Genomic DNA, 57,671 nt, shown 5'->3' on the forward strand with positions numbered 1-57,671 from the left:
AAGAGCGAGCTGGCCAAGACTGCCGTGCAGATTACCTGCTACGACCGCGATGGTAAGGAGGTGAAGCGTGTGACCTCGACCGACGAGGGCAACATTGAGGACCCTGAGCAGGAGAACGGCGAGAACAGCGGTTCAGGTCAGAACGGTGGTAACACTGGCGGCGGCCAGGGTGGCAACACAGGCGGAAACGGCGGTGGCGGCGGTGAGCCTAACCCCGACGGAAGTACCGAAGATTAGCGCTTAGGGGCGAAAGCCCCAGCGCTTTAAAGAAAGTTCAAAGTTCAAAGTTCAAAGTTCAAAGTTTAAAGTTATGAGTAAGAAAGAAAGCATTAAGTTTATCGTGCAGCTGATAGCCTCGATCGCATCGGCTATCCTCACGGCGCTGGGAACGACCTCGTGTATGGGGTATTAGAAAAAAAGACCTGCATCCAGAAAAGGGTGCGGGTCTTTTTTTTATGCCATACAAACAAAGCATGCGCCCCATCATTGGAGCGCATGCTTCTTGTTTGCCAAGAAACGAAAACTTAGCAAGGACGTTTCTTGGGCAGGTGGAACACATCCTGCACTTCCTTCATCTGCGCGGCGGTCATGCCATCGGGCTCACTGCCCATGGCACGGGCACACATATAGATGTTGGCGGCCTTGCAGAGCACATCGGTCTGATCGAAGGCATCCATGATATCGGTACCTACAGCCACCGTGCCATGTTTCTCCCAGAGCACCACATCGTGGGTCTTGATCTGCTCGAGGGTGGCCTCGGCCAGCGCTACCGACGACGGCAGGGCGTAGGGCACAATGCCAATGCCCAGAGGAGCGAACGCCAGCGTCTCGGGGATCATGGACCACAGCACACGGGTCATCTCATCGCCCTTGAGGAAGCGCTGGATATGGCTCATGGCCACCAGCTCGATGGGATGGGTGTGAAGGGTGGCCTTATAGCTCGAACCGGTTTCCAACAGATAGTTCTGCAGCGCCAGGTGGGTGGGCAACTCGGAGGTGGGCACCACCGGCTCGTCGGCAATGACCTCGTAGCTGGCGCAGTCGTCGCAGATGCGGATGATACTGCCGTTCTGCATGGGTTCCTTAGCCAGATCGCGCATGCGCTTGCCGGTGCCCTTACAATAGAAATACTTGCCTTTGAGCTGAGGCAGCGTCATACCAATCTGCTTGACGGGGGCGATGGCAGGCAGCTGACGGCATGCCTCGTCCATATACTCGGTGACGTTAACGGTGATGTTGCCACCATTACGCTCAGCCCAACCTTTCTGCCACAGATAGCCAGTTACCTCGGCTATCTGATATACGACCGCTTTCAACTGCTCGCGGCCTTCCAAAATACTCTTTTCCATATTATATATTTTCTCCGTAACGTTCTTTTGTGATTTGTTCGAGCGACTTGCCGCGCGTGTCGGGCATGCCGATGAGACCCACCAGGAGCGATGCCAGCAGCAGCGCAATCATGCAGTAGGCCGCCAGGGTAAAGCCCTCGCCATTGTCGCCATAGATAAAGGTGAACACCAGTCCCCAAACGGCTGAGAGGCCGCGCACGATGAAGAACATGAGGCCCTGGGCACCGGCACGGAACTTGGCGGGGAACAGCTCGGAGCCCCACAAGGCGTAGAACACCTGGACGGAGCTGCCGTTGTTGACGCCCCACAGGATGGTGAACAGCCAGATGCCAGCGATGGAAGTGACGCCACCACCGATGATGAGGATCCACGCTGTGAGGGCTGCTGCCAAGCCGAAGACATAGAAGAAGCGATGCGCCACCTTATCGACATAGAAGGAGATGATAAAGGTGGTGACCACCACAAACACCCAACTGATGCAACTGAGCATGTTGGCCGTCTCGTTGGTGAGTCCGCCTGCCGTCTCGTAGATGTGGGGCATGAAGAAGCCCATGACACTCGCCACCAGGTTCCAGGTGAGGTAGATGGCTGCCAGGAAAGCCACCGTGCGCACAGCAATGCGATTGGTGAACAGCAGCTTGATGTTATCCACGATACCACTGTTGTGCTGGTCCTTCTGAGCCGTAAACGCCGCACTCTCCTCCAACTGACGCTGCAGGTTCCAGGCTATGAACGCCACGATGAAAAGGGTGGCGAACACCATGCGCGAGCTGAACACCTGGACAGCCGCCTGGGCGGCATCGGCGCCCAGCACCTGATGGGCAAAAGCCTCAACGGGGCCATAGAAGTAGCCCCCGGGCGCCAGCAGCATGCCAAAGAGCAGGATGCACATGGGACCAACGCCCCACGACATCTGCGAGATACAGATGTTGCGGCCGCGGTTGCTCACCTCGGAGCTCTCTGAGATATAGGTCCACGAGGCCGGCACACCGATGCCCACCGAGATGCCGGTGATAAGGAAGCCTGCCAGCAGCATGGGGAAATTGATGGAGAGCATGATGATGAGCACGCCCGTCATATACACCAACAGATTATAGGTAAAGATGAACTTACGACCGAACTTATCCGCCAGGAAGCCACCGATGATGGCACCGATGGCAGCGCCCAGCGCATTGGCGCTCAAGGCATTGAGCCAGCCCAGATGCATCTCACTCAGTCCTAAGTAGTTCTGCCACAGCGTGACACCACTGGCACCGGCCACGATGGCACCGGCATCCAGATAATTATTGAGCGACACCGCCAGGGTGCTCTTTAAACTTCCACTCTTTGCCATAGTCACTATCTGCAAACCACGTCACACTCGATATTCAGAATCTTGGCCACCTTCAGGATGGTGTCGATATGATGGCCCACAGCGGCTGCCATGTGGTGGGTAGGACCAGCCTCGCTCCACTTGTTGACAAACTCACGGCAGCTCAGAGAGAACCTGGTGCGCATGTTGGTATCGCCAAAGGTAAAGATGGGGCCCTCCTCGTTCACACCCTCGGCCACCACGAACTTGAACACGCCGTTCTTATCCTGCGTGATAGCCAGATAGGTGACAGGACCCGTGGGGGGATAGAACTGGGTGAGGTAGCCGCCACCGGCCTTGCCGTGAAACACGGGCACGATCTTCATGGTGGGCTTGCGGGCCTGCGAGATGTCAAAGTCGCCAGAACCGGAGTGGCCGATGATGCAGATATCCTTGGGGAAATCGATGGAATACATCTCGGCCAGCGTGCCGGTGCCACTGATGGTCTTCAGGATGCTCATGGCCATGGCCACCTTCATGTCGCCCTCGACGGCACAGGCGGTGTGCTGCTTGATGAGCATGGAGAAGGCGGGGATGAGCATGGAGTCGAGCTTGCCGGCGATGCCTTGTGCGAAGCCGTCGTAATGCGAGGCAATCATGCCCAGCTGCTCATCCTTGACCCACTGCTCGAAAGCCACCACATACCTGGCCATATCCCACACCTTCTCGATGGTGCCGCCACCCTCGATGTCGAAGGTGTCGAGGATATCCTGCGCCTTGGCACGGATAGCAGCCTCGTCGGTAATATTGTCGGCAATAGCCCACATCTTCTCCCAGTCGAACTGCTTGGTATACACAAACAGGCGGTGGTAGAGGTTGGTCTCATCGATATAGAGATCCATCATGCCCGGATAGGGACGACCAATCTGGGCGATGTTGGTATCGCGGAAACGGCGACGTACCTGGGCGGCACGGCACCAGTCCTCGATCTCGGCCTGTGCTGCCGGATCGCCGCCTTCGACCACACCCGTGATGACAGCCGAACGCTTGCCGGCACGGTTCAGGTCGGCCACCATCTCACCGATGGCGCCACAGGCATAGAGCTCGCCCAACCAAGTGGGGATATCGGTCTTGGCATAGTCGGGGGCCAGCTTCTTCTGGAGGTTCACAATGACCACCGGCACATCGAGGTCGCGCACAGCCGGCAACATATTATAAGAGGTGCAATAGGTGAGCATCTGCAGGATGACGAGATCCACATCGGCAGCGCGGAACTTATCGCCTGCCGCCATGGACTGCTCCTTGGTGGTGACCATACCACCATCGACCACCTCAATGCTATCGGGCAGTGTTTTCTTAAATGCTTCATACTGAGCCTCGAACTCGGGAACGAGCTGAGGGAACTGTGGCAGATAGGCCTGCAGGGCGATAGAGAACACGCCCACTCTTGCTTTCGTTTCTACTAAGGGTTTAGCCATAATTGTTTTGTTATTATTGATTTGTTACTTTCAGATATTTCTCGTAAGCGGCATCCCACAGGGCCTTGTCCTGGGGATGATAGGGCACCAGGTTGATGCTGTTGGCGATGATGCGGCGCATCTGCCAGATGTCGTCGACCAGTCCGGCAGCCTTGGCCTGCACCATAATGTTGCCGATGGCCGTGCCCTCCTGTGGACCTGCCAGTACCTCCACGCCCAGCGAATTGGCTGTGAACTGGTTGAGATACTGGTTGAGCGAGCCGCCACCGATAATGTGGAGCACCTTGAGGTCGAAGGCGGCAAACTGCTGCAGCCACTGGAACACCTGACGATAGCGCAACGCCAGCGAATCGAAGATGCAGCGACAGATGGCCCCAGGCGTCTCGGGCACGGGCTGGCGGGTGTTGCGACAGTACTGCTGGATGGCACCAATCATGGAGGCTGGCGCAGCAAACAGGGCATCGTCGGGGTTGATGAGTGAGCGGAAGGCCTCTACCTGCATGGCCTGGCCCTGCAGCTCGGGATGCGACAGCTGGCGCACCGACTCGGGCCACTCCAGACGGCAGCGCTCATAGAGCCACATGCCACAGATATTCTTCAGGAAGCGGGTGGTGCCTTCGATACCGCCCTCGTTGGTGAAGTTACGGTCGTAGGACAGCTGACTGATGACGGGCTCCCGGGTTTCGATGCCCATCAGACTCCAGGTGCCACTGGAGAGATAGGCAAACTGCTCATTCTGTGCAGGCACGGCGGCCACAGCCGAACCGGTGTCGTGACCAGCCACAGCCACCACGGGCACAGGACCCAGGCCGGTGAGCTGCTGCACCTCATCGGTGAGCACACCAATCTGTGTGCCAGGCATCACCATCCGTCCGAACTTGGAACGGTCGAGTCCCACCGATGCCAACAGGCGCTCGTCGAGCTCCTTGGTGCGCGGGTCGAGCAGTTGGGCGGTCGAGGCAATGGTATATTCGCATACCGCCTGCCCAGTGAGCATCCAACTCAGCGCATCGGGTACAAAGAGTATCTTTTCAGCATGACGGAGGGCGCTGTTGCCCTCCTGCTGCATGGCATGGAGCTGGAACAGCGAGTTGAAATGCAGGAACTGGATGCCTGTTATGCCGTACACCTCCTGACGGGGCATCACATGCGCCAGATAATCATCCATGGCCTGAAAGGTGATGGGGTCGCGATAGGCCCTGGGATTGCGCAGGATGGCATTGTCGGCGCCTATCATCACAAAGTCGACACCCCAGGTGTCGATACCGATGCTGGTGATTGGCAGATCACGGCGTGCCGCCTCTTTCAGACCTTTGATGATCTCGAAATAGAGGGCGTAGATATCCCAGTAATAATGCCCACCCTGAATGATGAGGTTATTGGGAAAACGGGTGAGCTCTTCGAGTTCGAACCGCCCGTTGCTGATATGTCCGATGATGGTTCGTCCACTTGTAGCGCCTAAGTCTACAGAGAAGAAATAGGATGGCTTACTCATATACTATATTTTTCTGATTCGTGTTTGTGACCGGATTCGAGGCGAACACCAGCGGCTGACCGTCGATGGTGAAATCCACAAGTTCATACTTGTCAGATGTCTTCACGTCGTAGGGCGTAGCAGCCTCGACCTGTATGTTGCGTAGGGTGATATTGTTGCAACGGCTCAACGGCATGTCGTCGCGCTTCTCGGGTTTGAAGAACTGCGACCAGGGATGGATGAAGAGGAACCGTTTGCAATGGCCTGTAATGTTCTCCACCGTCACATACTCATAGTGCTGAGGGGTGTCGGGGCGCATCTTGAGCCACAGCACACGATCGGCACGCTCGGTATAGCAGTTACGCAGAATCACATTGCGATCGTGGAGCGACTCGGAGCCCAAGGTGAGGCAGCCGTGCACCTTGCCGTAGTGACAATGCTGGATCAGGATGCGCTCGCAGTTGCCGTTGGTCTCGTCCTTGTCGGCCCAGGTGCCCTTGCCGCCTTTCAGCACCACGGCATCATCGTTCACATGCATATAGCAGCCGTTGATGAGCACATCGGTACAGGCATCGATGTCGATGGCATCGCTCGAGGGCGCACCACGTGTGGGATCGGGGGCCCAGATGTTCTCCGTGGGGGCAAAGATATAGCAGTTGAGATAGCGCACGTGATGGCTCTTATAGACATGATTGGTCCAGAAGGGCGAGTTGACCAGGTGCACATCCTGGATGGTTACATTCCTGGCGTTAGAGATATAGGTGAGGCGTGGGCGCTGGGCGTCCTTGTTGGTGCACTGGGGGTTCCACTTGCGACGGATCCAGAACTCCTGCCAGTAGCTGAGTCCGTTGCCGTCGATGGTACCGCTGCCGCTGATGGTGAATCCATCCACGCCATCGGCATTGACCAGCGCACAGAAATAGGTACAGGTCTCGCCCTCGATACGGGTGGTCATATAAGGAAAGTCGATGATACGGTCGGAGCCTTTCAGACGACCTTTCACATGCAGGTGGGTGCCCTGTTTGAAGAACAGGGCGCCAGTGAGGAAGGTGCCCTGGGGGATGACCACCACGCCCCCACCCGCCTGTGCGGCGCGGTCGATGACGGCCTGGATGGCCTTGGTTTGCACCAGGGTGGAGTCACACTTCACCCCATAGTCGGTAATCACATACTGCGGACCCAGCTTGGCGACATCCACCTTGGTGGTGTCCTTGAACCAGGCGTCCATCTGGGTACCATCGGGCCACCGCTCTACGATGGTTTTCTTCTTGGTCTTGGCGCCTGCCGTGAGCACCAGCACCGAGAGCAACACGATTAAAAGTTTGTTCATAGGGGCATTCAGTCTAGATGAAACACTTCCTGTAAAGGCTTGGTTACCGGCGAGTTGTCGGGGTTCACCTCCATGATGTCGGCCATCATGTCCCACCATTTCTGGGTGATGGGGTCCACGTTAGTGGTGTCCTGCGAGTTACCCTCGCCCTCACACTCCTGGTAACCGAAGAGGATGTTGGTCTCTTTGTCCCAGTAGATGCTGTAGTTGCTCACGCCGCCATCCTTGATCATCTGCACCAGCTCGGGCCAGATGGCAGCATGCCGGCGCTCGTATTCCTTTTCGCAGCCTGGTTTCAGCTGCATCTTAAAAGCAAATCGTTTCATTTGGTTTTATTTCTTTTTCAAATAGTTTGCTAATACACTGTGGTTATCCCTGAGACCCTTGGCCACGCACTGGGCATTGGTCTTAGCACCCAGAAGCGAGGTGTGGGTATGGTCGCGCTTATAGTATTTCTGGGCGCGGGCCTTACTGCCGCATTTCTTGTCGAGCAGGTCGGCAGCGATATTATGCAGGTCGACCAGTTCTACGCCTGTCTCCTCTGCCACCTGGCGATACCACTTACCATAACTATCGTTACGGCGCTCGATCTTGCCGTCGGTCCACTCGTTGCGCGGGGTGAGCGACACCAGGATGGGGGTGGCACCCTTCTCGCGCACATCCTGGATAAACTTCTTGAGATACCAGCCAAACGAGTAAACCACCTCGTAATGTCCAGTATCCAATTTGTACACATGACAGGTGTCGCTGGCTGTGGCGATGGCACCCCGATACTTAGGCTTATCGATGACGCTGATATCGTTATGGCCGAACTGGATGAGCACGAAGTCGCCTGGCTGCAGGCTGTTATACACCTTGTCCCAGCGGCCCTCGTTCAGATAGGAGCGGCAGCTGCGTCCGGCCATAGCGGCATTGACGATGCTGATACGTCGCTCATCAAACACCGTGCCCGCCTGTGAGCCCCAGCCCCACATGCCATCGGTTTCCTTATCCTCATTCTTCACCGTACTGTCGCCGGTGATAAACACCACGGGCTTGCCACCTGTGCGGTCCACCTCATAGCTGGCGGGCACCACACCACGCATCATGGCCTGCAGCGGACGGAGGGCGGGGTTGTGACTGGCCATCAGACCCTCGGCAGCGCTCTGAGCGTTCATCATGGCACCAAAACGGCTGGTATGAATCTTGTCGAGAAAGAAATGGTAGCTGGTTTTCCAGGCACCATAACGGTCGAGTTTCCGCCCAGAGAGCTCGTTCAGATCGACAAAGGGCACACCTTCCTCAGCGGCTACCTGCATGAGCCACTGGGTGTGGGGTTTACGCACGATGCGTCCCTGCTCGTCGTAGGCGTTGCGTGGGGTGAGCGACATCAGGATGGGGTTGCCGCCCTGCTGGCGCACATCGCGGATATAGCGGCGCATGTAGCCGCCATAGGTATAGACCGTTTCATGCACACCGGTCTCCTTGATCACCACCTGGAGCGAGTCGTCGCCCACTCCGGGGATAGAGGCACGGGCACGACCTTCATCATAGGGACCGTTGTCATTATGTCCGATAGAAATAATCACCCAGTCGCCCGGACGGATGGCCTGTTTGATAGGCCGCCACAGCTGGTTATAAAAGGTTCGGCTGCTCATGCCGCCCAAGGCCTGGTTCTCGACTGTTATCTTGGTGGGGTCGAAATAATTATGGGCATAGTAGCCCCAGCCCCACTGACCATTGTTGCCGTTGCCCAGTGTACCCGTTCGCATGGTAGAGTTGCCTATCAGGAACAATACCGGGTTGGTGCCCACACGACTCGAGCCTGGCATAGGGCGCGCCGTCATGGCCTGGGCTATACTGTCGGGGGTGTTATCCACCACACCGTTCACATCTTTCGGGGCTTCGGGCACTTGCGCCGCAGCCACCATCGACATACCCATGAAAAGGAGTGATATACCGCTTTCTTTGATCATCATTTTTTGTTTTAGTAATTTTGCTGCAAAGATAGCATGTTTTGCCGAATTTCAATATAAAATCCGTTCGTTTTCCTATACTATCGTACGATTTTGACAGGATTATAACCTCAGTCCGACAGAGGTATTTATAAACCAGTCGTTGAGATGACCGCTGGTGTGCTGGTGGCTGTAGCGGAAGTTATTGAACTGGCCATAGGCGTTGATAAACCAACGGTCGAAGTTATAGGTCACAGACAGACGGGCATCAAAGTTCACCGTCATACCGCTATTAAATGTCTTGCTGCCCATGGGTGTCACTCTCAGATGGCCGTAGAACCACTCGTCCCATTCCTCGTCAGAGATATCGGCATCGAACATCGGATCCTGGGCGAGCTGCTCCACATTGGTAGCAAAACCATAGGCCCTGATTTTATTGACAACAGTGAGCATAGGCATGGCCATGGCGCTCACCAGCAGCCCGCGCGCCGGCACCCAGTTGTAGGCATAACCGATGCCCACACTGCCCTGCCACAGCTTGACCTTGCCCAGTCCGTGCATCAGATAGACAAGATCGCCGTTCAGGTCGTTGGAATAGTCGACATGTCCGTAATAGTACATCGCGCCAGCCATCAGCGAGCCTGCTGAGCGTTTCTGTATCACACTCTGGTCATAGGCGGCCGCATACGAGAAGCGCTTACCGTTGAAAAGGTAGTAGCCATCAGCAATGACGGTACGCACCTTGATGGGATTCATCAGCTGCACCTCCTGCCAGTCTTCCTCGTGACCCTCAGCGATGATCGAGCTCTCCAGATTGAAATCGGGGTGATCGTTCTCAAAGTTGTGTATGCGCACGTTCAACCCATAGGCACCACCTGTGGCACCAAAGGTGAGATAGCTACCCTTGTCGCCACCCACGTTCACGGTATAGCCGAAGCCATAGCCGCGATAGCCGGCCCATAGTCCCACATACTGCGAAGGCTCGGTCTTCAGATAGGGTTGTGCCGTATAGGGGATGCCCTCCAGTTCGCCTGCCGCTTTCATACTCAGGATACTCTGGTTCACATTGCCACGCACAATGAGCTGCCAGGGATGCTGAGGGGCATCGATATAGCGGCGGTCGAGCCCCTTCACCGACATGGAGTCGATGAAGGAGCCCAACTTATGCAGATAGTCCTTCACTATCTGAGCCTGCCCGGGAAGAACGCCACCAAGGGCAACGATAACAACCAGGACCCACTGTTTCATTACACCTCCGCATCAAAAGGCGCTGCACTCACACAGCGCAGGTTCTTTTCCAGCTGAGCCGTAGAGCTGGCACCCACCAGCACTGAGGTGACACCACGCTGATGCAGAATCCAAGCCAGTGCCATCTCTGCAAGGGTCTCACCACGGCGCTCTGCCACCTGGTTATAGGCACGCAGCTTGTCCAACAGCTCGGGCGTGAGCATCTCCTCGCGCAGGAACTTGCCCTTCGACATACGACTATCAGCAGGTATGCCGTTCAGATAGCGGTCGGTGAGCAGACCCTGTGCCAGTGGCGAGAAGGCGATAAAGCCCACACCCTTCTCGGCACAGAAATCCAGGATACCCGTTTCCTGAGGTTTACGGTCCAGCATGTTCAGGCGTCCCTGATAGATGAGCAGAGGCACGTCGTGGGCCTTGAGATACTCATAGCCAAACTTCAGCAGCTCAAGGGGCCAGTTTGAGATGCCCACGTAGAGCGCCTTGCCCTGGCGCACAATATCGACGAGCGCCTGAAGCGTCTCCTCGAGCGGGGTCTCAGGGTCGTAGCGGTGACTGTAGAACAGGTCTACATAATCTATCTTCATGCGTTTCAGACTCTGGTCGAGACTGGCCATCAGGTATTTTCTCGAGCCCCAGTTGCCATAAGGTCCAGGCCACATGTCGTAGCCAGCCTTGCTCGAGATGAAGAGCTCGTCGCGATAAGGACGGAAATCCTCGTCCATGAGGCGTCCCATGGTCTCCTCGGCTGAGCCATATACAGGGCCGTAGTTGTTGGCCAGATCAAAATGCGTGATGCCATGATCAAAGGCATAGTGCGTAATCTCACGGCTGCGCTCATAAGGATCGACGCTACCGAAGTTATGCCAGAATCCCAGGCTCACCTTTGGCAGCAACACACCCGAGCGCCCACAGCGCTCAAACTCCATTCCATTGTCGTAGCGGTTCTTATCCGCAAAGTAATTTTCCCTCATAACATATTTCAGTTTTAGCTTTTTCTGCTGCAAAGATAGCGATTTATTGCGAAACATAATCAGTAATTCCGTCCATTTTTGTACAAAATTGTATCTTTTCGAATATTTTTCGAACTATATTATGGTACTTATTCCTAAATTTGCACCAAGAATTCAACTAAAACGTTATGAATATAAAAAGAGTACTTGCTATCGCAGTTTTCCAACTTACATTTTTAGTCTCACAGGCTGAGGTGGTATGGTTTGACGGACTGCATCCGATAACCTATCAGATACCGAAGAAGGTAGAACCCGTTGTAAAGACGGCCCTTGACATGTGGATGGGCGACATGCAACAGGTAACGGGAATGCGCCCTATGGCCTCAGCAAACGGCATCATTAAGGTAACCCCTAACCCGTCATTACCTCATGACGGATTCAGGATTCAAGTAAACAGAGGAAGAATCCTGATCGAAGGGGGTAATGGTCGCGGCATGGCCTATGGGCTGCTGGAGCTGTCACGCCTGGCAGGCGTATCGCCCTGGATATGGTGGGGCGACGTGGTGCCAGAAAAGCGGAGCCGACTGGTGCTAAATGATGACTTCAGGACGGAGCAACAGCCCAGCGTGGCCTATCGTGGCATTTTCCTGAACGACGAGGACTGGAGTCTGCGCCCGTGGAGTCACAAGACCTATGAGCCATCAGGAAAAAGCCAGATTGGACCGAGAACCTATCGTAGGATCTTCGAGTTGATGCTCCGTTTACGCGCCAACACCATCTGGCCCGGCATGCATCCCGGCACAACGGCCTTCTTCAAGATTCCCGGCGCAAAGGCGATGGCCGACTCGTGTGGCATCGTGATTGGCACATCGCATTGCGAGCCGCTGCTTCGCAACAATGTTGACGAGTGGCAGGTGGCGGAACGGGGTGCCTTTAACTATCGCACCAATCGCCAACAAGTGCACCAATACTGGATAGAACGCCTGCAAGAGGTCAGGAAGTCGAAAGATAACATGTTCACCATCGGCATGCGCGGCATACACGACAGCTCGATGGAAGGCTACCAAACCGAACAGGAAAAATTCGATGCCCTCCAACAGGTCATCGACAACCAGCAGGCACTCCTGCGCCAACACGTAGGAGATCCTGCCAAGCTGATGCAGGTGTTCGTGCCCTACAAGGAGGTACTACAGCTATATGAAAAAGGATTGCGCGTGCCCGACTATGTCACCTTGATGTGGTGCGACGACAACTATGGTTACATGACACGTCTGTCGAATGCCAGGGAGCAGCAGCGCCCAGGCGGTGCAGGCGTGTATTACCACCTGAGCTATTGGGGGCGGCCACACGACTACCTCTGGTTAACCACCACCCAGCCGGGCCTTATCTATAACGAGATGCGTGAGGCCTACCAACACAACGTACGCAAGCTCTGGATAGCCAACGTTCACGATCCGAAGGTGGCTGCCTATGACCTGGAGTTGTTTCTCGATCTGGCCTGGAACATCAACTGTGTAGAAGGTCATACACTCACAAACCATCTGGCAGCCTGGCTATGCCGGCAGTTTGGTCAGGAAGCCGGCAAGCGGCTCCTACCCGTGATGCAGGCGTTCTACCGTCTGTGCGGGGAGCGCCGCCCCGAGTTTATGGGCTACATACAGGTAGAACTCGACAAGCAGAAATACCCTCGCGGACTCTCACCTGTTGGCGCTGCGCCCCTCTCACCTATCGAGGCAGCCCAGCGCCTGTCAGCCTTCCTGCACCTCAAGGCCGAGATCACGGCCATCCGTCCGCTTGTTCGCTGCGAACTGGGCGATGCCTTCTTTGCGGCTATCGAATATCCTGTCTTTGCAGCCGCAGCCATGAACACCAAGATACTGAGTGATTCCATAGAGAGCCATCGCGCCTACGAAGAGATACAAGCACTGACCAGGCATTACAACGAGATGAATGGTGGCAAATGGCGCTATCTGATGGATGCCGCCCCACGGAGGCTCCCAGTGTTCGAAAATGTGCATGCCCAGCTAACAGGTACCGACCAGCCTTGCATCATGAAGCGCGATGCCGCTGATTACCAGTCGGCCACCGATGGGGTACGCATCATCCAGATGTTAGGGCATAGCATGCATGCCGTAGCCATGCCTAAGGACGGGCAGCTTACTTACGAGATAGAGATTGCTGCTGAGGACGATTACACCCTGCAGACCGCCCTCATCCCTACCCAGCCAAACGACAATGGCGACTTGCGATTCAGCGTGACCATCGATAATGAACAGCCTGTGGTTTATTCACTCAAAGAGCCATTCCGTTCCGAACGCTGGAAGCAGAATGTATTGAGCGGACAAGCTGTTCGCGATACCAAGGTACACCTGCACCAAGGGCACCACACCATGACACTGCGTGCCCTCGATGCCCATATCGTATTCGACCAACTACGTATTTTTTAATCATTCTGTTCGGTACGTCACCCTAGTTTGACGCCATACTTGGCGATGCGGTCCTCCATCATGCCAGCAGGCATGAATCGAAGGAGTGTTTTGGTGATGGTATTCAGCATGGCCTGGCGGATGTAATCCTCGCGGATGTAGAGCGACACACGGCGCTGCGACAGGTAATCGCCCTCGATACGGCGCACATTCTCACGCTGTTCATCACTAAGGAACGGCAGGTGCATCTCGGGGATAATGGTAAAACCGCCGTTCTCATCTACGATACGGATAAGGGTGTCGATACTGCCAGCCTCGTACACCCTGCGCCCCTTGGTGCGCGCCTTGCAGAAGCTGAATGCGCTTTCGCGCAGGCACTGGGCATCGCGCATAATCCACATCTTTTCGTGTTCCAGATTCTCGGGATGGAACACGGGTAACTTGCGCCAGCAGTCAGCCGCAAGATACACCATAAACTTCTCGGTATAAAGCGGTATCTCGAGTATGCCTTGACGTGCCTGTCCGCTGATGGCGATGGCGGCATCGATATGCCCTAACTGCAGTTCGGCCAGCATGGCATCGCCCTTCAGCTCGTTAATGGTCAGCCGCACCTGCGGATAATCCTCGGTGTAATAACGGATAAACTTGGGCAGGATATAGGGCGAGATGGTGGGACCCACGCTCAGTCGAAGCTCGCCAGTCACATCGCTCCTGTCTTCGCTCACCAACTCATTGATACGCTCAGCCTCAGCGATGGCACGCTCTGCCTGACGGATAATTTTTCCGCCAGCAATCGTGGGTGTTACACTTTTGTTGCTACGCTCAAAAATGCGCACGTCGAGCTCATCTTCCAACTTAACCAACATGGCACTCAAGGTGGGTTGCGAGATGCCTAAGGCATCGGCAGCCTTGGCAAAACTACGATAGCGATCGATAGCTACAATGTACTTTAGTTGCTGTAGGGTCATACGTTCCAGATCATTATAATAGATTACATCGATGCAAAGATAGATAAAATAATTCGTATGTCTATCAAAATATGCGTAATTTTGCACCGTGAAAACAAAAAAGGTAAAAATGATGACTCAAGAAGAAACAAAAAAGAAAACAACAAAGAAGCAATTCCATCGCCACTTTGAAACACCAGGGCGACCACTATATTGGATTATCATCGCCTATATCATCCTTGGCTGGCTCTTCCCAGTAATTGGTTTAGCGGCCATCATCTGTATGGTTGGCCCCGTGCTGTTCAGCATCTGGCGAGGCCGCTGGTGGTGCGGCAACGTTTGTCCGCGTGGCAATCTGTTCAGCCAACTGCTGTCGAAATACTCGCCCCACCGCGAGATACCTAAGTTTGTGCGCTCCTTCGGGTTCCGCTTGTTTATGGTGTTTTTTATCTTCACCATGTTTGGCATACAGCTGAGCTTTGTGCCCTGGAGCGAAGGCGGACTGGCCATGTGGGCTGGCATCGGCATGGTGTTCTGGAAAATTATTGTGGCTACCACTATCGTTGGTGTGGTATTGGCATTCATCTATGCCCCACGCACTTGGTGCACATTCTGCCCCATGGGAACCATCTCAAACTGGGTGTCGCCCAAAAAGGCCCCACTGCCCAAGGCATATACCAACGTACACGTATCGAGCGCCTGTCAGATGAAGTGCAAGAGCTGTGCCCGCGTATGCCCCATGCAGCTCACGCCCTACGACTCGCGCGGCCAGGAATCGGGCTACCTGCACCCCGACTGCATCAAGTGCGGCAAGTGTACTCTGGCCTGCCCCACGAAGATTATGACCATTGAACATTGAATTCAAACACAAAATCACAATAAAGCATAAAAGATGCGAATGAAAGTCTCAGGCATAGCGATATGTCTGGGATTTTTTGTACTTTAGCGGCCTGATACAAAGATTAAAGGAAAAATGAGAAAAGTAAGCAGAGAGATGGATGCCGCCTTTGCACTGGAGGTGCTGGACAAGGCTCCATACGTGACAGTAAGCATGACGCGCCCCGACGGCACTCCTTACGGATTGCCCCTGTCGCTGGCGCGTACCGATGAGAAAACATTTTATTTCCACTGTGCCTTGGAGGGCGACAAGTTGGACTGCATAACCCATCAGCCGACGGTATTCCTGTCGGCTGTCACTAAATGTGCGCCTACGGTTGGCCCTAAGGACGGCAGTTTTACCCTGCAATTCAAATCGGCCACAGCCGTAGGTAAGGCAGAGCTGGTGAACGATCGCGAAGAGAAGATAGCAGCACTGCGAGCCATCTGTGAGCGATTCCTACCACACCACATGGCGGCATTCGACGATGCCATCGCCCGCAGTCTGGACCATACAGCCGTAGTGCGCATCACCCTGACAGAGCCTCCTGTTGGCAAGCGCAAACAGTACGACAAACAGGGCGAAGAGATGACCGGACAGAGCAGCGAGAGCCATCATGCTTGCATGAATGACCGAGTCGCGAAGGACGGAGACGCAGTCAAATACGGCCGTATGGAGTAAACCCACTAAAACCTGATATCGAATTTATATTCGGGGATGACTTCTACCTGCTGGATATCTACTACAGGGCCGTGTTCGAAATCGGGCACGGCTTTTTGGGGCAGATCGCCTAAGAAGGGGGCGTTCTTGCGCAGCGGACGGAAATAGAACGTCAGCGGGTCGGTCTTCAGATCGTCGGCATAGCGCTTCAAGCCAATCGTCCAAGGCTCGCCATGGTAGAACTCGTCCTGCATCAGCTGACCCTTCATAAACGCCATAGCCACATCGCCCACGTAATTGATGCGCAGGAAATACTCCTGTACCTGGGATGATTGACCATTATCCAACACCTTAACCGACATGCGGCGAGGACCAGCCTGCTTGACCTCGAACTGGGGCTCGACGGGGGCTACGCTGGCTGTCTGAGCCTTAAAGCCCTGCTTGCTGGGATACACCACATAGCTGACCTGATGGTTGCCCAGACTGAGCAGCGTGGCACCATCGGCTGTAGGCAGCACGGTGGCATCAGTTATCAGCAGTTTGCCGTTAACCTTCAACGCATTCAGCGCCTGCTGGCGGGTGAGCGTGGTAACCTTAATGCCCTTATAAGTAAAGGTGCTCTTAAAGCCAGGTACCGGGCGGAACACCTTGCCACCAGCAAACACAAACTCAGGCTTAACACCTTCGGGGGCAAAGAAGATATAGTGAGGTGTGCCCTTGTCCTGAAGCTTCATGAGTAGCTGGGCTGTGGCATACTTGAGCTGCGCACCGTCCATATCGAGATTGAAGGGCAGAATCATGCTTTCGTCCTTAGGAAGCATAACGGGGATAGAGATGGTTTCGTTTTTCAAGTTGAGTTTTACCACGCCCGACTGGTCGTGGCGCAGGGTGTCGTGGTCCTGGAAGTTGACCATAAACAGGAAGCCGCTGCCATCCTTGATACGGGCAGCATAGCGCAGGTGGTCGCGGTTACCGGGCGTCATCTGCTGCCAATCGGCTGGCAGAACGGGTTCCATGGGCGCCAGCAGATGGCCGAAATCGGCTAAGAAGGTGTGGAGCAGGCGCAGGTTGCGATACATCTTGCCTTCGAGTCCGAACTCGCCGATAGGTGCCTGGAAATCATAGCTTATCTTGGGCATGCCCATAGGCTCGTCCTGGAACGAGCCCACACCGCCTATCTGCTTGGGCGTGCTGCCTCCGTGATACATATAGTAGCCGATGCCATTACTACCGCTACCCAAGGTGCGCACCATCAGGCCCTCGGCTGCCTCGGCTGTGACGATGGGACGGGCGCTGTAGATCATCTGTATACCAGCGCCCATCTCGGCACAGAACGAGGGGTAATCGGCAGGGTTATAACGCGTAGGCGCATAATCGGCCTCTTTGGTGAGATCCTTGAACATCAGGAATTTCGACATGTGAGGCTTAGCCCAGAAGGGATAGGTATAGGCGGCTGTGACGGGGATGGCCTCGCCCTCGATGACAGCGGCATTACCCCACCCTGTGGCGGTGTAGAAAGGTACATCGATACCAGCCTCGACGGCCATCTGCTTGAGCAGCTGCATGTGCAGGGTGCCCATCTCGGCACCAGTGGCCTTGCGTGCCTGGTTGCCCACACCTATCATAGCCTCGCCGGCATTGTAGCTGGCAGCCGTATTATCCTTGGGCTCGCCTGGATAGCAGATGGCCCAGGGGGCAGCCGAATGCTGCATCTCGTTCTCAACCTGACAGCCGATAATAGGGCCGCCATCCTTATAATACAGGCCCTGCAACTGCTTACCGATCTCGGTATAGAGGCGCTTCACCAGTTTCAGGTATTCGGGATCGTTGCTGCGCACCTCCAAAGGTTTGGCAAAGAGCCAATCGGGGAATCCGCCACTACGGATCTCGCCATGACAGAAGGGGCCGATACGCACAATCACAGCCATATCGTGCTTCTGACAGAGCTCGACAAAGCGGCGCAGGTTACGCTGACCGTCCCAACGAAACTGGCCCTCGACCTCCTCATGCAAACTCCAGAACACATAGGTGGGGATAACGGTTACGCCCCCCGCCTTCATCTTCAGGATCTCCTCCTCCCACTGCTCGGCAGGATAGCGCGAGAAGTGGAACTCGCCCATCACGGGGATGACGGGTTTGCCTGCCATCGACATGTAGAAGTTGTTGATATCGATGCGCTCGCCCTTGGGATTAGCACCACCCATACGCAGGTGGTCGCTACGAATAGCCTTGGGCTGTGCAGGCTCGGTGAGCTGGTACTCACGCGGGGGCTGCAGTGACTTCAGGAAGGGATTGACCGTTGGGTCGGGGCCCAGATAGAAACCGGGCTCGGAGGGCTGGTTATAGCCCACATTCTGGGCTGCGGTGGATAAGCGGTAAGGGATATCCTCCATGAGGCTGTTGATGCGATAGGCTGTGGGGATGGGCGACACATAGATGCGCAACTCGCTGTTATCGGGGGTGCGGGCGACAACCTCCTCGCGCCAGTCGCCAAGGATATCGGCCGACAGGCAGGGGTTGGACTTGGTCCAGTTGTTGAACACCACGCCATCGAACCTGGTCACATCCTTCATGGTATGGTTCTGCCAATCGTACTTGCTCACCGCCTCGTGGTCGAGCAGCTCGCGAAGCAGGTCGCCATCCCACCAGATGCCGAAGTTGACAGAGAGGTAGCGGCCACCTAACTTCAGATGCTGTTTGTGCTGCGGGTCGTCAGGATCTTCGGCGGAATAGAGCACCTCGCCTTTCAGCGTGCGGATGCCATGACTATCGGTACTCCACATCTCGAGTCCGGGATTGGTGGGGTCGATATCGGCTGCCATGCAGCGACCTACATCGTTCTTGGAGGGCACCTGGAAGATGACCTTGCCAGTACGGGCATCGCGGAAGTCGGAGCCGTCGCGACGGTTCTCGTGGCAGTCCCACACCTGCAGGTCGGTGCTCTGCGGATTGAAGCACATCAGGTGGATGGCATCGCCATGACCCATGCCTGTGTTATAGAGGCCTCGACCATCGTGATCGACAGCCATCGAGCCATAGGTAATCTCATCGCAGCCGTCGCCATCGACATCAGCCACGCGCAGGTTGTGGTTGCCCTGCCCTGCATAGGCTGCCCACGCGGGCTGGAGGGTATCGAACACCCAGTGCTGCTTCAGCTCGCGGCCGTCCCAGTCCCAGGCTGCCAGCACGGTGCGGGTGTAGTAGCCACGACAGAAGATGGCCGAGGCATGCTTGCCATCGAGATAGCCCACAGCTGCCAGGAAGCGGTCGGAACGGTTGGCATAGTTGTCGCCCCAGTCGCTCAGGTTGCCACGTTCGGGCACATAGGGCTGGGTGGCCAAGGCCGTGCCAGTAAGACCGTCGAACACGGTGAGGTATTCATTGCCAGTAAGGATGCGCCCTGTCTTGGGGCGGCCCTGCTTGTTGTATTTCGCCCATTCAGGCGTGGGCAGAGGCTGCTCGGCATCGGCAGGCGCACGGTGGCGATAGTCGGCCTGGGCATCGCCTATCACCCTACCCTTGCCATCGCGGGTGCCATCGCTGGTACGGACCATGAACTCAGCACGTCCGTCGCCATCAAGGTCGTAGAAAATAAAGGGGGTGTAATGGGCGCCACTGCGCACGTTGATGCCCAGATCGATGCGCCACAACAGGGTGCCATCCAGACGGTAGCAATCAAACAGCGTAGGGCCGGTATAGCCGTCGTGGGCATTGTCGTGGGCGTTGGTGGGGTCCCACTTCAGCACAATCTCATACTGTCCGTCGCCATCCACATCGGCCACACTGGCATCGTTGGCAGTATAGCCGAACGGCTTACCATCGGGGGTGGTACCACCAGCTGGCTGTTGCAGCTTGATGGGCAGATAGCCCTCAGGGGCATTGGCACGCAACGTGAAACGACCGTTGCGGGCGCCGCCTCGCACCTCGTAGGTGGCATCGCTGGCGAGCGGTGCCTGATCGATATAGAAAGTGCCGCCCTCGCGCAGCGGCTGCTGGGTGAGTTTACGCCCGTTGCGATACACACTGAACGGCTGCCCGACAGCATCGCTGCTGAGCGTGCGCCAGCTGACCACAACCTGCTTGCCACTGCGGATGGCAACCACACCACGGTTCAGATGTTCGCGCTGAATATGCTGCATGTCATAGCGTGGTTGGGCCTGCAGCATGACGGCTGCCAACAGCAGTAAAACGGTTGTTAAAGTAGAGCTTCTCATCGTTGTTTTTGGTTTTTGCTGCAAAATTAGTGTTTATTTTCCATACTCAGCCAACTATTTTATCCGAAAACATGCATTTTTGTCCGTTTACAAGTCCATTAATCGGAAAATAATGAGTATATTTGCACCCGATAACAACTAACCATCATGAACTTAAGACAAGTTTCCATACTCTGCCTGCTCGCCTTGAGCAGCATACTGACAGCGCAAGACAAGCTGCTGACCAACAGCCGGCATATCAGTTCGGCCGACGGACTGCCCAGTAACCAGATTTTCGACATGACGCAGGATGCCGACGGCTACATCTGGATGGCGGCAGCCAACGGACTGTGCAGATACGACGGATACCAGTTCTACAACATATACAACTTAGGACCTGACGGCGACCCTATACACGGCGTGGTGGGATACGTGTTTCCTGACGACGACAAGCGCCACCTGTGGATGCGAACCAGCACCTACGTGTACTGCTGCTACGACCTGCGTACGGGAACCTTTATCGACTTTACCGGCAAGAAGGACTACGCACGCACGTACCGCCGATTCATACGCGGCCGACAGGGCGTGGTGTGGATGTTCGACGATGAGAGCGGCGTGCGCCGTGTGAAAGGCAGCGCCGACGGACTGGTGAGCTGTACCGACTATACCAAAGCCAGCGGCACCCTGCCCGTGAACCACGTGAACGATGCCTTCGAAGACCAACAGGGACGCCTGTGGACCATGACCTCATCGGGCATCACCATCATCGATGCACAGGGCAAGGCACGCACCATTGCCCAGGGCGTGTTCTTCCGCCGAGGCATACAGATTGGACACACCATGCTGGCGCTGACCAACACAGGACTGATTTACACCTTCGACGAGAACGGACGCGAACTGCGACGAATCGCCATCGCTGCCGACATGAAGAAAATCAATATGGTATCGGCCAGCTTCGAGTGGCACGGCTGCTGGATGATCATGACCAACAACGAAACCCTGATGGTGAACCCCAAGGACGGCACCGCCAACGCCACCACCAAATACCACATGCAGGGAGGCGCACAGATGGAGGGACTGAGCAGCGACGACCAAAACCACTTTGTAAGCAACAGCACGGGCATACTCTACGTGTTCACTGCCAAGGGCGACATGCGCGTGCTGAACCTGATGCAGGGCGTGAAATCGACGGTGGAACGATTCCGCCGATATAACATCAAGAAAGGTGCCGACGGACTGTACTACATTGCCAGCTATGGCAACGGACTCTTTGTGTACGACATTGAGCACGACCGCCTGCAGCACTACTCGGCCACCTCGCCATGGGCCATTGTGGGTAACAGCTATCTGAACAACATCCTGATAGACCGCAGCGGCTGCATCTGGCTGAGCGAGGAATCGACAGGACTGACCTGCATACTGCCACCCGACCGCACCAATGCCGACTACTTCTACCCACAGCCCAACCGCAAGGGCGACTGGAGTAACTTTGTGCGCATGGTGAACTATGCCGGCGGCAACAGGGTGCTGCTGAGCACGCGCGACAACCTGCTATACGAACTGAATCCTGCCACATGGCAGCACCAACAGCCACAATCGCTGCCTGCTGCCGTATATGCCTACTATAAGGACACCAAGGACCACGAGTGGATGGGACTGCGAGGCGGCGGACTCTATATCGACGGCAAGCGCATCGATTTCCCATCGGCACAGATCTACGACATCACCGAAGACCCTTTAGGGCGCCTGTGGATAGCCACCTGGGGCGACGGACTGTTTGTGGTGCACCTGGAGGCCGACGGACTGCTGAACACCACACACCTGATGAAGCGCTCGTACAACGAGAGTCTGATACGTATCATCCGTGCCGACAACCGCCACCAGTACTGGCTGGCCAGCAACAACGGCGTGTACCATATCGACATGCTGAAAAAGACGCTGACCAACAACGACCTCATCAGCCATAACATACAGCAGGGCGACTTCCCCTTCGACGAGATATCGTGTCTGATGCCCGACTCGGCTGGTAACATCTGGGTTGGCGGACGTGGCGGCGGACTGCAGAAATGCCGCTACGACAACGGGAAATTCACCATCGAGCGCAGCTATACCACCCACGACGGACTGATTACCAACAATATACTCTCAATTACCACTGATCGACAAGGCAATATCTGGGCTGGTACCGACAACGGCATCACCTGTATACGCAAGGACCAGAAGGTGAACAGCTACCAGTTCGGACACACCATGGAAAGCAACATCTACAGCGAGAACAGTACTGCCATGCTGCCTGACGGACGACTGCTGTTCGGCACCGCCTATGGCATGATGATACTGCAACCAGAACGACTGAACGCAGAGCTGCCTGAGAAAGCCGGACGACCCATCATCACCATGGTGAGCATTGACGGTGTGGCACGCTACCTGTCGACCAGCGACCAGCAACTGGTGCTGAACCACGACCAGAACTCGATAGAGTTAGGATTCTCGAACCTTGACTACGCTGGTATCTCATCTACCCAATACCGCTATTATATGGAAGGTGTGGAGCACGACTGGCGACAGCTGACCAGCGACAACAGCGCACGCTACAACAGTCTGCCACCAGGCACCTACCTGTTCCACCTCAGCTCGCTGAACAAGAACAACCAATGGAGCGAGGAGTACGTGTTTACCATCATTATCCGCCAGCCGTGGTACAACACGTGGTGGGCATGGCTCATCTACCTCTTTATTATCGGCGTGCTGTGCTGGTACTTCTATCGCGCCTGGCGACGTAACTTCGAACTCAACCAGCAGATACGCGTGGAGAAAGAGCTTTCGACCTTCCGATTAAACTTCTTCACCCATATCGCCCACGAGTTCCGTACACCCCTGGCCATCATCAGCGGCGCTGCCGACAAGCTCACCCAGAAGGGCAGCGAGCAAGTATCGCGTTCGGCTGTGCAGACTGTGCGCCGAGGCACGCTGCGACTCTCGAAGCTGGTGAACCAACTGATGGAGTTCAGACGTATCAACACAGGTAACCAGCGATTAGGCGTGATGGAGGGCGACATCATCAAACTGGGACGCGCCACCAGCGACGAGTTCCGCGAGATGGCTGCCCGCAAGGAGCAACAGCTCACCTACACCCCATTCGCACACCAGTACCAGATGACCTTCGACCCCCATCTGGTGGAGACGATACTCTACAATCTGCTGAGCAATGCGGTGAAATACACGCCACAAGGTGGACACATCAGTCTGAAAGTGAAACTGCTCAAAGAAAGACAGCAGATACAGCTAATGGTTGAGGACAACGGACCTGGCATCAGCGAGCAGCAGATGCCACAGCTGTTCCAGCCCTTCATGCATGGCTACGTATCCCAGGGCGGCATGGGTATCGGACTCTATACCGCCTTCCAGTCGGCACGACTGCACAAGGGCTCGTTGGTATATGAACGTATAGCAGACGAAGGCGGGGCGCGATTCATCACCACCATCCCTGCTACTGCCGATGTGTACAGCAGCGAGGACTATGCCGGAGCTACTGCCGTAAACACCACCATGGAGAAGGAGGCTACACCAGAGGATATACGCGACCTGACACCTGTGGCATTCAACGAGAATATCAACGTGGCCATCATCGAGGACGATCCAGATATGCTCGACCAGATACGCGATAGTGTGGCACGCTATTTCCACACCGTGAGCTATACCAACGGACAGCAGGCACTGAGCGGCATCGGCAAACAGGCTCCCGACCTGATACTGTGCGACGTGATGCTGCCCGACATCAACGGCTTCGAAATTGTACGACAGCTACGCGCCACAGAGAACTCGAAACACATCCCCATCATCATGCTGACAGCACTCGATGGCGACGACCAGCTGCTGCGAGGCTACAAAGCAGGTGCCGACGACTATATGGTGAAGCCCTGTAACTTTGAGCTGCTCATACTGCGCATCACCCAGCTCATCCAATGGTACAGCCGTCTGCAACCCGCCGATGACAGTTCAAAGCTCAATGTTCAAAGTTCCAAGTTCAATGCCCCTATCATCACCGACGAGGCCGACCAGCGTTTCCGCGAGAAGATGGAAACCATTGTGGCACAGCGTATGGGCGACCCTGAATTCAATGTCGACACGCTGGCAGCCCTGCTCAAGATGGGCCGTACCAAGTTCTATGGTAAGATGAAGGAGTTTACAGGCATGTCGCCCAACACCTACCTGCAGACAGAGCGCCTGAAGAAAGCCGCCGAGCTGCTGATAGAAGGCGACCTGAACGTGACGGAGGTGAGCTACAAGGTAGGCTTCCAGTCGCCCACCTATTTCTACAAGTGTTTCAAGGAGAAATACGGTGTTCCACCCAGCAAATACGGCAAAGGTCAGTAAAAAAGAAACCGCCCCGACGAGCCACTGCTCGCGGGGCGGTCTACAAAACAACTAACCTTAATTAATGTGCTAACATTTAATATGTATGAACCAAATTATGTAGCCAAATCCATTAATAACCATTATTCTGCATAGCCTGCTTCTGCTCAGCAGTGAGGCCTGCTCCACTCTCGGTAGTGATACCATCGAGGAACGACTGTGGAATAGGACGATAGTAGTGCTTATCAGCCTTAAAGTCGCCTATACCACGGCTCACACCATCGTTGAAGGCATGCCAACGGGCATCGAGTGTACGTGTGCGCGCCAGATCCTCCCAACGGAGAGCCTCACCACAAAGCTCACGTGTACGCTCATCAAGCAGGAAGCACATCATCTTCTCCGCATTGGTAGAGCACTTCAGGGCCTTATAGATGCGCTGCTCTGTGGGCGAGTTGTATACATCGTCAACACTATTCAGTCGCATGGCAGCCTTAGAAGAAGCTGTTGTCTCAGCAATATTGTTACTCTCATAGTAAGTGTTTTGCTCGCTGTAGATAGCACCATCAGCGCTATAGCCACCACCCTTACCGGTACAATATGAGTTATTCTTATAAGCCTGACCACCATCCACATTCACCGAACGGTTTTCACCAGCAGCATATCCTGCACGCTCACGCAGTTTGTTGATCCACTCGATGGCCTGAGCATAGTTGCTCTCACCCTTGCGAATATAAGCCTCGGCAATCATCAGCACATCCTCGGCCGAACGGGCGATGATGGCATCACGTGTACCAAACTGAGACGCAATAGAGTTACGGGCACCATCACGATACTTACTCAGCGCTACGCTACGCTTGTGAGGAATCACGCCGTAGTAGTTACCGGTAAGATTCTTAATGTCGGTGTTCCAGTTGAAATCCTGTCCCTTGAAGTAACGCACAAAGGTGTGAGGAGCCTGAAGCACGCCATCCTTAGATACCAGAACATCAGAAGCACCAGAAGCATAGTTTTCATAGCGGTCGTCACCAGGATTGTTGACGATATACTTGATACCTACCTGACCACCAACGAAACGCTTGTCGCCAGCAGCTACGCCAGCAGGCGCTTTACCCGAAGCGATATCTTCAGCCGTCCATGTGGGCGCATTCTTCGTATTATTACAACCGTAGCAAGTGATGAACGACTTCCAGAAACGAGAGTCGTTTACACGGTCAAACACCTCCATGGTGTATTCAGTGGCACTTACATAAGAGAACTCACGACCACCAGAGATATCACGGTTTGTACCCTTCATATCCTGATAAACAGAGGGATAGTACAGGTGCATCTGGTTACCAAAGCGGCCCCAGGTTGACTCATCGTTAGAGAACTGAGCAGCCAGCACCACCTCTGATACATTCTCGTTAGCACCATTAGCCTCTTTGTAATCCCACAACTGCACATAGTCGCTGCACAGCGGATGCGCATTGACCACCTCGGTAGCATACTTGATAACGGCATCGAGGTCATCATTCTTATATGCACTGTTCCATTTATCATAAGCCTCAGAAGCACGGAACAGATGAGCCTTTGCCAGGAAGTGGGCAGCAGCATACTTGGTGACACGACCTACCTGGGCAGGTGTGGTAGGCAGCAACTTATAAGCCTCCTCTAAGTCGCTGATAATCTGAGCATAGACCTCCTCCTCGCTGTTGCGGGTGAAATAAGTCTCAGGACCTGTTGAAGGCTGCAACTTAAGAGGCACACCACCAAACTGTTTCACCAATTCGAAGTAGCCATAGGCACGCATGAAATAGCCCTCACCCAGGCGGGTGTTATAGTCAGCATTCGACTGGCCATAGAACTCTGGCACATTCTTAATAAGAACATTGGCAGGCTCTATCAAGCCATAGTAGTTATCCCACACAGGCTGGTTGGCACCACCCTCAGTCGAGTTCAGCGCATCGCCATAGTGGTTCCATGCAGGCATTTGGTTATTGGCATCGGTAAACTCATCGACACCCATATTGTAGCACTCGATACCCCAGATATAATTGAACTTAAATTTCAGTTTCAAGTAGGCACCTGTAGCCAAATCGTCCAAGCCATCCTGAGTCTTGAAATAGTCGGTGCTGAATTCAGTCTTCAGCTCCTCCTTCAGGAATTCATCACCACAAGATGTGGTCATACCGCCCACAACGCTCGTCATCAGGGCGATTGATACTATATTTTTAAATTTCATAATTAGTCCTTTCTTTAATTAGAATCCGATGTTAAGACCTACAACAAAGCTCTTAAGGGTAACACCCGATGCATTTGTCTGTGTATTGTTTGCATAACTTAACAAGTCAGTATCCAACCAGTCGGTCTTCTTATACAGGAAGAATGGGTTGTTAGCCTGTAGATAAACCTTACAGCTATTGATACCCAGTGGTTTGAGCTGCTTAGCGGTGAAGTTATAACCCAGAGAGATATTACGAACCTTGATGAACGAACCATCCTGATAGTTCATAGACGAAGCATAGGTATCAGCAGCCTCACCGGTAGAACCAGGGCTATAGTACTTAGCATTCTCGTTGGTTCCTGCTACCCAGTAGTCGAGTTTACGCATCATGTAGCGGCCATCGAGCGTTGCACTTCCTGCGGGAACGGTGAATCCCCAACGTGAATACAGGAATACAGAGAGTTCCAGATTCTTGTAGTTGAAGGTGTTGGTCCATCCAGCAGTCCAGTCAGGACGATACTTACCAACAATCCTACGGTCGTTGTTACCATCAATAGCATGATCTTCATTAAAGTCCTTCACCTTAATCTGGCCAGGCTTACGACCATACTTGGCAGCCTCTTCAGCCTCGCTGGTCTTCCAGATGCCATCATATACATAGTCGTAGTAAACGCCAATCTCCTCACCTACAAACCAGCGGTTGTTAACGTCCTCCTTCTTACCATTGGCCAGCTCCTTGATTTCGCTGCGGTCCATACTCCATGTGAGTGTAGATGTCCACTCGAAATCACGTGTCTTTACAGGGATGGCGTTCAACTGGAAGTCGATACCCCAACCCGAAGTCTTACCTACATTGGCATAAGTAGAGGTATAACCAGTCAACGAAGGAATAGTCATGGGCAACAACAAATCCTTGGTGGTAGTCTTATAGATATCAAAGCTACCATTGATACGGCTGTTGATGAATCCAAAGTCGATACCCAGGTTCAGCTGTGTGGTCTTCTCCCAGGTCAACTGATTGTTAGCCATCTTGTTTGGGGTCTTTGCTGATGGGTCAGAAGGCACGTAACCTAAGGCAGGATTCTCCTTACCCCACTGATAGTAAGCACCCTGGATGGCACCCTTTGTAGCATATGCTGAGATAGCAGCGTTACCTGTGATACCCCAACCCAGACGCAGTTTCAGATTGCTCAACCAGCTCACATCCTTCAGGAAGTTCTCCTGATTAGCACGCCAAGCCAGCGCTACAGATGGGAAGCTTGCCCACTTATGACCCTCAGCCAGCTGTGAGGCACCATCCCAACGCATAGAAGCGGTAAGCAGATACTTATCCATGAAACCGTAGTTCAAGCGAACCAGGTAAGAAGTCATCTGAGTCTCGGTCAAGCCCGTACCGAATCCGCTCAAAGAGCCAGCAGAATACAGATTGTACCACAGCTGCTCGGCAGAGCTGACATTGGTAGCGCTCATGTTACCCATCTCATAATGATACTCAGAAGCACTCTGCATCAAAGTCAAGCCAATGTTGTGAACGTCGGCAATTGTCTTATTATAATAAATCAGGTTATCGAGTGTGTAGGCTCTACGGATATCATTCTGATACTGCGCCTTATTGTTACCATCACCGTTGATACCACCAGCAGCGTTGGCAATACCCAGTGTGTAGTAACGGAACTCAGGACCGAACTGGATACGATAACGCAAACCGTCTAACGGACTCCAGAGCTTACCGAAATCCACCTCACCATAAACGTTAGCCTGTGCACGGAAGGTTTTACGGTTATTGGTATTGTACTGCAGTTCACGGATGGGGTTGATGATATTGATATCATTGTTAGGCAAACGCAGATAGTTGCCATCAGCATCATAAGGAACAGTCCAAGGCAGCATGCCCTGCAATGCACCATAATAGTCACCAGCACCAGTAGTCGACTTGGTGAAGCTGTAGCCATAATCCTGATTACCGTAAGAGGCGTTGATACCAGCACCAAATACAAAGAAATCAAGAGGCTTAGCCTCGAACGAAGTCTTCAGCGTGAAGCGCTCATATGACTGACCAGGCTGAGTGCCCTTCTGATTCAGGTAACCAAACGAGGCATAACCGTTAAACTTCTCTGCACCACCAGAAACACTCAGGGTGTGCTCGTGGGTGATACCTGTACGCTTACCATCAGCTACCCAGTCATAGCCACCAACCTTTGAAGGATCGTATGTGCCATTAGACCAAGCTTTGTCAATCTGTGCCCAAGAGGCAGCCACACCACCAAAGGCCAGCTTATCCTGCTCGTAATCAGGAGTAGCACTCTTATACGAACCCATGTTATATTTTGCCAGACGTGCGTAGTCGAGCCACTCGGCAGCGTTCATCATCTCGGTCACCTCATGCAAGGTCTCGAACGAAACAGTACCAGAGTAGTTGATGCTCACCTTACCAGCCTTACCTTTCTTGGTTGTTACCAGCACAACACCGTTGGCACCACGGCTACCATAGATAGCAGTAGCAGAAGCATCCTTCAGAATGTCGATGCTCTCGATATCGCTGGGGTTCAGGTTGTCAATACCACCAGCCTGTAGCACCATTCCGTCGACAACATACAGAGGGTCATTGTTTGCACCGATAGAGCGCACGCCACGGATCTGAATCTTACCTACAGAACCTGGACGCTGGTTAGAAGTGATATCCACACCGGCAGCCTTACCCTGCATACCTTCCAGCGCATTCTTTACTGGCATGGCCTTCAGATCATCGCCACTTACACGTGCCAGAGAACCGGTTACATCGCTCTTCTTCATCGTGCCGTAACCTACTACAACCACTTCGTCGAGCAAAGCATTATCTTCCTGAAGCGTAATGTTGATCTGCGATTTTCCACCAAGGGCTACACTCTGTGATTTATAGCCAATGTAAGAAACCTCTAAAGAACCTTTGCCGGGCGCATTAGCAATCGTGAAATGACCATCCAAATCGGTAATGGCACCATTGCTTGTTCCCTTAATAACCACGCTTGCACCGATGATAGGATCTCCCTTAGCATCGACCACTGTTCCGGTAATCTTGCTCTGAGCGAATGCACCAACGGCAAACACGGCGAACAGTACCGTAAACATCAACCTCTGGAACATGGTCCAGCTGCTGTTCAGACTTGATTTACCAATGTCTTTCATACTGTTTTTAAATAATTTAATTAGTAATTTATTAATTTGAAATTTAGGTTTTGCTGCAAAAGTAGCAAGTTTTTATCTATACATATATACAAAAATCGTACGATTACTATGATTATCGTTCAACCTGTACTTTTTTTTAATTGCCATCGGGCTTGGTCAGGTTGGTATTTCCTGACGGATACCAGATAAAAGCATCAGGGTTGTCTGGGTGCGATGGATCAAAGTCCTGCCAGTCGGCTCGCAGGTGATCAGCAAGTGGACAATGCATCTGTTTGAGTCCCATCACAATCATCTTGGCCACCTCCCAAGCTCCATACGGATTAAAGTGGGTGTTATCTGCCAATGGTTCTGGCTGATCGGCAAAAGTGTTAGCGGGATAATGTACCAACGCACGCTTGGAACCCTCGAAACCAAGAGCTTCATAAAAGGCGGTAGTCATCCCGTTCAATTCAATGACTGGCACCTGCTCTCTGCGGGCTACAGTGCGCATGGCTTCAGGATAGTCGCCATGAGTGTTGCGCAGGGTACGCTGATCAGCCTCGAAGAACCGACGGGCTGTAGGTGTTACAAAAATGATATGACCGCCTTTCGCACGTACACGGTCCACAAAAATCTTCAGGTTACGACTATAGCTGTACCAAGCGCCATCGCCGGCTTTATGTTCCTTCTCATCGTTATGACCGAACTCACAGATCACATAATCGCCACTACGCAGTTGCGTAAGAATCTTATCAAGGCGCAGCTGAGCGAGGAAGGTAGTAGCCGACAGACCGCTTTCGGCATAGTTGGCAATCACTACATCGGGGGTGAACCAACGGGTAATCATCTGTCCCCACGAAGCCCAGGGCTCTTTCTCCTGATCGACCACGGTGCTATTGCCACACAGGAAAACGGTAGTGGCAGCAGTGTCGGGCTCGATGATGATGCGCTGCACGGCAGGTGCTGGTCCGCAGAACTGCAGGTTCAAGGCGTCGTCCCAGTTCTTATAGGTCAGCTCGCGTGTTTTCAGCTTCACACGATTGGCAGCATCAATTTGAGGCTCATGCTTGTTCACCACGAAGGATAATATCTGATACTTGCCTTTCTTGGTGGTGATGACATCCGTATAATGGCGACGACTCTCAGCACGTACTACCGTCTGGGCGGCACGTTTCTTCGAACCAAGGGTAACGGTAACACGATAATTACCATCAGGTACACGAACCGAGAAATCGATGGGGTTGACACTATATATATTTAATAAGGTGTCGACAGTCTGCGCCTTTACACACAGACCTACGGCGAATGCCAACGTTAGGAATATTAGTCTTTTCATCACAGTTTTAATTAGTTACTGCAAAAGTAGATGTTTTTAATCGTCCATATCATTCATTTTTGTCCGCAATCTAATAAAGTTGTACAATATTGCTAAATTCAGAACAAAAGAATATGAAAGTAGCAGGATAATATACATAACTTTGCAGCAAAAACCAAAAAACAAGTAAATAAATGAAAACGTACCGCACTTTTTCAGTCTCTCTTCTGCTGTGCCTCGCATCCACCATGCAGGCGCAACCACGAGAGGTGGTCAACCTGAACTATGGTTGGGATTTCGCACGCGACTCACTTTTTACTCAGTCGTATCAGATTGATGTGCCCCACGATTTCCAGATAGAACAGCCTTGGGTTGCCCCTTCGGCAGATGAACGGGCCGACAATAGCGATGTGGCTGCCAACATCAAGAGCCGACTCTCGGCACGAGGTTTCAAAGAGATGGGGGCAGGCTGGTATCGCAAAATAATTACACCCGATGCCACACTGAAAGGTCGTCGTATCCTGCTCGATTTCGAAGGTATCATGTACGTGGGCGATGTATGGCTGAATGGTAAGCATATAGGAGGAACAGACTACGGCTACGTAGGCTTCCAGATAGATATCACCCAACAGCTGCATTATGGTCAGCCCAACGAGCTCATTGTTAAGGCACATACCATGACAGAGCGCAACTCGCGCTGGTACACTGGTGGGGGGCTGTTTCGCAATGTATCGCTCATCAACACCTCTGCCGATCTGTATTTCGAGCGCCATCCACTGTATATCACCACACGCGATAATCAGTTTGTCAACATCTCGGCCGACGTAACCAATCGTACCAAGAACCGTCAAACCCTTGTAAGGGTAACTATCTACGATCCGGAAGGTCGGCAGATAGTAAAGCAGACTGCATCACGTAGCGGCAATCCGCAGTCACGCACACAGAATCTCCGCTTGGCCGAGATAGAGATTCCCAAGCCACAGCTCTGGGATACTGAGCATCCTAACCTCTATACTGCCAAGGTAGAGCTACTGTATCAGGACGGGACAGTGGCCGATGAGGTGAGTGAGCAGTTCGGTATCCGCACCATCGAGTACGGACCCGCCTTCGGCTTGAAGTTGAACGGCCAGAAGGTTCTCCTGAAGGGCTATGCCAACCACCACACCTTAGGCGCCTTAGGTGCTGCAGCCTATCCACGTGCCATTGAGAAGCGTATCCAGATGATGAAACAGTTCGGCATCAACCATATCCGCACCTCGCATAACCCCTATAGCCGCGACTTTATCCGTCTGTGCGACAAATACGGCATTCTGGTGGTGGATGAACTCTATGATAAATGGACCCAGCAGCATACAGGCGGACGCGTACCATTTATGAACCATTGGGCTCAGGATGTGACGGAGTGGATTACACGCGACCGCAACTCACCCAGCGTAGTGATGTGGAGCTTAGGCAACGAACTGCAACAGGACCCAAACCAGCCTTTCGGCGACTTCGGCGTGACCTGCTATAAGATGATGCGCCCTGTGGTACACCGTTACGATTCCACCCGTCAGATAACCGTAGCCATGCATCCGCGCTACCGTAACTGGCAGACCGACTCACTGCCATGCGACCTGGCTATGCAGACTGACATCCAAGCGTATAACTATAGATATATGTACTTCCCAGGCGACAGGCGCCGTTTTCCTTGGATGACATTTTACCAGAGCGAAGCCAGCATCAACAAGATGGGCCCCAACTGGTTCGAGATGGATCTTGACAAAGTAGTTGGACTGGCCTATTGGGGTGCCATCGACTATTTAGGCGAAAGTCAAGGCTGGCCAGCTAAAGGATGGGCGCAAGGTGTGTTCGACATTGCTCTTGACCCCAAGCCCAAGGCCTACTTCATGAAGAGTTTCCTGAAAAACGAGCCATTGGTACGCATCGCTGTGGTTGAGGATACAGAAAACGACATCGAGTGGAACGGCATACAGACAGGCAACGACATCGAGACAGAAAACTGGAATCGTGCAGCAGGATCGAAAGTCAACCTATATACATATACAAACGGCGACGAAGTAGAGTTACTACTGAACGGCAAACGTTTGGGGCGCCGTACCAATCCCACTGATCCAGAGAATCGTAATCGCATCCTTTGGAAGAATATAGCCTATCAGGCTGGTCGGTTAGAAGCTGTGGCCTACAAACAGGGAAAGGTGATAGCCCGTCACACTATTGAAACAACAGGCAAGGCTGTAAAACTGATTGCGAGCCCTGACAATAGTCAGTGGAAGGCCGACGGTCAGGACCTGCAGCACATCCGCATTACCGCTGTCGACAGCAAAGGCCGTCGTGTGTTTGCTGCCACCGATGAGCTACAGTTCGAAGTGGAGGGCGATGCACGCATCATTGCCGTAACCAATGGCGACATCACCAGCGAAGAACTGAACGTGACAAACCACCGCCGTCTGTGGCAAGGCTCGGCCATGGTTATCCTACGTGCTGGTCAACAGCCATCGAAGATATCGCTGAAAACAATATCCCACAAATATAAAACCGTCATTACCAAGTTCGAAACAAAATAAACTACATAGAAATGAAGAAAATTATGATTGCACTGGTAGCGTTTATGAGCCTCTCTGAATCGGCTACCGCTCAGAACAACGTGCTGCCGACAGCACAGAAAGCCAACGATTATTTCATGGCGAAGTATAGCGATCCTACCCTGCCCACCAACGTGAAGAAGGTGCGTCCCTCGTCGCTCTGGACACGCGCCGTGTACTATGAGGGACTGATGGCCCTGAATGCCATCGCCCCACAACAGCGCTACATCGACTATGCCATGACATGGGCCGATTTCCACAAATGGACCCCACGCAATGGTGTGAACACCTGCGATGCCGACGACCAGTGCTGCGGACAGACCTACGTGGAACTGGCAGCTCTCAAAGGAAGAGATCAGAAAGCATTATTGGCTAACGTCATTGCCAACTTAGACCACCAGATGGCTACCCCCAACACCAAGCAGCAGACCTCTACCCCCAAGGCTAAGACCAATGTCAACTCGCTTTACGGTTGGTGGACCTGGATTGATGCCATCCAGATGGCTATGCCGCTCTATATGCAAGTGGGTAAGCTCACTGGCGAACAGAAATACCGCGACCACGCCATGCAGATGTACCGCTGGACCCGTAACGAGTGCGGTGGTGGTCTGTTCAATACCAAAGACGGCTTGTGGTGGCGCGATGCCGACTACGTACCACCTTACAAGGAGAAAGATGGTAAGGACTGTTACTGGAGTCGTGGCAACGGCTGGGTTTATGCCGCCTTGGTGCGCTGCATGAACCAGCTCTCACCTAAGAGCAAGGAGTATAAGGAACTGAAAAAAGACTTTGTGCTGATGAGTGCCGGGCTGCTGAAATGCCAGCATAACGATGGATTCTGGCACGCCAGTCTGGTTTCGGATGTCGACTATCCCACCCCTGAGATGACAGGCACAGCCCTCTTCCTCTACGGTATGGCATGGGGCATACAGCAGGGACTGCTCAAGGAGAAGATATACCGTCCTGCCTGCGATAAAGCCTGGCAGGCACTTGAATCATGCGTACACACTGATGGTTTCTTAGGCTGGAACCAAGGTACAGGAAAGGAGCCATCAGCTGGACAGCCTGTCACCTTCACCAGTGTGCCCGACTTCGAGGACTACGGCACTGGCTGTTTCCTACTGGGCGCATCAGAATATTATAAACTCATACAGAAATGAGGCGATACTTAACCCTATTGACAGCGTGTTGCTTAGCGACAGCGGGGCTGGCTCAGAGCTGGCCTGCAGCACAACCTGAAGCAAAGCCCGGCACCCGTTGGTGGTGGCTGGGTTCTGCTGTTAATAAAGAGGACCTGCAATGGAACCTCTCAGAATATGCACGTGCCGGTATCGGTGCGGTAGAAATTACCCCACTCTATGGAGTAAAAGGCAACGATAGTCAGAACATCAGCTTCCTCTCACCTCAATGGATGCAGGCATTGCTGATGGTGCAGGATATCGCCCGTCCGTTAGGCATCGAGGTAGATATGAACTGTGGCACAGGTTGGCCTTTTGGCGGTCCGCATATCGCGCTTGACGAGGCTGCCTGTCGTGCCATTTTCAAAGATACCATCATAGGAGGTGTCAAGACCTATAACGTTGAGATTGGTCGTACCCGACAAAAGGTGAAACGTGCAGCTCCTGGTGGCGAAGGCTGGGTAGTTGACCATTTCGACCGCCAGGCTGTAGCACACTATCTCGACCGCTTCACACAGGCATTCGCCACATCAGGCGTGCCTTACCCGCATACCTTCTTCAACGACTCATATGAGGTGTACAAGGCCAACTGGACCCCTACCCTGTTCTATGAGTTCCAGAAACGTCGCGGTTACGACCTGCGTGAGAAGTTACCTGAACTGCTGCATGGCGGTGATGGCAACCAAGTGCTGTGCGACTACCGTGAAACGCTGAGTGACCTGTTGCTCGAGAACTTCACTCAACAATGGGTGGCATGGGCCCACCAACATGGTGTAAAGGTGCGCAATCAGGCACACGGCTCCCCCGCTAACCTGCTTGATCTCTACGCTGCTGTCGATATTCCTGAGATTGAAGGATTTGGACTGTCTGATTTCGGCATTCGTGGTCTGCGTACCGATTCTGGTATGACCCGCAAGAACGACAGCGATGTGTCGATGCTAAAATACGCATCTTCGGCCGCCCACGTCATGGGTAAGCCGTTCACATCGAGCGAGACATTTACCTGGCTCACAGAACACTTCCGCACATCACTCTCGCAGATGAAACCCGATCTCGACCTGATGTTCACCTGTGGTGTGAATCACGTATTCTTCCACGGTTCATGCTACACACCCAAGAACGATGCGTGGCCAGGTTGGAAGTTCTATGCCTCAGTGGATATGAGCCCAACCAACAGCATCTGGCGCGATGCCCCTTACCTCATGAAGTATATCGAACGCTGTCAGAGTTTCCTGCAACTGGGACAACCCGACAACGATTTCTTAGTCTATCTACCCGTTCGTGATATGTGGCGTCAGCGTACTGGCAACGAAATCCTGATGCAGTTCGATATCCACTCAATGGCCAAGAAAGCTCCTCAGTTCATCAAGAGCATCCTTGCCATCGACCGTCTGGGCTACGACTGTGACTATATCAGCGACCGCCAACTGGCAAAGTTACGCATTGCTGATGGTCGACTCGTCACCGAAGGCGGCACCAGCTATCGTGCCCTCATCATTCCCAGTGGCACCACCATCGATGCAGCCCTGCAGGCACAGATTGATCGTCTGCATCCTTACGTGATCAAAGGCGAACAACCTGAACTCATGGCGCATTTCGCTCAGTCAGAACCCATGAAAACCCAGTTAGGACTGCGTGCCATCCGTCGCAAGCAGGGCAACCAGTGGCATTACTTCATCGTCAATCTTACACCAAACGATGTGGAAGGCGATGTCTCTCTTGCAGTTCCTTTCAAGGGCGCCCACTGGTTCAACCCCATGAATGGCGACATCACGCCAGCAAGCGTCAACAACGGTCAGTTGCATATTGCCTTGAAATCGGGCGAGAGTCGAATCCTGCAAACATCCGATCAACTAGTTTCAACCAGTATAGTACCTGAAAAGGCCCCGCAGGCCCAGGAGAAGGAGCTCCTGGGACCTTGGGCGCTCTCGTTTACCGACGAGACGCCCAGGGTGGGCAAAACCTTCCGTTTGGCAAAACTCCAAACATGGGAGACATTGAGCGACAGCGCCGCTGTTACCATGGGAACAGGTGTTTATACCACTTCTTTCCGTCTGTCGGCTCAGGAGGCACGTCAATCATGGAAAATTGATTTAGGCGATGTACGAGAGTCGGCCCGTGTGTATATCAATGGTCAGTTCGTTGGCTGTGCCTGGGCTGTACCCTTTATCCTTGATTGCGGTAAAACGCTGCGTAAGGGCAAGAACACACTCCGTATCGAAGTGACCAACCTACCCGCAAACCGCATAGCCGATCTGGATCGTAAAGGCATAGAATGGCGCAAGTTTAACGAGATCAACGTGGTCGACATCAATTACAAAACCACTAAATACGATCACTGGGCACCCGTGCCAAGCGGTCTAAACTCGACAGTCAGACTTATAACTATTTCCCAATAACTTAATTACTTTTTAAAAACAAACAATTATGAAGGACTTAAAAATGTACATCAATGGTCAGTTCTGCGAGAGCTCTAACGGCCAATGGATCGATGTGTTGAACCCCTCGACAGAGGAAGTTATCTCTCGTCAGCCCGAGGGAACCATCGAGGATGTAAACCGCGCACTTGATGCAGCCCGTTCAGCTCAGAAGGCCTGGGCCAAGACACCCGCTATCGAGCGTGCTGGTTATCTACTGAAAATGGCAGAAGGCATCAAGAAACGCGAAAAAGAGTTCACCGAGATTATCATGCGTGAGCAGGGTAAGACACGTAATTGGGCCTCCATCGAGGTTGGTGCCACCATCGCCTATTTTGAATACATGGCAACCTTCGCACGCCACATAGAAGGCGAGATTATTCCAAGCGACCGTCCTAACGAAACCATTCTGCTCACCAAGAAGCCTATCGGCGTGGTAGCAGGCATCCTGCCTTGGAACTTCCCGTTCTTCCTGATTGCCCGCAAAGCTGGTGCTGCCCTCATTGCAGGCTGTACCATTGTCATCAAGCCATCACAACTCACCCCAGAGAACTGTACAGAGTTTGCCAAGATTGTCGATGAGATCGGCTTGCCCGCAGGTGTCATCAATATCGTAACTGGTAAGGGTTCGGTTATTGGTAACGAGATGGCAGGCTCGCCCAAGATCGACATTGTAAGCGTAACAGGTTCTGTAGGTGCAGGCGAAAGCATTATGGCAGCCGCTTCTAAGAATATTACCAAAGTATCACTTGAGTTAGGAGGAAAGGCTCCTGCCATCGTCATGAAGGATGCCGACTTGGAGCGCGCAGCCCAGTGGATTGTGGATAGTCGCATCGGCAACAACGGTCAGATTTGTAATAATGCAGAACGTGTATATGTACAGAAAGAGATAAAGGCAGCCTTTACCCAGATACTCGTCGACAAAATGTCAAAGGTCAAGGTAGGCGATGTTTGCAAGGACGAAACCGTAGATATGGGTCCATTAGTAGAACAGCGCGCATTGGAGAGTGTAACAGAAAAAGTGGAACGCGCCATCAAACAAGGCGCCAAGTTGCTCTGTGGTGGTCATCGCGTAGGCAATCAAGGTTACTTCTATGCCGCCACGATACTTGACAACTGCACACAGGATATGGACATCATCCACGAGGAGACCTTTGGTCCCGTCATCCCATTGGTTGAGTTCGAAACCCTTGATGAGGTTATCGGCTATGCCAACGACTGCGAATACGGTCTGGCATCGAGCATCTTCACCAAGGATCTGAACGTAGCCGTAAAGGCATGCCGTGAACTCGAGTTTGGCGAGACCTATGTGAATCGCGAGCATTTCGAAGCCATCCAGGGCTTCCACGCTGGTGTGAAGAAATCTGGTATCGGCGGTGCCGATGGTAAGCACGGAGTTGATGAATATCTCGTCACCCACGTCACCTACCTCGATACCTACGAGGATATGTAAACTTCCTACAGATCATCAAAAAAAGAAGAATGCGCCCCATTTTGGAGCGCATTCTTTATATTGTATAGGCTATCGGATTAATAGCCTGGGTTCTGCCACATATTCTCTGTAGCGGTGGTGTACTGCAGCACACCGTTAGCATCCTGCTGCACAGCCTCGTTGCTGCGGTTGGTAACCGACTCGAGCTCGCTCAGCGGAATGGGGCGATAGTAGTGCTTCAGGGCGATGTTGCCACTGGCCTGTGCATTGTACTTCTTCACGTGGTCGATCAGGGTATGAGTACGTTTCAGGTCGAACCAGCGCTGATACTCACCACAGAGCTCGATGGCACGCTCCTTGAGGATGGTCTCGATATCAACCGTGCCTTTGAGTGAGTTGTCCTTGCCAGCGATGGCACGGGCAGCACGCAGCTGATTGAGGGTTGCCAGCGCATTGCCGCCAGTAGCCAGCTCTGCCTCAGCCTTGATGAGGTACATCTCAGCCAATCGCAACACCATGATGTCGCGGTAAGAGATATCAAAGGTAGGATATTCTTCGTTATACTGGTCGTCGAGGAACTTCTTGATACCAGGGAACGAACGGCGACCTTCAATCTTCTCGCTCTTATAACGGGCATCGCCATAGACATCCGACACAGCCTTACCACCCTCGGTAGGCAGGGCTGTAGCAGGATCGCCAGAGGTGTAAACAGGGATGTCGCCACCATATGCGAACTGCAAACGATACTTATTCTTAGCCTGCTCCTGCAAAGCCTGACCCTCAGCTGAATTACCATCCATCAGCGCATACTGGATACCGATGACACCACCATTGAAGTAGTTACCATCCTCAGCATAAGCCTCCTCGTAGGTCTTATAGGTCTGATCGGCCATGTTTGGATAGTTGGCGGCATTGCCAGCCAGGTCGGGGTGCACACGGTAAGCAGTGAGCAGGGTACCGTTGTAGCGCTGGTCGGTCTCCTTGAGCTCGTCGAGAGTCTGCCAGAGATAGAGTGAAGGCAGGTAGCGGGTGAAGCCACGGCCATAAGGCGAGTAGTACTTGCCTACCTCAACGTCCTTACCGGTGCTCATGCTCTTGATGGTGGTCTTACCGGCAGCCATACGGAAGAAGATAGAGTTGTTCTTCTGTCCGTTAGGACCGATATCGTCGCAACCGTTGTTCCAGAGTGATACAAACATCAGCAGAGAGGCACTACCACCGTTACGGCCATAGCCGGTACGGGTGATGAGTGAGTTGAAATTGCCTGTACCCTCGCTTGAGAAACGGTAAGGCACGCAGTTGTCGCGACCGGCATTCAAATCATTAGAATAGTGAACGGCAAAGAGGTTCTCGGTGTTAGCGGTAGCCTCCTCGTTGTTCATGTTCCAAGTGTCGCTGTAGCGGCTGTAGAACTTGGCGCCAGAGTTGTTGATCACATCGGTAGCAGCTGTCAGCGCCTCGTTGTAGAGGTTGGCATAACCGTTAACCGCATTGGCACCCAGCCAAGAGGCAGCATAGAGGGCCACACGGGCGTAGAGAGCCTCAGCAGAATAGTAGTAGGCACGACCAGTAGCGGTGGCCGACTTGCCATCCATGATGTTAGCCTTCTTATAGTTGTTCATGGCCTGTTTCAGGTCGTCGAGGATATGGCCATAGACCTCAGCCTCGGGCACACGCACCGGGGTGTTGTTGATGGCGTTGATAGGCTCGGCATTGTAAGGGATTGGTCCCCACATAGCCACCATCTGCGAGTAGTAGAGGGCACGCAGGAAGTAGGCATCGCCCAGATAGGCCGCCTTCTTGATATCGTCGATCACGGTGCAGGTAGGCACATACTTCAGTGCGTTGTTACATACATCCACACCAGCGTAGAACATCTCCCAATACTCATCCAGACAGGGGTTGTCAGCCACATTGTTGCCCAGTGCCTCGGCCGAGATATCATACTTCAACATAGATTTCTGCTTGTTATCATAGCCGAAGTAGAACAGGTCGGAACCCATTTCGGCCAGACCGAGCGACGGTTCCTTACCCCACCATCCGTGTGTATAGGTGTAAGCTGACTGAATCAGTCCGTCGATACCCGATACGGTGTTGTATGCCAAGTCGGCAGTCTCACCGGTTTTGTTGTCCTCCTCCAGGAAGTCTGAGCAGGAGGTTGCGCCGAAGCCGATCACTGCGGCAGCAAATAACATACTATATATCTTTTTCATATCGATGATCATTATAAGTGATTAGAAAGTTACGTTAAGACCTACTACTACCTGTTTCATGAGTGGGAAGTTAACCGAACCACCACGCTCTGGGTCGTAGTTATCGAAGTGACTGAATGTGAAGTAGTTCTTCAGTGAGCAATATACGCGGGCATTGCTCATGTATGCCTTCTTGATCAGAGTCTTTGGCAGATTGTACGACAAGGTAATATCCTTAATCTTGAAGTAGTCGGCCTTCTGAATCTGGATAGAGCTCTTATAGAAAGTGGGTGTATTACCAGTGCAACCAGGTGATGGAATGTCGGCGTCCTGATTCTCAGGTGTCCAGTAGCTCAAATCACCCCAGTTAGAGTTGTCGTAGGTATAAAGACCATAACCACTGTAGCTCAGATAACCACCCAAGCGAGCCATTGTCTGGATGCTCAGTGAGAAATCCTTATAAGTGAAAGTAGAGTTCAGACCGAGAATAGCCTTTGGTGAACGGTTGTAGATCACCTTGTCGCTATCATCAATCACATCATCACCATTCACGTCGATAGCCTTTGGTGTACCAGGATCACCATAGTCAGCCTGTGGCTTCACGAAGTTAGGATGAGCCTTCATATACTCATCGAACTCGCCAATACCCCAACAGCCATCCATCTTATAAGCATAGTAAGCAGATACAGGCTCGCCCACCTTCAGGATATCGGTGCCATTAACCACCTGCTCAATACCATCAGCCAGTTCAGATACCTTATCCTTAGCAAAGGTAGCCGATGCACTCAGATCCCAAGTGAAGTCGCCAGTTCTAACGGGCACAGCACCTAATGAGATTTCCAAACCATGGCCCTTGGTCTTACCTACGTTAGAGATAGTGCTGGTAAATACCGAAGAAGCAGGAGCTGTCTTGTAGTACAGCAGATCATAGGTCTTGCTGTTGTAGTAGTCGATGCTACCATAAACACGACCGTTCAGAACAGAGAAGTCGATACCGAAGTCGAGAGCAGCGGTCTTTTCCCATGTCAGGTTAGGATTAGCCATAGTCATAGGAGCCTTATCGGTAGAGTTTGGCACGATGCTCTGAATGGTAGCCAGTGTCTGGTAGGCTGAGATAGCCGAGTTACCAGAGAGACCCCATGATACACGGAACTTCAAGTTGTCGAGCCAAGATTTAGTGCTCTGCATAAAGCCTTCCTCAGAGATACGCCAACCAGCGCTGACTGATGGGAAGTAACCCCACTTATGACCTTCGGCGAGTACAGAAGAACCATCGGCACGAACCGAAGCCTGCAACAGATACTTGCCATCGTATGAGTAGTTGGCACGAGCAAAGAACGACAGCATCGAGGTCTTGGTATAGCCAGTGCTTACATCGGGGGTTTGGATCTTGCTTACATCGTAGAACGAGCTCTTCTTGTAGCTCTCAGAACCTGCAACACCTGAGATGTTGCTACTCTCACTTACATACTGTGACATTTCGTGACCCAGCAGGAAAGTCATATCATGCTTGGCAATGGTCTTGTTGTAGTTAGCCGTATTCTGCCAAACATACTTAGTGCTGGTGCTACGGTTATTAGCAATATAAGTGGTATGAGGTGACTGGTAACGTACCTGACTCTCAAAGTCCTGATACTCACCAGTACGTGATGTGCTACGGTCGAGCGTGAACTGCGACTTCACGTACAAACCCTTGATTGGATTCAGCTGCAGATAAGCGCTACCAAAGAAACGGCTGCTCTCAATATTTTTCTGATAAGCGCCATCCTCGTTAAGCAGAGGTGAACAGTGAGCGCTGTACCAGGGGTTAGGTGTTACGTTGATGCTACCATCGTTCAGGTAAGCGTGTGTGATAGAGGTCATCTTCTGAGCCTGGTTGAATACACCACCGGCACGCTTATCGTTGCTCTTATAAGCATACGACAGACTGGTACCGATCTTCACGATGCGGTTAATCTGATGGTCGATGTTTACACGACCTGTGTAACGGTTGAACTCATCACCCTTCATCAGACCCTTATCGTCCATAGCAGCTAACGAAACGTTGAAGTTAGTCTTCTCGTTACCACCCTGAACAGATACCTCGTAGTTCTGCGACACACTATTGTTCATAATCATGTCGAGGAAGTCGGTATAGCTCTTATCTTTGTAGATATCAAGTGTAGGTGTCAGGTCCTCCAGATTGAAGGTCAGCACATCGGCAGCTGTAGCAGTGTTGGTAAAGTTCCAACCATTGGCAGCAGCAGTCTCATAGTTCTTCTTATCAATCAAGCGCTGTACCTCAGTATCGCCATACATAGGCTTTACGATACCTGTAGCGCCATTGAATGAGAGGTAGCCATTGAAGTTCACCTTGGTATTTCCTGCAGAACCACGCTTGGTGGTAATCAGAATTACACCGTTAGCACCCTTAGTACCATAGATAGCGGTAGAAGCGGCATCCTTCAGGATATCCATCGACTCAATATCGCTGGCTGGGATATCAACAGTTGAGCCATACTCTACTCCATCGACGATGACCAGTGGTCCATTTCCAGCCAACAGCGAACGGTTACCACGCAGTGTCATGCTAACACCGGCACCGGCCTCACCGCCACCACTTATCTGCATATCAACACCAGGAACCTTAGCCTGCATGGCTGCCAGAGCATTAGCACCTGCCACCTTTGCCAGATCCTCGGTCTTCACCGAAGCTACCGAACCGGTCAGGTCCTTCTTCTTCATGGTGCCGTAACCTACTACTACCACCTCATCGAGTGCAGCAGCATCTTCTTGCATGGTTACATTGAAACTGTTCTTACCGGCTACGGAGATTTTCTGCTCCTTGAAACCGATGTAAGAGATCTTCAGGACGGCTTTCTCAGGAACGTTCTGAATGGTAAAGCGACCGTCGAAATCGGTTACAGCGCCCACGCTGGTACCATCGACCATGACACTTACACCAATCATAGGCTCACCAGAGGCATCCTTCACTGTACCTGTGACAGCTTTCTGGGCATAAGCCACAAAGCAGAACACAGACAAAAGCAAAGCCATAGAGGCTCTTTTGAATTGATGATTCATACTCATGTTAGTTTTAGTTTGTTACTTATTAATTTATAGAGTTAAAATTTTAGCTTCATAAGCTCCCGAGAGAACTTTACGGCTGCAAAAGTATAAGAAAATGTGAAACACCGTATACTTTTCTTAAGGAAATCTTCTGCAAACGTTTACGTGATTTAACAATGTTATCGTACACAGCCAAAAATCCACGTCAAATTTACTTAATAACAATCTTTTTACCCTGATGTATAAAGATACCTTTTGATGGAGCGATGACTTGACAACCATTTAATGTGTAAAAGTGGGTGTTCTTGGTTTGTGAGCTGTCGGATATGGTCTGCGTCGAGATACTCGACAAGTTATTCCAGCTATAGGTTGCCTTGTACGAATTTTCCATGACTGGGCTCAGGTCGTTGCCGGTAGCTTCTACCGTCTTATTGGTTCTGGTCTTGGTGAATGTGCAACCATTGATAAAGCGGATATCCTTGCAGAAGAACAGTCTGACACCATTACGATGTGATATCCTGACATTGTCGAATGTCACGTCGTAGACGTAGCTTTCCGGGCGTCCATATATCATGATACCATTATAGTTCTTGTCGTTGCTGTTTTTAGTGTTATAGCCCGAAGCTGTTACGTTCTGTATCAGGATGTTGTGGAACTCGGGTGTGCTACTGGTCTTTGTTTCTGGCGATGCTTCTGCCTCCTCCGGACTATCGGGAAGCTTATCGTACCAAGCTGTAATCTGTATTGGCGTAGCCACATTCTGCATGGTGCAATTACGGAAGATGATGTCGTGTACATCGCCACTTCGATCTGTATTCGACTTCAAACGGAAACCGCAGTCTGTACCATCGAAAGTCAGATCCTCGTAGATGATGTGATGCATGTTCTGGGTATAGCTACCTAATGAAGCACCATGTCCGGCTTTGAAGTTGCAATTCCACAAGTGGATGTATTGGGCATCAGTATCAGTCACAACATTATCGTCGCCAGTATCAATATAACAGTTATAGATATTGCAGTATTGGGTCCAGATGGGAATACCATCGGTGTTGTGTGAGGGATCGGATGCTGATGAGGCTGGCGCATAGATATGTACATCGTGAACCGTATTGTGCGCACCTTTACCCGACTGTCCTAAGGTAAGATTGGTACCGGGTGCATTCTGTATACGGAAGTGACGGAAAAGATAGCGCTGGCCTTGTGAGAATCGGATGATTGATCCACGTTGTAAACCACTCACCTTCTGTTCTACGGCATCCCACCAGGGGGCACCTTGACCTTCGATTATGGAAGTTTCTGAACTCTCTCCTTCTATAACAATGTCAGAAGCACCGTTTTTTCCTTTGATATATGGGTCTTTGGTAGTGTGGTCTGGTTGATCGCTGTATGCCAAAAGCTTCAGGGTGGCATGTGCACAGAGATGCAGTACTGTTTTTGAGCCGATAGTAATACGACCAAACAACCATTCGCCTGCTGGCACTACCACCATGCCCCCACCAGCATTGTTGGCAGCATCGAGAGCAGCCTGAATGGCTTGGGTATTGTCCGCATTAGTGGTTGTTGCCCCAAAGTCTGTGATATAAAATGTATTTGCATCTGTAAAGGTAGGTAGGCTTTGGGGTAAGTTCACCTCTGTCCAACCTTCAGGTGTATTCTTTCCGGCAATCTCTTCTGCCATTGAGAAATCTATAACTTGTGCTGATAAGGTAATGGAATTCATCAGCAGCAAAGCTACCGTTGTAATTGTAGTACTTAGTTTGATTTTCATTTGTTTTGTTTTAATAAAGGGCGAACACTATGGTTAGCATTCGCCCTTCGTATAGATAATGTTTACTATTATGGCAACCAGCGCGGATCACCAACATTCTTCAACTCCTTAGTATTAAGGATGGTGAAGTCACCATTTGCCCAATCCTTAAAGGTTTCTGCCAAGTTTGTGGATATAATAGTTCCATCTAATTTTGCAGCAGGTGAAGGATCTTCGTCTGATACAGGAGTCCATTCAACATCGCTAGTATAATAGATGTCGGTTGCATCAGGCTTGACATCACCCGACCACATAGATAGCTTTTTCAGACCAGGACCAAAGATACATTTGCTAATCTTGAAGTCGCCAGATGGGGCCTTACCTTTGAAGTCAAAGACAAACTTACCATTGTCAGGACACTTAACGAATGTACAGTTCTCAACAACAATAGATGTAGGTGCATCACCCTTTGTGTTAACAAAGAGGACCTTACAAGTTGAGAATGTAGAGTTTGAAATCTTGATGTTGCTAACTACAGCACCAGCCTTGTCAGAGTTGCAAACACCATATCCTGCAATAGAGTCAACGGTACAATTCTGCATCACAAAGTTCTCAACCGTTGAGGCGTTGTCCTTTTGTCTGAGAAGACCACGTTTCCACTTGATATCGCAGTTATCAAACTCAATCAGTCCAATCTTAGAGTTCTTACCAGCAATATTGAAGAGATACTGACCACCGAAATTACCGTCAGTAGCAGATGGCTCACTTCCCCACACATTGATCTTGTCAAATACGAGGCCACCAATCACTGCATCTGCGTTGGTATCGAAGTTACTTACAACATTGAGGATGGCATAGCCAGCAAGAGACTGACCAGTCACAAACTTGATGGTACCAGTTGTAGAATTCAGCTTGGTAGCCTTCAGACTATATGTCATGCCACCTTCAAGGACAATAGTAATATCCTGGTTGGGGTATTCCACATCAATCAAGTTTGTCAGATTGTTCTCAAAGTATGCGAGACTTGTTTCCTCATCCAAACCGCGCAAGTCAATAATAGTACCCTCGAAGTTGTCGGCAGCAGCAGTTGTAAGGCGTTTCTTACCCTGATAGCTACCATTGGCCCAAGCTTCTACACGATAGGTTGTCTTTGGTTCCAGACCGCCGATAATCTTTTCACAAGCAGCATTCTCCTCTTCGGAAACTGCTACCTCGGCAACAATCTCGTCTTCTGAGTCCTTGATGATGACCAACTTGTCGTAGCTGACACCCTCTGCCCATTTGATACGTGCCTTGATGTCGATAATGTCGGTAGCGGCAGGGTTAATCAACTTGGTGGGGAAGTCGGGAGTAGTGGTTGTGATATTGTACTCCTTAGACTTGAGTCCCGTATTGGTATTTGCCGAGCTGATATATACGAAGTACTCCTTGTCATACTCCAGTCCCTCGAAACGGCAAGTCAACTCAGAGGTAGTAATCTCCTTAGCTGGCACACTGGCATCAACGGGAACAGCCTTTACCGTGTACTGGTTAGCACTGGTGTAGTTATCCCACTTAACAACCATGTATGGCACATTGTTGTCATCCAAGCCCACCTCCAGATTATCGTCGTCATTGATAATGGGACGGAACAGCGCATCGGCCTGAGGGAGGTCATTGTCACTGCTACAGCTGACAAATGTTCCCATTCCTGTGGTTACTGCTCCGAGCAGCAACATGGTCTTAAATATCTTTTTCATAATGCGTTTCCTGTTTATTTGTAATTTTCTTTTTCAATTGTAGCTACTTCTACGTTAACACCGTCGCCCATATTCATATCGAGAATATGATAACCGTCGTTGTTCAGCACCGTACTTGCTGAGATAGTCTCAGTAGTGATAGGCAGCAGATAAGGAGCTACACCATTACCCTTCAATGCACCATTAGAGTAACCACGATACAGACGAGTGAAATAGTCACTGGCTGCATAAACATCCTTACGGGTAATGCCAGTATCCTCGCCATCAGTAACAGTCACTGTCTTGGTGTTAGGAGCTGCACCCAATGTATAGGTTGTTGTACCGTCAACATTAACCTTCTTCACAGGTGTAGTGGTACCATAGTCAACACCATCGTATATGTAGGTGCGAGTGCGCTTCAGCATGTTGCTACCCCAGTTTACACTCTGCCAGCCATTAGCCTGCATGGTAGCATCATCTTCTTCAATCTGATACTTCTGGTTATACCACTTGATATCGCTCTTCAGGTTATTCTTGCCTACCTTTACATACCACAGTTTGTTGGCCCATGTGGTATAATTGGCAGCCTCAGGATACTGTGCCAATACATCTGGATCGTTCATCAGATCCTCATTGCAGGCGATACCCCAACAGAGTGCTGTGTACATAGCCTCTTCGATCTTCTTGGCATAGAGGTTCCAGCGAACCAGGTCGAACTTACGCAAAGCCTCGCTACCAAACTCCCATGCACGCTCATTAACAATAGCGTTGAAGAAGTCTTCTTTCGAATTCAGGTTGCTTACGTAGTTGGTTACATCGTCAGCATAAGTAGCGCTACCAGCGAAAGCACGGGCGCGAACGGTAGTCAGCATCTCCTTTGCCAGTGCAGTAGGACCGTTCAGTTCGTTCTCAGCCTCGGCCAGCATCAGCAGAACATCTGAGTAGCGCATCAATGGGAAGTTAATACCTGTACCCTTTGAAGAACCAGAACCCAACTCTTTACCAGCACGGGCGCGATCCCACTTACCAGCATAGAGACCTGTAGAGGCAACAGCCTGAACGGTGTCCTGAACGTGCTGATACTTAGCTACACACACATCGCGACGGCTATCATTGTCGGCAAACGACATGTAGTAAGTTGGAGTCACAGCAACCTGAGCTGTGGTAGTACCCTGAGCACAAGTACCTGTATTGGGCACACCGAAGCTCCAGCCAATATCACCACCATAGTTCTGTACAAAGGCAACCTCATAGAGTACCTCAGCGTTGTTCTCGCAGGTATAGTTCATCTCATTGATAAACGACTGCTCGAAGTTGGTATACAGGGCGCGTGGCTTCAGCTGGATCAGCTTCTGGCAGTAGTCCTTAGCCATCTGGTAGTACTGTGTATAGGTCTGAGCAGTCTTCTCCACACCGTTTACATCCTTATAGGTAACGGTCAGCGAGTCGGCTGTTACATTCAGATAGTCGTCGGCACGCTTCATGGTACCGTCCTTGGTCATACCATAACCACCACGGAACAGAGCCAGACGGGCAATCAGACCGATGGCGAAGTCACGGTTCATACGCTCGATACCGCCAGTGTTTACATCGCTCCACTTCATGTTGGGCTCGATGTCAACCAACTGCTGCAATACACGGCTGTAAACCACGTTTTTGTCAGTACGGGGCTTATCAATCTCATCACCCCACTTAGCAGCCTCATCATAGTAAGGCACATCGCCGAAGAAGTTGCACATCAGGTAGTAGCGGTAACCTTTCAAACAGGTTGCCTCACCCTTAATCTGCTGCATCTCGTCGGTATTACCGATAGAACTGGCATCAATACCGGCACGTACCTGGTTAGCACGCTCGATGGCCTGCAGGTTGTTGTCCCATACTTTCTTAACGTCGCTCCAACCCACGTTGCCTGCACCCTGGAGTGGCCATACGGCGTTACGGTGGTTGGTAGCTGTGGTGGCGCTGGTGGCCATAGCCTCCACGTCAGTGTTCTGCATCCATACACCGCACATACGGCTGGTATAGGGGTCTTCGCAGAACAAAACATATACGCCGTTGATGGCGTTAGTAGCAAATTCTGTAGAGCCATAAACCATATTCTGGTCCATCTGCGATGGCGATTCTACATCGAGCATGTCGTTACACGATGTCAGACCGATAACTCCAAGAGCTGCAATTGCTATATATTTATTCTTGAATTTCATATCTTTATCGATTGTTAGTTGTTAAATTACAGCGTTACGTTCAAACCAAAGGTAAATGCACGGCTCTTTGGATAAGAAGAGAAGTCGATACCTGGGGTCAGACCAGAGTAGCTGCTGTTGCGGGCATAAGAACTTACTTCTGGGTCGAAGCCTGGATAGTTCGTAATCACAAACAGGTTTGTACCAGTTACATAAGCACGCAGACGCTGTACACCAAACTTCTTGGTAATCTTGTTAGGAACAGTGTAACCGATGGTCAAGCTCTGCAAACGCAGGAATGAAGCATCGTCCATAGCCCAGTCGGTAGGAACAACTACAGCATCGCCTGTAGAGAATGGGCTCCACATAGCCTTGGCTGCCAAGCCGTTACCACCCTCGTTCCAGTACTTCAGATCCTCCAGACTCTTCAGCAGTACGCCTGTCTCTGGGTTGATGTAAGAGTAAGCATTGCTCTGGCTCATCTCTGCGCGCATATTTGGATAGGTACCCGCGCGATAGCGTGATGAGGTCTGAATCTTATTGGCATTGTAGATGTCGTTGCCAACCTTATAAGTGAAGTTAATATTGAAGTCGAAGTCGTAGATTTCACCATTGAATCCGAAACCACCCATGAAGTCGGGGTTGGTGTCGCCAATCACAGTGATATCCTTTGCATCAACCACACCATCGTTATTCAGATCCTTCAGCTTCATGGTACCTGGACGGATACCGATAGTACCACCCAGCAGTGAAGTTGTTGGAACACCTTCCTTCAGTGTATAGACACCCTTCACCTCGTCATAGCTGGCGAAGTCGTCGGTGGTATAATAACCATCGCTCTTCCAACCGTAAACCAGTCCAATAGGATCACCGATGCGTACAATGTAGTCCTGCTGGTTCTTATTGTCGGTGCTGGCCCAACCTGAAGCGAATGTCATTTCCTGCAAACCGTTGGCCAGACTCTTAACGTTCGACTTGTCGAAACCGATGTTGAAGTTGGCATTCAGTTTGAAGTTCTTGCTCTGGATGATGGCTGCATTCAGGGTAACTTCAACACCCTTGTTGCTGGTCGAAGCAGAGTTCTCCCAAACAGAGGTATAACCAGGTGCCGCGATGTTGTGGTTAATCAGCAGGTCGTCGGTGCTGTTCCAGTAAACATCGATATTACCAGAGAGTCGCTCGTTGAAGAAACCGAAGTCCAAACCGAGGTTACGAGTGGTACGCTTCTCCCAGGTGAGCAATGGGTTTGCCAATGTAGTAGAAACAGCCTGATGAGAACCTGCCACCTCGCCTACTCCATAACGCTTTACACCACTATTGGTGTCGTAAAGTTGTACATACTGAGTGTTACCAATCTTATCGTTACCAACCTTACCGTAAGATACACGGAGTTTCAGGTTAGACAACCAGCTGTGTGTAGCCTCCATCCATGGCTCATCGATGATACGCCATGAAGCAGCAGCTGCGGGGAAGAAGCCCCACTGGTGGCCACTGCCGAACTGCGAGCTACCATCCTCACGCAGAGTAACAGTGAGCAAATAGCGGTCGAGCAGAGTATAGTTGATACGACCAAAGAATGATACCTTATTCTGATTGGCAGATACATTACCAGTCATGGTCTGCATCGTGCCCAGACCAAAGTTAGCGAATACCTGCTCAGCAGTAAATGCCTCACTGAAGTTATTGGCACTCATAGCGCTGTAGTTAGAGCGGCTTGAGCGGATTTCCTGACCTCCCATCACATTCAAGTGATGAATCTTATTAATCTTGGTATCGTAGGTCAGTGTGAAGCTCTCACGGAAACTGTTGGTATTAGTCTTGGTCCAGTCGGCCAGAGGTTTACCACCTACATACGAAGCCTGTGTGGTTGTAGAACCATACCAGTTCTTTACCTCGTTGAATCCATAAGTATAACCTCCTTCAAGATGAGCAGTCAAGCCCTTCAGAGGAGTCTTCCAATCCAAAGCTCCATTGAAGATGAAACCACGATTGTTACGGCGACGCCAGTATTGTTCTGACTGCTCTGCCAACGACATGTTGGAGCGCTGCCATTCAACGATTTCATCGTCCGACATGGTTGAGAAGTCAGGTGTAATCATACCAGAAAGTCCCTTAGTGGCAACACCATAGAGCGCCTGCTCTGTACGTACCTTATAAGTTCCACCCTGAGTTCCCTGTCCGTTAGCAGTCTGATCGTTAACACGAGCAGTCATCGAGAACTTCAGGCTCTTATTGATGTCGTGATTCATCTTAAAGAGGAATGCGAAACGTGAGAAGTCGTTGTTGGGCATCAAACCTGCATTGTAGTCGTAGGTACCTGAGAGGTTGAACTTGGTCTTATCAGTACCTCCCTGCAGACTCAGGTTGTGGCTCTGCGAGATGGTGTTGGCACCAAACAGGTCGTCCTGCCAGTCGATAGCCTCCTGACTCTTGTAGAGATACAGATCGTCGAACACACCGAACTGTCTGTAGAAAGAGTTCAGTGCGCTCTCGCCGCGCAGTGCAGCATATTCATAGTTCGACATAACATACTGATAGGTATCAAGTACGTCCAGACGCTTAGACACCTTCTTGGTCTGCAGATAGCCGTTATAGCTTACCTGAGTCTTGCCACCTTTGGCATTCTTGGTGGTAATCAAGATAACACCATTAGCACCTTCTGAACCGTAGATAGCAGTAGAAGATGCATCTTTCAGAACAGTGATATCCTCGATATCGTTAGGCGAGAGATCGGTAAGCTTACCACCCTGGAATCCGTCGATTACAACCAGAGGGCTGTTGTCACCAGTAATTGAACCACCACCACGAACACGGATAAGCACATCGGCATCGGGCGAACCGTCGGTAGTTGTAATGTTCACACCGGCCATCTTACCAGTCAGTGCCTCGGTTACGTTTGATACTGGCACCTTAGCCAGATCCTGTCCTGCTACGGTAACAACCGAACCTGTCAGGTCTTTTTTACGAACGGCACCATAACCGATAACCACCAGTTCGTTCAGCGTGTTGTTGTCGTCTTCCATCACCACCTTCATGTCGTTGCTGGCAGTAACGGTTTTAGGTTTCATTCCGATGTAGGTAATTACCACCTGCTTGCTGCTATGCAGCTTCAGCTCGAAGTTACCATCGAAATCAGTTACGGTAGCGTTTTTAGGACTACCCTTTTCTACAACTGTTGCACCGATAACGGGCTCGTTGGTTGAGTCAAAAACCTGGCCTTTGGCAATCGTCTGAGCCAGCACCTCAGGGGGAGCCAGTACAAAGAATGCGGCTAAGAGGCAAAGTTTGCACAATCTTCTCATTGCTTGATTCATACTTTGATGTTTAAGTTATTAATTATAATAGTAAGTTATACAACTTCTTGAGATTAGTCATTAAATTGGTGCAAATTTAGTAAAAAAAATCCAAAAAAGCGTCTATTTCTGTTCAAAAAGTGCGCAAAAACCCACGTAAACGTTTTCGAACGTTAACGTTTTCGTACACAATTATATATAGTAAATTGTCTATTTCAATTATTCTTTTTATCTTTGCTGCCAGAAAACGAAATTAAAACAATATGAAACTGAAACAAATTAGAACGCTTTTAGCCTCAGTGCTATGTTTTTGCGCCGTATCTACCTGCGCACAGTCATTACCCTACCAGAATCCAAACCTCTCGGCAGCCGAGCGTGCTGATGACCTGCTGGGCCGACTCACACTTGAAGAGAAGGTTTCGTTAATGATGGACACATCGCCCGCCATTCCCCGCTTAGGCATCCCGCAGTTCCAGTGGTGGAACGAGGCGCTGCACGGCATTGGCCGCAATGGCTTCGCCACCGTGTTTCCTATCACCATGGCGATGGCGGCCTCATGGGACGATGCCCTGTTGCACCAGGTGTTTACTGCCGTGAGCGACGAGGCACGCGTGAAAGCCCAGCAAGCGAAACGCTCCGGCGACATCAAACGCTATCAGAGTCTGTCGTTCTGGACACCTAATATCAATATCTTCCGTGATCCCCGATGGGGACGCGGACAGGAGACCTATGGCGAAGACCCCTACCTCACCGCTAAGATGGGACTGGCTGTGGTGCGCGGTCTGCAGGGTGTGGGCTACCATGGCGAAGACCTGGGGGTGAGCCCCTATCGCAAGCTGCTGGCATGCGCCAAGCACTTTGCCGTACATAGCGGACCGGAGTGGAACCGACATGAGTTCAACATTGAGAACCTGCCTGAGCGCGACCTTTGGGAGACCTATCTGCCGGCTTTCAAGGCTCTGGTACAACAGGGTAAGGTGGCTGAGGTGATGTGCGCCTATCAGCGTATAGACGGACAGGCCTGCTGCGCACAGACACGCTACGAGCAACAGATACTACGCGATGAATGGGGTTTCGACGGCCTCATCACCAGCGACTGCGGTGCCATCCGCGACTTCCTGCCCCGTTGGCACAATGTGGCCAAGGATGGTGCTGAGGCATCAGCCAAGGCGGTACTGGCTGGTACGGACGTGGAGTGCGGATCGGAATACAAGCGGCTGCCCGAGGCAGTGAAACGTGGCGACATCAAGGAGGAGGCTATCGACCGTAGTCTGCGTCGCCTGCTCATAGCCCGTTTCGAATTGGGCGACCTGGATCCCGACGACTTGAACCCCTGGACACAAATACCTGAAGAGGTGGTGGCTTCGAAACAACACAAGCAGCTGGCCCTCGACATGGCCCGCAAGAGCATCGTACTGCTGAAAAACAATGGGGTACTGCCCCTGTCAACAGCCGCATCAAACATCGTGGTGATGGGACCAAACGCCAACGATGCCATCATGCAGTGGGGTAACTATGCCGGTTCAGCCACCGAGACCATCACCGCTATCGATGGTATCCGCGCTATCGCTCCCCATGCGAAACTCATCGCCGGCTGCGGTCTGACCCGTAACGAGAGTTTCGAGAGTCGTTTCAACGAGATTATCGACCCATTAGGCAACCGCGGCATGCAGGTGGCCTATTGGAACAATATGGAGATGAAGGGAGTCCCCGTGGCTACAACCGTCATCAAGCAACCTATCCACCTGAACAACGGCGGTAACACAGTGTTTGCGCCAGGCGTCAATCTGGAGCATTTCTCTGCCCGTTTCGATGGAACCTTCAAGCCCACTCGCAATGAGACGCTCATCTTCGACATCAAGGCCGATGATATGCTGCGCCTGATAGTAAATAGCGACACCATTGTTGACGTATGGAAAGTGCGTCATCGCATACAGGGCGGCAAAACCGAACTGGCTGTAGAGGCGGGTAAACACTACCGCATACAAATAGACTATGCACAGGAAAGCGGCTACGCTGCTATCGATTTCGATATCCAAAGCAAGATTGCGCCTACTTATCAGGAACTGCTGGCACAAGTGGACAACGCCGAGACAGTAGTATTCGTAGGCGGCATCGCTCCTACCCTCGAGGGTGAAGAGATGAAGGTGAGCGAGCCAGGCTTCAAGGGTGGCGACCGCACCAGCATAGAACTGCCACAATCGCAGCGCGATGTACTGGCCATGCTTCATCAAGCAGGAAAGAAGGTCATCTTTGTGAACTGTTCCGGCTCGGCTATCGCCATGGTGCCTGAACTGGAATCATGCGATGCCATCCTACAATGGTGGTACGCAGGCGAACAGGGTGGTACAGCCTTGGCCGAGGTACTGTTCGGACAGTATAACCCCAGCGGCAAGTTGCCTGTAACCTTCTATAAGAGCACCGACGACCTGCCCGACTTCCTCGACTATAAGATGACAGGCCGTACCTATCGCTATTTCAAAGGTGAGGCGCTCTTCCCCTTCGGCTATGGTCTGAGCTACACCACCTTTGCCATCAGCAAGCCAACCTATAAGAACGGCAAGTTGCAGGTACAAGTTAAGAATACCGGCAACTGCAAAGGCTTGGAGACGGTTCAGGTTTACATCCGTAACACAGCCGACCAGGAAGGACCTCTGAAGACACTGCGTGGTTATAGTCAGGTTGAGTTGAATCCTGGCGAGACGAAGACGGTTAGCATCGACCTGCCTCGCGAGCGCTTTGAGGGTTGGGATGTGAAGACCAACACCATGCGAGTGGTGCCTGGCAGATATGAGATCATGGTGGGCACATCAAGTGCCGATAGCGACCTGAAGAAGATAAAGGTAGCTATCAAGTAACCAAAAAGAAGGTATCATACTAACTCCCCTCTACCCTAACACTAAAGCATAGTTAGTATAAGGGTAGAGGGGAGTTAGTGTTAGGGTAGCTATTTACGTAATCGTACGAATACCGGATAGTGATCAGAAGGAAGACGCTTCTGGTATTTCTTGAACGAGATTTCCTGAGGAGCGTCGATGCCTTTCAGTGCCTCACCCTGTTGCTGCCCCTCAGCCCAGTAGCTATTGGTAAGCACGCCGTAACGTTCTACCGTGAAACAGGGCGATACAAACACATGGTCAATACGACTATCGGTCTTGAGTTCCGGATCCCAGCTATTGAAGGTTCCGTTCTCGGCAAAGCGCAATTTAGCTTTCTCAAAGCTATCATCGAGTACGCCCGACTGCGTAAAGATGGTATAGATCTCGTTGGTCTGGTCCACATTAAAGTCGCCAGTCAATATCACGGGCTTACCCTTTGCAATCTCCTTGATGCGCTGCACAACGAGCTTGGCACCTTCGCGACGGGCCACAGTACCTACGTGATCCATATGCAGATTGAAATAATAGAACTTCAAGCTGGTACCTTTAAGTTGGAAGTAGCCCCACGAGCAGATACGTATGCAGGCAGCATCCCATCCTAAGCCTGGCTTATCGGGCGTTTCCGAAAGCCAGAAGTCACCATGATCCAGTATTTTCACCTTGTTGCGATCATAGAAAATATTGGAATACTCGCCACCATGCTTGCCGTCGTCGCGACCCAGACCGATACAGTCATAATCAGTAAGCTGCTTCAACATGTCCTGGCGTTGCGATTCCAGCACTTCCTGTGCACCGAAGATATCGGGATGCTCAAAGAGAATCTGACCACATAACACCGGCATGCGCTGTTGCCAGCCATTACCAGCCTTCACATCACCATTATTCTGATTTCTGATATTATAACTGCCCACGTAGAGATTCTGGGCCTGTGCAGTAATGCTGGCTGCCACAACAAGGGCAACCAGCATGAGTTTACTTAATACTTTCATTAGTAGCGTTTGTTATTTAATGTCTGCTTGATTCTGTTTCTTCGCGTTTGGCTTTGTAGTAACGATCCACGAAATCCACCTGCTCGCGGTTGGGACGCATAATCAGCGAGGCGCCATTGCAGAACTGCATGGTAGTGGGCTTCGCATCGTCGAACGATGGCCAGTAAGGCAGTCCCTTACCATTAGGATTGCAGGTCTTGGCAAAGTTCACCCAATACTGCTGGATGATTTCTGCCACAGCACTCTCGGCAGGATACTTCTGAGGCTGGTCGAGGAACGTACCGTTCAGATACATGATATCATCGGCATGAGCCACACCTTTACGACGCGGATCGCGAGAGAAACTTACCTCTGATGGCTGAGCCAGATAGGCTGCATAGGCAGGACTCTTACCAGTCTTGGTCTGCAGACTTACCCAGGCATACGATGGCCAGGCAAATCCCATATCACGGAAGGCATCACCATTGCCATGCCAAGCCTCATCATCGGTTGAACCGGGATACACCTTCAATGCCTCATCGGCCCATGAACCGAAGATGTGACGCACCTGTTTCTGGTACTGTTCGGCCTTAATATTACCCGGAGTAAAGAGCGCACCCTCATCACTGTTTGTCATCACAATCACAGGCACATCATTATACTCGCCACGCTCGTACAGACGGTACTGATCATCACAAATCACGTAGCCATCCACACATGGCCAGAACCCGGCAAAGCCCACATTTCCATCGCAAAGCTGCATAGCATCCATCTGCCGTAACTGCTTAATACTCTTCTTTTTAAGATGCTTCATAAAAGCAACGCCTTGACTCTCTGCGCCCTTCTGCGAAGCATC

32 protein-coding genes and 1 pseudogene (1 of these 33 running past the window's edge) are annotated in these 57,671 nt (G+C 51.8%); 11 read left to right on the top strand and 22 right to left on the bottom strand.

The genetic code is table 11. From position 1 onward, the window contains the following. Together T491_RS17880 and T491_RS17645 are read left to right on the top strand one after the other, a co-directional pair. Positions 1-237: pseudogene (locus T491_RS17880) on the top strand (DNA-binding protein); the annotation flags it as partial. Positions 238-310: 73 nt separating this feature from the next. Continuing rightward, positions 311-412, top strand: coding sequence for a smalltalk protein (locus T491_RS17645; protein WP_155950061.1), 102 nt, complete (start codon positions 311-313; stop codon positions 410-412). Between the two features lie 112 nt (positions 413-524). Here T491_RS17645 and rhaD read toward each other — a convergent pair whose 3' ends face one another. From rhaD to T491_RS0106755, 9 genes are all read right to left on the bottom strand, one after another. Further along, positions 525-1,349, bottom strand: coding sequence for a rhamnulose-1-phosphate aldolase (rhaD, locus tag T491_RS0106715; RefSeq protein ID WP_028903215.1), 825 nt, complete (start codon positions 1,347-1,349; stop codon positions 525-527). 1 nt (position 1,350) lies between these two features. Further along, complete coding sequence (locus T491_RS0106720; protein WP_036915535.1) at positions 1,351-2,682, bottom strand: MFS transporter; 1,332 nt, start codon at positions 2,680-2,682, stop codon at positions 1,351-1,353. A gap of 5 nt (positions 2,683-2,687) precedes the next feature. Next, positions 2,688-4,118 (bottom strand): arabinose isomerase, encoded by a 1,431-nt coding sequence (locus tag T491_RS0106725; protein WP_028903217.1) that lies wholly within the window; start codon positions 4,116-4,118, stop codon positions 2,688-2,690. Between the two features lie 13 nt (positions 4,119-4,131). Continuing rightward, complete coding sequence (locus T491_RS0106730) at positions 4,132-5,613, bottom strand: rhamnulokinase family protein (RefSeq protein WP_028903218.1); 1,482 nt, start codon at positions 5,611-5,613, stop codon at positions 4,132-4,134. Continuing rightward, positions 5,606-6,922, bottom strand: a complete 1,317-nt coding sequence (locus T491_RS0106735; RefSeq protein WP_036915538.1) for a glycoside hydrolase family 28 protein — start codon at positions 6,920-6,922, stop codon at positions 5,606-5,608. The genes T491_RS0106730 and T491_RS0106735 overlap by 8 nt, the downstream gene beginning before the upstream one ends. An 8-nt stretch (positions 6,923-6,930) precedes the next feature. After that, positions 6,931-7,248 (bottom strand): L-rhamnose mutarotase, encoded by a 318-nt coding sequence (rhaM, locus tag T491_RS0106740; RefSeq protein WP_028903220.1) that lies wholly within the window; start codon positions 7,246-7,248, stop codon positions 6,931-6,933. A 6-nt stretch (positions 7,249-7,254) separates the two neighbouring features. Beyond that, positions 7,255-8,877 carry a rhamnogalacturonan acetylesterase gene (locus tag T491_RS0106745; RefSeq protein WP_028903221.1) on the bottom strand — a complete coding sequence of 541 codons (1,623 nt, stop codon included), beginning with the start codon at positions 8,875-8,877 and terminating at the stop codon, positions 7,255-7,257. A gap of 102 nt (positions 8,878-8,979) precedes the next feature. Further along, positions 8,980-10,104: a DUF4421 family protein gene (locus T491_RS0106750; RefSeq protein WP_028903222.1), complete on the bottom strand. Its 1,125-nt coding sequence runs from the start codon at positions 10,102-10,104 to the stop codon at positions 8,980-8,982. Next, the gene (locus T491_RS0106755) at positions 10,104-11,075 is read right to left on the bottom strand and encodes an aldo/keto reductase (protein WP_028903223.1); all 972 of its coding nucleotides are present in this window, start codon (positions 11,073-11,075) and stop codon (positions 10,104-10,106) included. The genes T491_RS0106750 and T491_RS0106755 overlap by 1 nt, the downstream gene beginning before the upstream one ends. Before the next feature lie 167 nt (positions 11,076-11,242). Between T491_RS0106755 and T491_RS15875 the strand changes: the two genes are divergently transcribed. Then, positions 11,243-13,501: a glycosyl hydrolase 115 family protein gene (locus T491_RS15875; RefSeq protein ID WP_051523013.1), complete on the top strand. Its 2,259-nt coding sequence runs from the start codon at positions 11,243-11,245 to the stop codon at positions 13,499-13,501. 17 nt (positions 13,502-13,518) lie between these two features. Here T491_RS15875 and T491_RS0106765 read toward each other — a convergent pair whose 3' ends face one another. After that, positions 13,519-14,448, bottom strand: coding sequence for a LysR substrate-binding domain-containing protein (locus T491_RS0106765; protein WP_028903224.1), 930 nt, complete (start codon positions 14,446-14,448; stop codon positions 13,519-13,521). 109 nt (positions 14,449-14,557) lie between these two features. Here T491_RS0106765 and T491_RS15880 point away from each other — a divergent pair, with 109 nt between their 5' ends. Both T491_RS15880 and T491_RS15885 read left to right on the top strand, forming a co-directional pair. Continuing rightward, the gene (locus tag T491_RS15880) at positions 14,558-15,286 is read left to right on the top strand and encodes a 4Fe-4S binding protein (RefSeq protein ID WP_231480197.1); all 729 of its coding nucleotides are present in this window, start codon (positions 14,558-14,560) and stop codon (positions 15,284-15,286) included. A 114-nt stretch (positions 15,287-15,400) separates the two neighbouring features. Further along, complete coding sequence (locus T491_RS15885) at positions 15,401-15,985, top strand: pyridoxamine 5'-phosphate oxidase family protein (protein ID WP_081773278.1); 585 nt, start codon at positions 15,401-15,403, stop codon at positions 15,983-15,985. Positions 15,986-15,990: 5 nt separating this feature from the next. Here the strand turns inward: T491_RS15885 and T491_RS18055 are convergent, their stop codons facing one another. Then, positions 15,991-20,178, bottom strand: coding sequence for a beta-galactosidase (locus tag T491_RS18055; protein ID WP_231480198.1), 4,188 nt, complete (start codon positions 20,176-20,178; stop codon positions 15,991-15,993). A gap of 147 nt (positions 20,179-20,325) precedes the next feature. Here T491_RS18055 and T491_RS0106790 point away from each other — a divergent pair, with 147 nt between their 5' ends. Continuing rightward, the gene (locus T491_RS0106790; protein WP_028903225.1) at positions 20,326-24,534 is read left to right on the top strand and encodes a two-component regulator propeller domain-containing protein; all 4,209 of its coding nucleotides are present in this window, start codon (positions 20,326-20,328) and stop codon (positions 24,532-24,534) included. Between the two features lie 112 nt (positions 24,535-24,646). On the opposite strand, the gene T491_RS0106795 is transcribed toward T491_RS0106790, so the two are convergent. From T491_RS0106795 to T491_RS0106805, 3 genes are all read right to left on the bottom strand, one after another. After that, entirely contained in the window at positions 24,647-26,734 is a 2,088-nt protein-coding gene (locus T491_RS0106795; protein WP_028903226.1) for a RagB/SusD family nutrient uptake outer membrane protein, read from the bottom strand. An 18-nt stretch (positions 26,735-26,752) separates the two neighbouring features. After that, positions 26,753-29,839 carry a TonB-dependent receptor gene (locus T491_RS0106800; RefSeq protein WP_231480203.1) on the bottom strand — a complete coding sequence of 1,029 codons (3,087 nt, stop codon included), beginning with the start codon at positions 29,837-29,839 and terminating at the stop codon, positions 26,753-26,755. Positions 29,840-30,017: 178 nt separating this feature from the next. Next, complete coding sequence (locus tag T491_RS0106805) at positions 30,018-31,196, bottom strand: rhamnogalacturonan acetylesterase (protein ID WP_028903228.1); 1,179 nt, start codon at positions 31,194-31,196, stop codon at positions 30,018-30,020. 173 nt (positions 31,197-31,369) lie between these two features. On the opposite strand from T491_RS0106805, the gene T491_RS15900 reads away from it, so the two are divergent. From T491_RS15900 to aldA, 4 genes are read left to right on the top strand one after another with little or no spacing between them, the layout of a single operon-like run. Continuing rightward, the gene (locus tag T491_RS15900) at positions 31,370-33,742 is read left to right on the top strand and encodes a glycoside hydrolase family 2 TIM barrel-domain containing protein (protein ID WP_081773279.1); all 2,373 of its coding nucleotides are present in this window, start codon (positions 31,370-31,372) and stop codon (positions 33,740-33,742) included. Positions 33,743-33,753: 11 nt separating this feature from the next. Next, positions 33,754-34,920, top strand: a complete 1,167-nt coding sequence (locus tag T491_RS0106815) for a glycoside hydrolase family 105 protein (RefSeq protein WP_028903229.1) — start codon at positions 33,754-33,756, stop codon at positions 34,918-34,920. Next, positions 34,917-37,337, top strand: a complete 2,421-nt coding sequence (locus T491_RS0106820; protein ID WP_028903230.1) for a glycosyl hydrolase — start codon at positions 34,917-34,919, stop codon at positions 37,335-37,337. The genes T491_RS0106815 and T491_RS0106820 overlap by 4 nt, the downstream gene beginning before the upstream one ends. A 28-nt stretch (positions 37,338-37,365) precedes the next feature. Beyond that, positions 37,366-38,808: an aldehyde dehydrogenase gene (gene aldA / locus T491_RS0106825; protein ID WP_028903231.1), complete on the top strand. Its 1,443-nt coding sequence runs from the start codon at positions 37,366-37,368 to the stop codon at positions 38,806-38,808. 77 nt (positions 38,809-38,885) lie between these two features. Here aldA and T491_RS0106830 read toward each other — a convergent pair whose 3' ends face one another. The 6 genes from T491_RS0106830 to T491_RS0106855 form a co-directional block, all read right to left on the bottom strand. Beyond that, positions 38,886-41,000, bottom strand: a complete 2,115-nt coding sequence (locus tag T491_RS0106830) for a RagB/SusD family nutrient uptake outer membrane protein (protein ID WP_028903232.1) — start codon at positions 40,998-41,000, stop codon at positions 38,886-38,888. Between the two features lie 21 nt (positions 41,001-41,021). Beyond that, positions 41,022-44,042 (bottom strand): TonB-dependent receptor, encoded by a 3,021-nt coding sequence (locus T491_RS0106835; protein ID WP_028903233.1) that lies wholly within the window; start codon positions 44,040-44,042, stop codon positions 41,022-41,024. Between the two features lie 196 nt (positions 44,043-44,238). Further along, the gene (locus T491_RS0106840) at positions 44,239-45,795 is read right to left on the bottom strand and encodes a glycoside hydrolase family 28 protein (RefSeq protein WP_081773280.1); all 1,557 of its coding nucleotides are present in this window, start codon (positions 45,793-45,795) and stop codon (positions 44,239-44,241) included. Positions 45,796-45,863: 68 nt separating this feature from the next. Then, a complete protein-coding gene (locus tag T491_RS0106845) occupies positions 45,864-47,513 on the bottom strand; it encodes a DUF5123 domain-containing protein (protein WP_028903235.1) in 1,650 nt (549 codons plus the stop codon). Between the two features lie 14 nt (positions 47,514-47,527). Beyond that, positions 47,528-49,696, bottom strand: coding sequence for a RagB/SusD family nutrient uptake outer membrane protein (locus T491_RS15905; protein WP_051523014.1), 2,169 nt, complete (start codon positions 49,694-49,696; stop codon positions 47,528-47,530). Positions 49,697-49,722: 26 nt separating this feature from the next. Next, positions 49,723-52,977 carry a TonB-dependent receptor gene (locus tag T491_RS0106855; RefSeq protein WP_028903236.1) on the bottom strand — a complete coding sequence of 1,085 codons (3,255 nt, stop codon included), beginning with the start codon at positions 52,975-52,977 and terminating at the stop codon, positions 49,723-49,725. A 254-nt stretch (positions 52,978-53,231) separates the two neighbouring features. On the opposite strand from T491_RS0106855, the gene xyl3A reads away from it, so the two are divergent. Continuing rightward, a complete protein-coding gene (xyl3A, locus tag T491_RS0106860) occupies positions 53,232-55,826 on the top strand; it encodes a xylan 1,4-beta-xylosidase (RefSeq protein ID WP_028903237.1) in 2,595 nt (864 codons plus the stop codon). Between the two features lie 89 nt (positions 55,827-55,915). On the opposite strand, the gene T491_RS0106865 is transcribed toward xyl3A, so the two are convergent. Both T491_RS0106865 and T491_RS0106870 read right to left on the bottom strand, forming a co-directional pair. Beyond that, complete coding sequence (locus tag T491_RS0106865; RefSeq protein ID WP_231480199.1) at positions 55,916-56,836, bottom strand: endonuclease/exonuclease/phosphatase family protein; 921 nt, start codon at positions 56,834-56,836, stop codon at positions 55,916-55,918. Positions 56,837-56,852: 16 nt separating this feature from the next. Next, positions 56,853-57,671: the 3' portion of a carboxylesterase/lipase family protein gene (locus T491_RS0106870; protein WP_231480200.1), read on the bottom strand. The gene runs 777 nt beyond the window's last position; only the last 819 of its 1,596 coding nucleotides appear in the window; its start codon lies beyond the right edge, outside the window; its stop codon occupies positions 56,853-56,855.

The sequence above is a fragment of the Prevotella sp. P6B4 genome (assembly GCF_000619985.1).
GTDB lineage: Bacteria > Bacteroidota > Bacteroidia > Bacteroidales > Bacteroidaceae > Prevotella.

Excerpts from the sequence above, each read along its gene's own strand:
- T491_RS0106795 (WP_028903226.1), bottom strand. The coding sequence starts at position 26,734 with ATGAAATTTAAAAATATAGTATCAATCGCCCTGATGACGAGCGTTGTG.
- T491_RS0106840 (WP_081773280.1), bottom strand. The coding sequence starts at position 45,795 with ATGAAAATCAAACTAAGTACTACAATTACAACGGTAGCTTTGCTGCTG.
- T491_RS15900 (WP_081773279.1), top strand. The coding sequence starts at position 31,370 with ATGAAAACGTACCGCACTTTTTCAGTCTCTCTTCTGCTGTGCCTCGCA.
- aldA (WP_028903231.1), top strand. The coding sequence starts at position 37,366 with ATGAAGGACTTAAAAATGTACATCAATGGTCAGTTCTGCGAGAGCTCT.
- T491_RS0106865 (WP_231480199.1), bottom strand. The coding sequence starts at position 56,836 with ATGAAAGTATTAAGTAAACTCATGCTGGTTGCCCTTGTTGTGGCAGCC.
- T491_RS15885 (WP_081773278.1), top strand. The coding sequence starts at position 15,401 with ATGAGAAAAGTAAGCAGAGAGATGGATGCCGCCTTTGCACTGGAGGTG.
- T491_RS18055 (WP_231480198.1), bottom strand. The coding sequence starts at position 20,178 with ATGAGAAGCTCTACTTTAACAACCGTTTTACTGCTGTTGGCAGCCGTC.
- T491_RS0106805 (WP_028903228.1), bottom strand. The coding sequence starts at position 31,196 with ATGAAAAGACTAATATTCCTAACGTTGGCATTCGCCGTAGGTCTGTGT.
- T491_RS0106815 (WP_028903229.1), top strand. The coding sequence starts at position 33,754 with ATGAAGAAAATTATGATTGCACTGGTAGCGTTTATGAGCCTCTCTGAA.
- T491_RS17645 (WP_155950061.1), top strand. The coding sequence starts at position 311 with ATGAGTAAGAAAGAAAGCATTAAGTTTATCGTGCAGCTGATAGCCTCG.
- xyl3A (WP_028903237.1), top strand. The coding sequence starts at position 53,232 with ATGAAACTGAAACAAATTAGAACGCTTTTAGCCTCAGTGCTATGTTTT.
- T491_RS0106820 (WP_028903230.1), top strand. The coding sequence starts at position 34,917 with ATGAGGCGATACTTAACCCTATTGACAGCGTGTTGCTTAGCGACAGCG.
- T491_RS0106845 (WP_028903235.1), bottom strand. The coding sequence starts at position 47,513 with ATGAAAAAGATATTTAAGACCATGTTGCTGCTCGGAGCAGTAACCACA.
- rhaM (WP_028903220.1), bottom strand. The coding sequence starts at position 7,248 with ATGAAACGATTTGCTTTTAAGATGCAGCTGAAACCAGGCTGCGAAAAG.
- T491_RS0106800 (WP_231480203.1), bottom strand. The coding sequence starts at position 29,839 with ATGTTCCAGAGGTTGATGTTTACGGTACTGTTCGCCGTGTTTGCCGTT.
- T491_RS0106830 (WP_028903232.1), bottom strand. The coding sequence starts at position 41,000 with ATGAAAAAGATATATAGTATGTTATTTGCTGCCGCAGTGATCGGCTTC.
- T491_RS0106750 (WP_028903222.1), bottom strand. The coding sequence starts at position 10,104 with ATGAAACAGTGGGTCCTGGTTGTTATCGTTGCCCTTGGTGGCGTTCTT.
- T491_RS0106745 (WP_028903221.1), bottom strand. The coding sequence starts at position 8,877 with ATGATCAAAGAAAGCGGTATATCACTCCTTTTCATGGGTATGTCGATG.
- T491_RS0106855 (WP_028903236.1), bottom strand. The coding sequence starts at position 52,977 with ATGAGAAGATTGTGCAAACTTTGCCTCTTAGCCGCATTCTTTGTACTG.
- T491_RS0106730 (WP_028903218.1), bottom strand. The coding sequence starts at position 5,613 with ATGAGTAAGCCATCCTATTTCTTCTCTGTAGACTTAGGCGCTACAAGT.
- T491_RS15875 (WP_051523013.1), top strand. The coding sequence starts at position 11,243 with ATGAATATAAAAAGAGTACTTGCTATCGCAGTTTTCCAACTTACATTT.
- T491_RS15905 (WP_051523014.1), bottom strand. The coding sequence starts at position 49,696 with ATGAAATTCAAGAATAAATATATAGCAATTGCAGCTCTTGGAGTTATC.
- T491_RS15880 (WP_231480197.1), top strand. The coding sequence starts at position 14,558 with ATGATGACTCAAGAAGAAACAAAAAAGAAAACAACAAAGAAGCAATTC.
- T491_RS0106725 (WP_028903217.1), bottom strand. The coding sequence starts at position 4,118 with ATGGCTAAACCCTTAGTAGAAACGAAAGCAAGAGTGGGCGTGTTCTCT.
- T491_RS0106765 (WP_028903224.1), bottom strand. The coding sequence starts at position 14,448 with ATGACCCTACAGCAACTAAAGTACATTGTAGCTATCGATCGCTATCGT.
- rhaD (WP_028903215.1), bottom strand. The coding sequence starts at position 1,349 with ATGGAAAAGAGTATTTTGGAAGGCCGCGAGCAGTTGAAAGCGGTCGTA.
- T491_RS0106790 (WP_028903225.1), top strand. The coding sequence starts at position 20,326 with ATGAACTTAAGACAAGTTTCCATACTCTGCCTGCTCGCCTTGAGCAGC.
- T491_RS0106720 (WP_036915535.1), bottom strand. The coding sequence starts at position 2,682 with ATGGCAAAGAGTGGAAGTTTAAAGAGCACCCTGGCGGTGTCGCTCAAT.
- T491_RS0106735 (WP_036915538.1), bottom strand. The coding sequence starts at position 6,922 with ATGAACAAACTTTTAATCGTGTTGCTCTCGGTGCTGGTGCTCACGGCA.
- T491_RS0106755 (WP_028903223.1), bottom strand. The coding sequence starts at position 11,075 with ATGAGGGAAAATTACTTTGCGGATAAGAACCGCTACGACAATGGAATG.
- T491_RS0106835 (WP_028903233.1), bottom strand. The coding sequence starts at position 44,042 with ATGAATCATCAATTCAAAAGAGCCTCTATGGCTTTGCTTTTGTCTGTG.